At 67.4% G+C, this 55,196-nt stretch carries 55 protein-coding genes (1 of these 55 running past the window's edge); 12 read left to right on the top strand and 43 right to left on the bottom strand.

The genetic code is table 11. From position 1 onward, the window contains the following. Both CRJ03_RS10340 and CRJ03_RS10335 read left to right on the top strand, forming a co-directional pair. A protein-coding gene (locus CRJ03_RS10340) for a SufE family protein (RefSeq protein ID WP_104018794.1) crosses the window boundary here: on the top strand, positions 1-400 show its 3' portion. It extends 11 nt beyond the left edge of the window; 400 of the gene's 411 nt are visible here — the last part of the coding sequence; its start codon lies off the left edge, out of view; the stop codon is at positions 398-400. Positions 401-488: 88 nt separating this feature from the next. Then, positions 489-1,508, top strand: coding sequence for a fatty acid desaturase (locus CRJ03_RS10335; protein WP_104018793.1), 1,020 nt, complete (start codon positions 489-491; stop codon positions 1,506-1,508). A gap of 53 nt (positions 1,509-1,561) precedes the next feature. On the opposite strand, the gene CRJ03_RS10330 is transcribed toward CRJ03_RS10335, so the two are convergent. The 33 genes from CRJ03_RS10330 to CRJ03_RS10175 form a co-directional block, all read right to left on the bottom strand. Continuing rightward, complete coding sequence (locus tag CRJ03_RS10330) at positions 1,562-2,074, bottom strand: DUF2478 domain-containing protein (RefSeq protein WP_104018792.1); 513 nt, start codon at positions 2,072-2,074, stop codon at positions 1,562-1,564. Positions 2,075-2,085: 11 nt separating this feature from the next. Further along, complete coding sequence (locus CRJ03_RS10325) at positions 2,086-3,753, bottom strand: ribonuclease J (RefSeq protein ID WP_104018791.1); 1,668 nt, start codon at positions 3,751-3,753, stop codon at positions 2,086-2,088. A gap of 6 nt (positions 3,754-3,759) precedes the next feature. Next, the gene (locus CRJ03_RS10320) at positions 3,760-4,530 is read right to left on the bottom strand and encodes a type III pantothenate kinase (protein WP_104018790.1); all 771 of its coding nucleotides are present in this window, start codon (positions 4,528-4,530) and stop codon (positions 3,760-3,762) included. Between the two features lie 14 nt (positions 4,531-4,544). Continuing rightward, positions 4,545-5,303, bottom strand: coding sequence for a biotin--[acetyl-CoA-carboxylase] ligase (locus tag CRJ03_RS10315; protein ID WP_104018789.1), 759 nt, complete (start codon positions 5,301-5,303; stop codon positions 4,545-4,547). Positions 5,304-5,340: 37 nt separating this feature from the next. After that, positions 5,341-6,774 (bottom strand): NADH-quinone oxidoreductase subunit NuoN, encoded by a 1,434-nt coding sequence (gene nuoN / locus CRJ03_RS10310; RefSeq protein ID WP_104018788.1) that lies wholly within the window; start codon positions 6,772-6,774, stop codon positions 5,341-5,343. A gap of 17 nt (positions 6,775-6,791) precedes the next feature. After that, the gene (locus CRJ03_RS10305) at positions 6,792-8,339 is read right to left on the bottom strand and encodes an NADH-quinone oxidoreductase subunit M (RefSeq protein WP_104018787.1); all 1,548 of its coding nucleotides are present in this window, start codon (positions 8,337-8,339) and stop codon (positions 6,792-6,794) included. Beyond that, positions 8,339-10,402 (bottom strand): NADH-quinone oxidoreductase subunit L, encoded by a 2,064-nt coding sequence (nuoL, locus tag CRJ03_RS10300; RefSeq protein ID WP_104019172.1) that lies wholly within the window; start codon positions 10,400-10,402, stop codon positions 8,339-8,341. Before nuoL ends, CRJ03_RS10305 begins: the two co-directional genes overlap by 1 nt. Before the next feature lie 8 nt (positions 10,403-10,410). Next, entirely contained in the window at positions 10,411-10,716 is a 306-nt protein-coding gene (nuoK, locus tag CRJ03_RS10295; protein ID WP_104018786.1) for an NADH-quinone oxidoreductase subunit NuoK, read from the bottom strand. 89 nt (positions 10,717-10,805) lie between these two features. Continuing rightward, positions 10,806-11,414 (bottom strand): NADH-quinone oxidoreductase subunit J, encoded by a 609-nt coding sequence (locus CRJ03_RS10290; protein ID WP_104018785.1) that lies wholly within the window; start codon positions 11,412-11,414, stop codon positions 10,806-10,808. After that, positions 11,411-11,824: a carboxymuconolactone decarboxylase family protein gene (locus CRJ03_RS10285; protein ID WP_104018784.1), complete on the bottom strand. Its 414-nt coding sequence runs from the start codon at positions 11,822-11,824 to the stop codon at positions 11,411-11,413. Before CRJ03_RS10285 ends, CRJ03_RS10290 begins: the two co-directional genes overlap by 4 nt. Continuing rightward, positions 11,821-12,315 (bottom strand): NADH-quinone oxidoreductase subunit NuoI, encoded by a 495-nt coding sequence (gene nuoI / locus CRJ03_RS10280; RefSeq protein ID WP_104018783.1) that lies wholly within the window; start codon positions 12,313-12,315, stop codon positions 11,821-11,823. The genes CRJ03_RS10285 and nuoI overlap by 4 nt, the downstream gene beginning before the upstream one ends. Positions 12,316-12,318: 3 nt before the next feature. Continuing rightward, the gene (gene nuoH / locus CRJ03_RS10275; RefSeq protein ID WP_104018782.1) at positions 12,319-13,356 is read right to left on the bottom strand and encodes an NADH-quinone oxidoreductase subunit NuoH; all 1,038 of its coding nucleotides are present in this window, start codon (positions 13,354-13,356) and stop codon (positions 12,319-12,321) included. A gap of 13 nt (positions 13,357-13,369) precedes the next feature. Next, positions 13,370-13,747 carry a YNQ4 family lipoprotein gene (locus tag CRJ03_RS10270; RefSeq protein ID WP_104018781.1) on the bottom strand — a complete coding sequence of 126 codons (378 nt, stop codon included), beginning with the start codon at positions 13,745-13,747 and terminating at the stop codon, positions 13,370-13,372. 2 nt (positions 13,748-13,749) lie between these two features. Then, the gene (gene nuoG / locus CRJ03_RS10265) at positions 13,750-15,762 is read right to left on the bottom strand and encodes an NADH-quinone oxidoreductase subunit NuoG (protein ID WP_104018780.1); all 2,013 of its coding nucleotides are present in this window, start codon (positions 15,760-15,762) and stop codon (positions 13,750-13,752) included. Positions 15,763-15,768: 6 nt separating this feature from the next. Beyond that, the gene (locus tag CRJ03_RS10260) at positions 15,769-16,173 is read right to left on the bottom strand and encodes a DUF5333 domain-containing protein (RefSeq protein ID WP_104018779.1); all 405 of its coding nucleotides are present in this window, start codon (positions 16,171-16,173) and stop codon (positions 15,769-15,771) included. 125 nt (positions 16,174-16,298) lie between these two features. After that, positions 16,299-16,652: a hypothetical protein gene (locus tag CRJ03_RS10255; protein ID WP_104018778.1), complete on the bottom strand. Its 354-nt coding sequence runs from the start codon at positions 16,650-16,652 to the stop codon at positions 16,299-16,301. Beyond that, the gene (gene nuoF, locus CRJ03_RS10250; protein ID WP_104018777.1) at positions 16,649-17,947 is read right to left on the bottom strand and encodes an NADH-quinone oxidoreductase subunit NuoF; all 1,299 of its coding nucleotides are present in this window, start codon (positions 17,945-17,947) and stop codon (positions 16,649-16,651) included. Before nuoF ends, CRJ03_RS10255 begins: the two co-directional genes overlap by 4 nt. A gap of 4 nt (positions 17,948-17,951) precedes the next feature. Next, entirely contained in the window at positions 17,952-18,173 is a 222-nt protein-coding gene (locus tag CRJ03_RS10245) for a DUF5337 domain-containing protein (protein WP_104018776.1), read from the bottom strand. 12 nt (positions 18,174-18,185) lie between these two features. Further along, positions 18,186-18,905 carry a helix-hairpin-helix domain-containing protein gene (locus tag CRJ03_RS10240; protein WP_104018775.1) on the bottom strand — a complete coding sequence of 240 codons (720 nt, stop codon included), beginning with the start codon at positions 18,903-18,905 and terminating at the stop codon, positions 18,186-18,188. Between the two features lie 36 nt (positions 18,906-18,941). Beyond that, a complete protein-coding gene (locus CRJ03_RS10235) occupies positions 18,942-20,108 on the bottom strand; it encodes an NADH-quinone oxidoreductase subunit E (protein ID WP_104018774.1) in 1,167 nt (388 codons plus the stop codon). A gap of 1 nt (position 20,109) precedes the next feature. Next, complete coding sequence (locus CRJ03_RS10230) at positions 20,110-20,388, bottom strand: hypothetical protein (protein WP_439126636.1); 279 nt, start codon at positions 20,386-20,388, stop codon at positions 20,110-20,112. Positions 20,389-20,390: 2 nt separating this feature from the next. Continuing rightward, positions 20,391-20,540 (bottom strand): hypothetical protein, encoded by a 150-nt coding sequence (locus tag CRJ03_RS19890; protein ID WP_165375295.1) that lies wholly within the window; start codon positions 20,538-20,540, stop codon positions 20,391-20,393. Continuing rightward, the gene (locus CRJ03_RS10225) at positions 20,537-21,757 is read right to left on the bottom strand and encodes an NADH-quinone oxidoreductase subunit D (RefSeq protein ID WP_104018772.1); all 1,221 of its coding nucleotides are present in this window, start codon (positions 21,755-21,757) and stop codon (positions 20,537-20,539) included. The genes CRJ03_RS19890 and CRJ03_RS10225 overlap by 4 nt, the downstream gene beginning before the upstream one ends. Further along, positions 21,757-21,978 carry a hypothetical protein gene (locus tag CRJ03_RS10220; protein ID WP_240611636.1) on the bottom strand — a complete coding sequence of 74 codons (222 nt, stop codon included), beginning with the start codon at positions 21,976-21,978 and terminating at the stop codon, positions 21,757-21,759. Before CRJ03_RS10220 ends, CRJ03_RS10225 begins: the two co-directional genes overlap by 1 nt. Further along, positions 21,975-22,580 carry an NADH-quinone oxidoreductase subunit C gene (locus CRJ03_RS10215; RefSeq protein WP_104018771.1) on the bottom strand — a complete coding sequence of 202 codons (606 nt, stop codon included), beginning with the start codon at positions 22,578-22,580 and terminating at the stop codon, positions 21,975-21,977. Before CRJ03_RS10215 ends, CRJ03_RS10220 begins: the two co-directional genes overlap by 4 nt. Further along, complete coding sequence (locus CRJ03_RS10210) at positions 22,577-23,197, bottom strand: NuoB/complex I 20 kDa subunit family protein (RefSeq protein WP_104018770.1); 621 nt, start codon at positions 23,195-23,197, stop codon at positions 22,577-22,579. Before CRJ03_RS10210 ends, CRJ03_RS10215 begins: the two co-directional genes overlap by 4 nt. Further along, positions 23,188-23,553 (bottom strand): NADH-quinone oxidoreductase subunit A, encoded by a 366-nt coding sequence (locus CRJ03_RS10205; RefSeq protein ID WP_104018769.1) that lies wholly within the window; start codon positions 23,551-23,553, stop codon positions 23,188-23,190. The genes CRJ03_RS10210 and CRJ03_RS10205 overlap by 10 nt, the downstream gene beginning before the upstream one ends. A gap of 217 nt (positions 23,554-23,770) precedes the next feature. Beyond that, the gene (locus CRJ03_RS10200) at positions 23,771-24,556 is read right to left on the bottom strand and encodes a crotonase/enoyl-CoA hydratase family protein (protein WP_104018768.1); all 786 of its coding nucleotides are present in this window, start codon (positions 24,554-24,556) and stop codon (positions 23,771-23,773) included. A 52-nt stretch (positions 24,557-24,608) separates the two neighbouring features. Beyond that, positions 24,609-25,475 (bottom strand): hydroxymethylglutaryl-CoA lyase, encoded by an 867-nt coding sequence (locus CRJ03_RS10195; protein ID WP_104018767.1) that lies wholly within the window; start codon positions 25,473-25,475, stop codon positions 24,609-24,611. Beyond that, positions 25,475-26,134, bottom strand: a complete 660-nt coding sequence (locus CRJ03_RS10190; protein WP_104018766.1) for a glutathione S-transferase family protein — start codon at positions 26,132-26,134, stop codon at positions 25,475-25,477. The genes CRJ03_RS10195 and CRJ03_RS10190 overlap by 1 nt, the downstream gene beginning before the upstream one ends. Beyond that, positions 26,131-28,068: an acetyl/propionyl/methylcrotonyl-CoA carboxylase subunit alpha gene (locus CRJ03_RS10185; RefSeq protein ID WP_104019170.1), complete on the bottom strand. Its 1,938-nt coding sequence runs from the start codon at positions 28,066-28,068 to the stop codon at positions 26,131-26,133. The genes CRJ03_RS10190 and CRJ03_RS10185 overlap by 4 nt, the downstream gene beginning before the upstream one ends. 45 nt (positions 28,069-28,113) lie before the next feature. Then, on the bottom strand, positions 28,114-28,632 hold the full coding sequence (locus CRJ03_RS10180) for a thermonuclease family protein (protein ID WP_206018353.1): 519 nt from the start codon (positions 28,630-28,632) through the stop codon (positions 28,114-28,116). Between the two features lie 73 nt (positions 28,633-28,705). Beyond that, positions 28,706-30,310 (bottom strand): carboxyl transferase domain-containing protein, encoded by a 1,605-nt coding sequence (locus CRJ03_RS10175; RefSeq protein ID WP_104018764.1) that lies wholly within the window; start codon positions 30,308-30,310, stop codon positions 28,706-28,708. A gap of 137 nt (positions 30,311-30,447) precedes the next feature. Here CRJ03_RS10175 and CRJ03_RS10170 point away from each other — a divergent pair, with 137 nt between their 5' ends. Then, positions 30,448-31,059, top strand: coding sequence for an OmpW/AlkL family protein (locus CRJ03_RS10170; protein WP_104019169.1), 612 nt, complete (start codon positions 30,448-30,450; stop codon positions 31,057-31,059). A 68-nt stretch (positions 31,060-31,127) separates the two neighbouring features. Here CRJ03_RS10170 and CRJ03_RS10165 read toward each other — a convergent pair whose 3' ends face one another. The 4 genes from CRJ03_RS10165 to CRJ03_RS10150 all read right to left on the bottom strand — a co-directional run bounded on the left by CRJ03_RS10165 (position 31,128) and on the right by CRJ03_RS10150 (position 36,082). After that, the gene (locus tag CRJ03_RS10165) at positions 31,128-32,696 is read right to left on the bottom strand and encodes an AMP-binding protein (protein ID WP_104018763.1); all 1,569 of its coding nucleotides are present in this window, start codon (positions 32,694-32,696) and stop codon (positions 31,128-31,130) included. Between the two features lie 111 nt (positions 32,697-32,807). Further along, positions 32,808-33,971, bottom strand: coding sequence for an isovaleryl-CoA dehydrogenase (locus CRJ03_RS10160; RefSeq protein WP_104018762.1), 1,164 nt, complete (start codon positions 33,969-33,971; stop codon positions 32,808-32,810). A 164-nt stretch (positions 33,972-34,135) separates the two neighbouring features. Beyond that, the gene (locus CRJ03_RS10155) at positions 34,136-35,335 is read right to left on the bottom strand and encodes a DegT/DnrJ/EryC1/StrS family aminotransferase (protein WP_104018761.1); all 1,200 of its coding nucleotides are present in this window, start codon (positions 35,333-35,335) and stop codon (positions 34,136-34,138) included. A gap of 81 nt (positions 35,336-35,416) precedes the next feature. After that, positions 35,417-36,082, bottom strand: coding sequence for an HAD-IA family hydrolase (locus CRJ03_RS10150; RefSeq protein WP_104018760.1), 666 nt, complete (start codon positions 36,080-36,082; stop codon positions 35,417-35,419). A gap of 146 nt (positions 36,083-36,228) precedes the next feature. Here CRJ03_RS10150 and glmU point away from each other — a divergent pair, with 146 nt between their 5' ends. Together glmU and glmS are read left to right on the top strand one after the other, a co-directional pair. Beyond that, positions 36,229-37,584, top strand: a complete 1,356-nt coding sequence (glmU, locus tag CRJ03_RS10145) for a bifunctional UDP-N-acetylglucosamine diphosphorylase/glucosamine-1-phosphate N-acetyltransferase GlmU (protein WP_104018759.1) — start codon at positions 36,229-36,231, stop codon at positions 37,582-37,584. After that, the gene (gene glmS / locus CRJ03_RS10140; protein ID WP_104018758.1) at positions 37,584-39,407 is read left to right on the top strand and encodes a glutamine--fructose-6-phosphate transaminase (isomerizing); all 1,824 of its coding nucleotides are present in this window, start codon (positions 37,584-37,586) and stop codon (positions 39,405-39,407) included. The genes glmU and glmS overlap by 1 nt, the downstream gene beginning before the upstream one ends. A gap of 18 nt (positions 39,408-39,425) precedes the next feature. On the opposite strand, the gene CRJ03_RS10135 is transcribed toward glmS, so the two are convergent. Beyond that, entirely contained in the window at positions 39,426-39,833 is a 408-nt protein-coding gene (locus tag CRJ03_RS10135; protein ID WP_129590270.1) for a hypothetical protein, read from the bottom strand. Positions 39,834-39,918: 85 nt separating this feature from the next. Between CRJ03_RS10135 and moaA the strand changes: the two genes are divergently transcribed. Genes moaA through CRJ03_RS10120 form a run of 3 tightly spaced genes read left to right on the top strand, consistent with a single transcriptional unit; the run spans position 39,919 to position 43,293 of the window. Further along, a complete protein-coding gene (gene moaA / locus CRJ03_RS10130) occupies positions 39,919-40,926 on the top strand; it encodes a GTP 3',8-cyclase MoaA (RefSeq protein WP_104018756.1) in 1,008 nt (335 codons plus the stop codon). Next, entirely contained in the window at positions 40,926-42,221 is a 1,296-nt protein-coding gene (locus CRJ03_RS10125; RefSeq protein WP_104018755.1) for a 3-deoxy-D-manno-octulosonic acid transferase, read from the top strand. Before moaA ends, CRJ03_RS10125 begins: the two co-directional genes overlap by 1 nt. 43 nt (positions 42,222-42,264) lie before the next feature. Next, positions 42,265-43,293, top strand: a complete 1,029-nt coding sequence (locus CRJ03_RS10120) for a glycosyltransferase family 4 protein (RefSeq protein WP_104018754.1) — start codon at positions 42,265-42,267, stop codon at positions 43,291-43,293. Positions 43,294-43,324: 31 nt separating this feature from the next. On the opposite strand, the gene der is transcribed toward CRJ03_RS10120, so the two are convergent. Genes der through CRJ03_RS10105 form a run of 3 tightly spaced genes read right to left on the bottom strand, consistent with a single transcriptional unit; the run spans position 43,325 to position 46,884 of the window. Further along, positions 43,325-44,779: a ribosome biogenesis GTPase Der gene (der, locus tag CRJ03_RS10115; RefSeq protein WP_104018753.1), complete on the bottom strand. Its 1,455-nt coding sequence runs from the start codon at positions 44,777-44,779 to the stop codon at positions 43,325-43,327. 48 nt (positions 44,780-44,827) lie between these two features. After that, entirely contained in the window at positions 44,828-46,183 is a 1,356-nt protein-coding gene (locus CRJ03_RS10110; RefSeq protein ID WP_240611635.1) for a PQQ-like beta-propeller repeat protein, read from the bottom strand. Between the two features lie 14 nt (positions 46,184-46,197). Continuing rightward, positions 46,198-46,884 carry a tetratricopeptide repeat protein gene (locus CRJ03_RS10105; RefSeq protein WP_104018752.1) on the bottom strand — a complete coding sequence of 229 codons (687 nt, stop codon included), beginning with the start codon at positions 46,882-46,884 and terminating at the stop codon, positions 46,198-46,200. Positions 46,885-47,081: 197 nt separating this feature from the next. Between CRJ03_RS10105 and CRJ03_RS10100 the strand changes: the two genes are divergently transcribed. Together CRJ03_RS10100 and CRJ03_RS10095 are read left to right on the top strand one after the other, a co-directional pair. Beyond that, the gene (locus CRJ03_RS10100) at positions 47,082-48,326 is read left to right on the top strand and encodes an efflux RND transporter periplasmic adaptor subunit (RefSeq protein WP_104018751.1); all 1,245 of its coding nucleotides are present in this window, start codon (positions 47,082-47,084) and stop codon (positions 48,324-48,326) included. Beyond that, complete coding sequence (locus CRJ03_RS10095) at positions 48,323-52,114, top strand: efflux RND transporter permease subunit (protein ID WP_104018750.1); 3,792 nt, start codon at positions 48,323-48,325, stop codon at positions 52,112-52,114. Before CRJ03_RS10100 ends, CRJ03_RS10095 begins: the two co-directional genes overlap by 4 nt. Positions 52,115-52,132: 18 nt before the next feature. Here the strand turns inward: CRJ03_RS10095 and CRJ03_RS10090 are convergent, their stop codons facing one another. Beyond that, positions 52,133-52,798 carry an alpha/beta hydrolase gene (locus CRJ03_RS10090; RefSeq protein WP_104018749.1) on the bottom strand — a complete coding sequence of 222 codons (666 nt, stop codon included), beginning with the start codon at positions 52,796-52,798 and terminating at the stop codon, positions 52,133-52,135. Beyond that, on the bottom strand, positions 52,795-53,424 hold the full coding sequence (locus tag CRJ03_RS10085; RefSeq protein WP_104019167.1) for a DNA-3-methyladenine glycosylase family protein: 630 nt from the start codon (positions 53,422-53,424) through the stop codon (positions 52,795-52,797). Before CRJ03_RS10085 ends, CRJ03_RS10090 begins: the two co-directional genes overlap by 4 nt. Before the next feature lie 99 nt (positions 53,425-53,523). On the opposite strand from CRJ03_RS10085, the gene CRJ03_RS10080 reads away from it, so the two are divergent. Beyond that, on the top strand, positions 53,524-54,396 hold the full coding sequence (locus CRJ03_RS10080; RefSeq protein WP_104018748.1) for a TIGR01459 family HAD-type hydrolase: 873 nt from the start codon (positions 53,524-53,526) through the stop codon (positions 54,394-54,396). A gap of 101 nt (positions 54,397-54,497) precedes the next feature. Next, on the top strand, positions 54,498-54,941 hold the full coding sequence (locus tag CRJ03_RS10075) for a MaoC family dehydratase (protein ID WP_104018747.1): 444 nt from the start codon (positions 54,498-54,500) through the stop codon (positions 54,939-54,941). Positions 54,942-55,196 lie beyond the last annotated feature (255 nt).

Below are 55,196 nucleotides of genomic sequence, written 5' to 3'. Positions count from 1 at the left end.
GGCATTCGAAGAGATCGTGAGCGATTTCGACTTCCTGGAGGACTGGGAAGACCGGTATCGCTATGTCATCGATTACGGGCGCCGGATGGAGCCGCTCGACGATGCGCTCAAGGTGCCCGCGACCAAGGTCGATGGCTGCGCGAGCCAGGTGTGGCTGCACCCGCAGATCGAGGAGAGGCAATTCCGTTTTGACGGCGACAGCGACGCGATGATCGTGCGCGGCCTCATCGCGGTGCTGCGCGCGCTCTATAACGGGCTGCCGGTCGACGAGGTGGCGCGGGTCGATGCACAGGCCGAACTGGCGCGGCTGGGGCTCGACGAGCACCTGTCGGCGCAGCGCTCCAACGGGCTACGCGCGATGATCGGGCGTATCCGCGGCGTCGCCACCGAAGCGGCCTGATCGCCGGGCGCGTCTTGCTTTTCGTCACGGGAAGTTCAATTTTGGGACGAGGACAAATTCGCTAGTGTCGCCACGAACGGAGGGGACCATGACCGCGACCGACCTGACCGCAGAGATGCGCGCCTTTCTCAAGCCCTACACGAAGAAGAGCGATGTGCGCGGCGCGCTGTCGCTGCTGGCCACGCTCGCCACCTATGGCGCGGCGCTGGTGGCCGGGGCGTGGGCGTGGGGCGCGGGGATGTGGCTGGTGGCCGTCGCGGCGGTGATCGTGCTCGCCTTTGCCTCGGTGCGGCTCTACGTGTTGCAGCACGATTGCGGACACCGTTCGCTGTTTGCCACGCGGGGCGTTAACGATCTCGCCGGTTATCTGCTGTCGGTATTTTCCTTCACGCCCTACCGGGTGATGCAATACAATCACGACATGCACCACGCCTATCTCGGCAATCTCGACCACCGCGAGACCACCGAGATCCACACCATGACCCTGCGCGAGTGGACCGAGGCCGACCGCTGGACCCGGCTGCGCTACCGGCTTTACCGCAACCCGGCGCTGATGCTGCCGGCGGGCGCGTTTCTCACCTATTTCATCGCCTATCGCTGGCCGCGCAACACCTCTGACGTGGGGGCTGCGGGGGTGATCGTGCACAACCTGATGATCGCCGGGCTGCTGCTGGCGATCTGGGCGGGGCTGGGCCTCGCGGGGGTGGCGGTGTGGTTCGCCGCCTCGATGCTGGGGGGCATGATCGGCGTGTTCCTTGTCTATCTCCAGCACAATTTCGAGGAAACTTACTGGGATCGTAAACCCGATCTCGATTTCCGCAAGGCCACGCTGGTGGGCTCAAGCTCGCTCGATCTGGGCTGGTGGTGGGATCTGGGGACCGGAAACATCGCCTATCACGACCTGCACCACTACAACCCCGCGATCCCCTCTTACAACCTGCGCCGCTGCCAGCGCGACCTGCCCGCGCACCTGCAAAGCCACGCACCGATCCACTGGCGCGAAGCGCTGCGCAGCTTCACGCTCAAGCTGTGGGACGAGGATCGGGGGCGGCTGGTGCCGTTCCCAAGCGCGCGCACCACGTCGGCAGAGACTATGGCGGCCAGATAGCGCCGCCTTCAGACGCGGCGCGCGACCTTGCAGATCCGTTCAGGGCTGCGACGTCACCTCTTGTCGGCGCTGCCCTGCTCCAGCCACGCGTCGAGCGCGGCGGGCGCGGGGTCGAGCCGGTCGGGATCGGTGCCCAGAAACTCGGCCAGGCGGGGCGCGTTGAGGGCGTTGACGCCCATGATGACCGGCACGCCCGCCGCCACCGCCTCGGCGATGAGCGCGCGAAAGCCGCGGCCATCGGCCTCGTGCTTGCCGAACTTGTTGACGATCACCAGATCGGCCCCCGCGGCCAGACGCGCCTCGGCCGCGGTCACCGCCTGTTCCAGCGCCTCGGGGTCGAGCCGGCAGCCGCGCGCACCTGCGCCGAGGCTTTGCGAGATGCGGATCACCGGCCCGTCGGGCAGCACGCGCACATCCATGTCGCAGGGCCGGTCAGGTCCGCAATCGGTGTTGACCTGCACGGTGCCGCAGAGCCGCAGCCCCCGCGCCGCCGCGCGGGTTGCGAAATCATGGAGCAGCCGGTCGGTGCGGCCGGCCCCCTCGGTCATGATGCAGGCGATTCGCATCGGCCCCCTCCTCACTCGGTCAGGCGGCTGATGACCACCGTCACCTCGGGGCGCTTGCCGATCTCGGTCTGCGCGCTTTGCCGGGCGACACGGCGCAGCCCCTGCTCGAGCTTGTCGTCATCGGCCAGCGTCTTGTCGCCCGCGCGTCCCATGAACTGCGCGAGGTCCTCCTCTAGCACATCGACGAGCGGCGCGCGCGAACGCCCGGTCTCGGGGAGGCCCATGATCTCGACCCAGGGATCGCCCAGCGGCGCGTCGTCCTCGTCGATGATGACGTTGATCATGACGTGGCCGTTGAGCGCCATGCGAATGCGGTCGCGCACGATGCCGTCCATCGCCCCGATCTTGACCGTGCCATCGAGATAGGTGCGCCCGGTCTCGACGTATTCGGCGACCTTGGGGGCATTGCCGCCAAGGTCGATCATCATGCCGTTGACGGCCACCACCCCCTTGATCCGGTTGGATTTGGCGAGCTTCACATGCTCGCGCAGGTGGCGATGCTCGCCATGCATGGGGATCAGGATTTGCGGCTTGAGGATCTTGTGCATCGCGTCGAGATCGGGCCGGTTGGCATGGCCCGAGACGTGATAGCGGTCGTCGCCCTCGATCACGTCCACGCCCTGCTCGGAGAACTGGTTGATGATGCGGATCACACCGCGCTCGTTGCCGGGGATGGTCTTGGAGGAGAACAGGAACGTGTCGCCCTCCTTCATGGTGATCCCGTTATACTTGCCATTGGCAAGCTGCGCGCTGGCGGCGCGGCGCTCGCCCTGGCTGCCGGTGACGATCAGCATCACGCTCTCGCGGGGGAGCTTGCTCGCCTCCTCTGGCGGGATGGTGGCGGGAAAGCCGGTGAGCACGCCGGTCTCCTTTCCCGCCTCGACCATGCGGTTCATCGCGCGGCCCATAAGGCAGACCGAGCGCCCGGCGCGGATGCCGGCCTCGGCGAGCGTCTTTACCCGCGCCACATTGCTGGCGAAGGTGGTGGCCACGACCATGCCCTTGCTGCCCTCGACAAGCTCGGTGATCGGGTCGCCCACGCTGCTCTCCGAGCGCCCCTCATGCGCGCTCAGGACGTTGGTCGAGTCGCAGATCAGCGCCTTAATTCCATTCGCGCCGATGTCTTCCCACATCTCGCGGTCGAAGGGTTCGCCCACCACTGGGTCGAGGTCGATCTTGAAATCGCCGGTATGCACCAGCCGCCCCTCGGGCGTGTCGATCACCAGCCCCGAGCTTTCGGGAATGGAATGCGAGATCGGGGCAAAACCCACGGTAAACGGCCCCGCCGTCACCGTCTCGGGCCAGGGCGAGACCACGCGCACCGCCTTGTCGGGGTGGCCATGCTCGGCCATCTTGGCGCGCGCGATGTTGGCGGTGAAGACGCGGGCATGGATGGGCGCGCCGAGCCGCTCGTAGTAATGCGCCACTGCGCCGACGTGATCCTCGTGGGCATGGGTGATGAACACCGCCTCCAGCCGGTCGCGCCGCTCGGCCAGCCAGGTGATGTCCGGCAGGATCAGGTCGACACCGGGCGTGGTATCCATGTCCGGGAAGGTCAGGCCCAGATCGACGAGAATCAGGCGCTCCTTGCCCGGTTTGCCGTAGCCGTAGACATAGGCGTTCATACCAATCTCGCCCGCCCCCCCGAGGGGCAGGTAAATAAGTCTTTCGCTGCTCATGGGCCGTCAGCCCTCCTTGTTATAGCTGTGTATCACGGTCAGCCCGTGCATCGTCAAATCATCCTCGACGCCGTCGAACGCGGCATCGCCTTGCTGGAAAAGCGGGGCCAGCCCCCCGGTTCCGATCACCTTCATGGCGCGGCCGCGCTCGGCCTTTATGCGCTCGCATATCCCGTTTATGAGGCCGACATAACCCCAGAAGATACCAGATTGCATGCAGTCGACGGTGTTGGTCCCGATCACCCGGTCGGGCTTGGTCACGTCGATATGCGGCAGCGCCGCCGCCGCCTCGTGCAGCGCCTGCAGCGACAGGTTTACCCCCGGCGCGATCACGCCACCGATATAGGCGCCGTCGCGCGCCACCACGTCGAAGGTGGTGGCGGTGCCGAAATCCACGATGATGAGGTCGCCGCCGTAGAGGTCATGGCCCGCCACCGTGTTGACCAGCCGATCGGGGCCCACCTGCGTGCCGGGATCGACGCGCACGTCCACCGGCAGGCGGCACTCGGGCTTACCCACGACCAGCGGGCGGCAGCCGAAATAGCGGTCGGAAAAGACCCGCAGGTTGAACACCACCCGCGGCACGGTCGACGAGATGATGACATCGGTGATGTCCGCACGGATGCCGTGATGCGCGAGCAGGGTGGAGAACCAGACGAAGTACTGATCGGCCGTGCGCTGATGCTCGGTGGCGGTGCGCAGCGTGCACAGGAACCGCGTGCCGTCCCAGATGGAAAACACCGTGTTGGTATTGCCGCAATCTATCGCCAGAAGCATCCCGATCCCTCTGTTCAGAAAAACACCTCGGCCGCGGCGATGCTGGTGCGGCCCTTTGCGGTGACGAGAACGAGATTTCCGGCCTCGTCCACAGTCTCGAACCGCCCCTCATGGCTGTCGCGCGTCGTGCGCGCCACGATGGTTTCGCCCAGTTTTGCCGCCCGCGCAAGCCAGGCCGTGCGAATGGGGGCAAATCCGTAGGTAACGAATTGCGCCTCGTGGCGCGCGTAGGCGGGCGCGAGCAGGTCGAGAAATGCCTCCGGCTCGATCGCCACCCCCGTCTCGGACAAGAGCGACACGGGCCGCGCCGCGCCGGGCTCGACCTCTGCCATACCGGGTGCGGCCACGAGGTTCACGCCGATGCCGATGGCGAAATGGCTGAGCCCTCCCCCTGCCCCCGCGCTCTCCAGCAGGATACCCGCCAGCTTGCCGCCGTTCAGCAGCACGTCATTGGGCCATTTGAGCGCCAGCCCGTCCACCCGCCCGGTCGCCGCCGCCAGCGCGTCGTAAAGCGCCAGCGCCGCCACGAAGGAGCGCAGCGCCACGCGGTCGGGGCTCTCGGACGGGCGCATCGCCAGCGTCGCCGCGAAATTGCCCGGCGGGTTCGCCCACGCCCTGCCCCGCCGCCCGCGTGCCGCCGTCTGTTCCAGCGCGAGGATCCATTCCGGCCCGGCAAGCGTGGCGGCGCGGCGCGCGGCCTCGGCATTGGTGCTGTCCACCCGTGCCAGCACGCGCCGTCCATAGCCCTCGGGCCAGCCCGCCCCCGGCTTCATCTTGCCCGAAATATCCCCGCCGGAGGCGTCGCTTTGCCTAGTGCACAAGGGTCGCCGCCGCCGCCTGCGCCATCGTCTCGATGCCGAACATGTTGACGATGCCGAAAACCATCACCGCCGCCGAGGCCATGAGGAACCCCCATTGCACCGGCGAGCGCCCGGTCTCGAGCGCCTCGCCCTCCTCGCCGAAATACATGTAGAACACGATGCGCAGGTAGTAGAAGGCGCCGATGACGCTGGCGATCACGCCCGCAACCGCGAGCCACGCGAGCCCACCCTCGTAGGCCGCGCGTAGCACGTAGAGCTTGCCGAAGAAGCCCAGCAGCGGTGGCACGCCCGCGAGGCTGAACAGGAGGATCAACATCGCCAGCGCGCGTCCCGGCTCGGCCCGCGAATACATGTTGAGGCTGCGGATATCGGTCACCGGCTGGCCGCCGCGCTCCATGCTGAGGATGAAGGCAAAGGTGCCGACATTCATCGCCACGTAGATGGCCACGTAGACCAGCATCGCCTGCACGCCGAACGCCGTGCCAGAGGCCAGCCCCATCAGCGCATAGCCCATATGCGCGATCGAGGAATAGGCCATCAGCCGCTTGATATCGGTCTGCCCGATCGCCGCCACCGCGCCGAGGAACATCGACAGGAGGCTGAGCGCCGCCAGCACCTGTTGCCAGTCGCCCACCACGCCGCCGAACGCGTCGTGCACCACGCGGGCGAAGAGGCCCAGTGCCGCCACCTTGGGGGCGGTGGCGAAGAAGGCGGTGATCGGCGTCGGCGCACCCTCGTAGACGTCGGGCGTCCACATGTGAAACGGCACCGCCGAGACCTTGAACGCCAGCCCCGAGATCACCAGCACCAGCCCGATGAGCAGACCCACGGGCGCCTGCCCGTCCGCCGCCGCAAGGATGCCGGAAAACAGCGTCGTTCCAGCAAAGCCGTAAGTCAGGGATGCGCCGAACAGCAGCAGACCCGACGACAGTGCGCCCAGCACGAAATACTTGAGCCCCGCCTCGGTGGACTTGATGCTGTCGCGCCGCATAGACGCCACCACGTAGAGCGCCAGCGATTGCAGCTCCAGCCCCATGTAGAGCGCCATCAGGTCGCCCGCGCTCACCATCACCATCATGCCCACGACCGACAGCGCGATCAGCAGCGGATACTCGAACCGCAGGATACCGCGGCGGGCCATGTAATCCTGTCCCAATACCAGCACCGCCGCCGCCGCCAGCAGGATCGTCACCTTGGCGAAACGGGCGAAACCGTCATCGTTGATCATGCCGCCAAAACCCGTGCGCGTGCCCGCGCCGCCCATCCCGATCCAGATGGCAAGCAGCGCCATCAGCCCCGCCGTCGCCCAGACGAGCGGCACCGCGAGCCGGTCGCGCCCGGTATAGACCGCCCCCAGGAGTGCCGCCATCGCATAGACCGCGAGCACGATTTCCGGGAGGATGACGTTGAGATCAGCCTGCATGGTTCAGGGCCTCCGGTTCAGTGTGCGACCTGCGCCACCGCGGTCGCGGCGTGCGCGACCGACTGGGCCAGTTCGACATTGGAAATCAGCGCCTCGACGGAGGGGCCGGTGATATCGGTGACGAGGCGGGGATAGACACCAAGCAGCAGCGTCATTGCCACCAGGGGCGCAAAGATCGCGCGCTCGCGCGTCCCCATGTCGGAGATGGTGCGCAGGCTTTCCTTGATGAGGTCGCCGAACACCACCCGGCGATAGAGCCAGAGCGCGTAGGCCGCCGACAGGATCACCCCCGACGTGGCCACGGCCGCCACCCATGTGTTGACCTGGAAGATGCCGACCAGCGTCAGGAATTCGCCGATGAACCCGCTGGTGCCCGGCAGGCCCACATTGGCCATGGTAAAGAACATGAAGATCAGCGCATAGGCCGGCATCCGGTTCACCAGGCCGCCATAGGCGTCGATCTCGCGGGTGTGCATCCGGTCATAGATCACGCCCACGCACAGAAACAACGCGCCGGAGATGAACCCGTGCGAGATCATCTGGAAGATCGCGCCGTCCAGCCCCTGCTGATTGACCGCGAAGATGCCCATCGTGACATAGCCCATGTGCGCGACCGACGAATAGGCGATGAGCTTCTTCATGTCCTCCTGCGCCAGCGCCACCAGCGAGGTATAGACGATGGCGATGGCCGACAGCCACAGGATGAGCGGCGTCAGCACCTCTGCCCCCACCGGGAACATCGGCAGGCTGAACCGCAGGAAGCCGTAGCCGCCCATCTTCAGCAGGATCGCCGCCAGCACCACCGACCCGGCGGTGGGCGCCTGAACGTGCGCATCGGGCAGCCATGTGTGCACCGGCCACATCGGCATCTTGACGGCAAACGAAGCGAAGAAGGCGATGAACATCAACGTCTGCATGCCGCCGACGACGTGGAGACCCAGAAGCGAGAAGCCCTCGGAGGCGAATTCGTGGCGCATCAGCGTGGGAATGTCGGTGGTACCCGCATCGGTGAACATCGCCACCATCGCGACCAGCATCAGAACCGAGCCGAGGAAGGTGTAGAGGAAGAACTTGAACGAGGCGTAGATGCGCTGCTTGCCACCCCAGATGCCGATGATCAGGAACATCGGGATGAGCCCCGCCTCGAAGAACAGGTAGAACAGCACCAGGTCGAGCGCCATGAACACGCCGAGCATGAGCGTTTCGAGGATCAGGAAGGCGATCATGTATTCCTTGACGCGGGCCGTCACGTTCCACGACGCGGCGATGGTCAGCGGCATGATGAAGGTGGTGAGCATCACGAACAGGACGCTGATGCCGTCCACGCCCATCTTGTATTTCAGCCCCAGGAGCCATTCGCGCTCTTCCACGAACTGAAACCCGGTATCCGACGGGTCGAAGTCGAACAGGATGAACAGCGACACGATAAAGGTCAGCGTGGTCGCGATCATCGCCACCCACTTGGCGTTCTTCTGCGCCGCCTCATCCTCGCCACGCAGGAAGATCGCGAGGATCGCCGCCGCCACCGCCGGGATGAAGGTCACAATGGAAAGCAGGTTGTCCATCAGTTGGCCCCCCCGAACATGGTCATCCAGGTGACAAGGACCACGATCCCGATCACCATCGCGAAGGCATAGGTAAAGATGTAGCCCGACTGCGCCCGTCCAGCGAGCCGGGTGAGCCGGGGGATAAGCCCCATCGCCACGCCGTTGATCGAGCCGTCGATCACGTCACCGTCGCCGCGCCGCCACAGCAGTTGCCCCAGCGCCTTGGCGGGTCGGACGAAAATGACGTCGTATATCTCGTCGAAATACCACTTGTTGAGCAGAAAGAGGTAGAGCGGGCGGTTCGTCTCGGCCACGCGTTTGGGCATCGAGGGGTCCCAGACATAGAACCAGAGCGCCGTGACAAGACCGATCAGCATGGCGATGAACGGGCTGACCTTGACCCATGTCGGTGCGTGGTGCGCGTCGTCCAGGACATGGTTGTTCTCTGCCATGAAGATCGCGCCCTCGGGGGCCGTGGTGGGGGCCGCCTGCGCCTCGGCGGCCTCTTCCGTCGCCGTCGCCTCGCCTTGGTCTGCGCTCGCCTCGGCATGGGCCTCGATCCCGAAGAAGCGGTTCACCTGCTCGTGGCTGCCAAAGAAGCTGCCATACCAGATCATCCCGGCGAACACCGCGCCCAGCGCCAGCACGCCCAGAGGGGCGACCATGACCATGGGCGACTCGTGCGCGTGCTCATGCGTGTGCCGGTCGCCGCGCGCCTCGCCAAAGAAGGTGAGGAACATCAGCCGCCAGCTATAGAACGAGGTGAACAGCGCCGCGATCACCAGCATCCAGAAGCCATAGCCTCCTTCGGTGCCCGCCCACGCGCTCTCGATCACCGCGTCCTTGCTGAGGAAGCCGGCAAAGCCGATATGGGTGAGCGGGATGCCCACGCCAGTGATCGCCAGCGTGCCGATCATCATCGCCCAGAACGTGTAGGGCAGCTTCTTGCGCAGGCCACCATAGTGGCGCATGTCCTGCTCGTGATGCATCCCGTGGATGACCGAGCCTGCCCCGAGAAACAGCATCGCCTTGAAGAAGGCGTGGGTGAAGAGGTGGAACATCGCCACCGAGTAGACGCCGACGCCCGCGGCCACGAACATGTAGCCAAGCTGGCTACAGGTCGAATAGGCGATCACGCGCTTGATGTCGTTCTGCACGAGGCCCACGGTGGCGGCGAAGAACGCCGTCGATGCCCCGATGAACACCACGACATTCATCGCTTGCGGAGCGTATTCCATCAGCGGCGACATGCGGCAAACAAGGAACACCCCCGCCGTCACCATGGTCGCCGCGTGGATCAGCGCCGACACCGGCGTGGGGCCTTCCATCGCGTCGGGCAGCCAGGTGTGCAGGAAAAGCTGCGCCGATTTGCCCATCGCGCCGACGAACAGCAGGAAGGCGATCAGGTTGGCGGCGTTCCACTCTGTCCACAGGAAGGTGAGCTGCGTCTCGGCCAGCATGGGGGCTGCGGCGAAAATGTCGTCAAAGCGCACCGAGTCGGTCAGGAAATAGAGCGCCATGATCCCCAGCGCGAAGCCGAAATCGCCGACGCGGTTGACCACGAAAGCCTTGATCGCGGCGGCATTGGCGCTTGGCTTGCGGAAATAGAAGCCGATCAGCAGGTAAGAGGCGACGCCCACGCCCTCCCAGCCGAAGAACATCTGCACGAGGTTGTCGGAGGTCACCAGCATCAGCATCGCGAAGGTGAAGAACGACAGGTAGGCGAAGAAACGCGGGCGATAGCTCTCGCTCTCGCGGAAATTCGCGTCATGGGCCATGTAGCCCACCGAGTAGAGATGCACGAGCGCCGAGACGGTGGTGACCACGATCAGCATGATCGTGGTGAGCCGATCCACCCGGATCGACCAGTCGGCATAGAGCGTGCCCGATTGCACCCAGTCGAGGACATGCACCGCCTGCGCCTCGGATGCGCCTTGCAGGAACACAACCCAGCTCAGGACCATGGCGAGGAACAGCAGGCCGGTGGTCAGCCATTGCGCGCCCTTGTCGCCGATGATCCGCCAGCCGAAACCCGCGATGATCGCCCCGATGAGCGGCGCGAAGAGGATTATCTTGTAGATCATCGGGATCAGCCTTTCATCACGTTGACGTCTTCGACGGCGATGGTCCCGCGGTTGCGGAAGAAGCACACGAGGATCGCGAGGCCGATGGCCGCCTCGGCGGCGGCGACGGTCAGCACGAAGAGGGTGAAGACCTGCCCCACCAGATCGCCCAGGTGGGCGGAGAAGGCGACGAGGTTGACGTTGACCGCGAGCAGCATCAGCTCGATCGACATCAGCAGCACGATCACGTTCTTGCGGTTGAGAAAGAGGCCGAAGATGCCGATGACGAAGAGCGCGGCGGCCACCGTCAGGTAATGTTCAAGTCCGATCATGTCTGTCCCCCCGGGCCATTGCCCGATTGTCGTCTTTGGTCCCGCAAGGCATGTGCGCCCCACATGGTATCTATCCGCTCACGCGGCGGTCAGAGGCCCTGCCCCGGTCGCACGTCCTTCAACTCCATCGTCTTGGCGGGGTCGCGATACATCTGCGTCAGCACGTCCTGCCGCTTGACCCCTTCGCGGTGGCGCAGCGTCAGCACGATCGCACCGATCATCGCCACCAGCAGGATCAGCCCGGCGAGTTGGAACAGGATGAAATACGTGTCGTAGAGCAGCATCCCGAGCGCCGCCGTATTCTGCACGCCATCGGGTGTCACCGCCGCGCGCGCGTCCATCGCGCCATCGGCCATCTGCCAGTTGCCGAAGACCAGCCCGAGTTGCATCAGCAGGATCACCCCGATGAGCAGCGCCAGCGGCATGTATTTCGCCATCTCCGCCTTCAACTCGGCAAAATCCACGTCGAGCATCATCACCACGAAGAGGAACAACACCGCCACCGCGCCGACGTAGACGATGATGAGCAGCATCGCCACGAATTCCGCACCCAGAAGCACGAAGAGCCCCGCCGCGCTGATGAACGACAGGATCAGCCACAGCACCGAATGCACGGGGTTGCGGCTGATGACGGTCAACAGCCCCCCGGCAAGCAGCGCCGTGGCGAAGAGATAGAAGGACATCGCCGCAATCGTCATTTTTCCGATCCTTTCTCGTCGTCCTCGTCCATCACCTCGCGGGCGAAATCCATCGCGCGGGTCATCGAGGGCACGCCGGCAAACATCGCCATCTGCGCGATGGTCTCGGCGATCTCTTCCTTGGTCGCGCCCGCCTCGAGCGCGTGGCGCACGGTGAGGCGGATTTGCGTATCGCTCTGTGCACCCAGCATGGTCAGCCCCGCGAGCGTGAGCAGCAGCCGCGTCTTGGCGTCAAGCCCCTCCTTGCTGAGGCCCCGACCGAAACTCATCTCCATGAATTCCTTGGGCATGGTCGGCCACAGCTTTTCGAACCCCTTGGGCGAAAAGCTCTCGAGCGCGGGATTCACGGCCTTGGCCATTTCCTGCGCCTGCCGCATCATCATCTCGAAGGGGTTCTGGCGGTCACTCATCTGTAGGGTGCATCCATCTCGAGGTTGCGGGCGATTTCGGCCTCCCAGCGGTCGCCGTTCGCAAGCAGCTTTGCCTTGTCGTAGAACAGCTCTTCGCGGGTCTCGGTGGCGAATTCGAAATTCGGGCCCTCGACGATGGCATCCACCGGGCACGCCTCCTGGCAGAAGCCGCAATAGATGCATTTCGTCATGTCGATGTCGTAGCGCGTGGTGCGGCGGCTGCCGTCGTCGCGCGGCTCGGCGTCGATGGTGATCGCCTGCGCGGGGCAGATCGCCTCGCACAGCTTGCAGGCGATGCACCGCTCCTCGCCGTTAGGGTAGCGGCGCAGCGCGTGCTCGCCGCGGAACCGGGGCGAGAGCGGCCCCTTCTCATGCGGGTAGTTGAGCGTCGCCTTGGGCGCGAAGAAGTATTTCAAGCCCAGCTTGAAGCCCACGAAGAAATCCTTGAGCAGGAAATACCCGGCGGCGCGGTTATAGTCGATCTGCGTCATGGATCAGCCTCCAATCGCCCAGCGGGCCCAGAACCCGCCGAACACTTCGAATTTCGCGAGGAACGCCACGATCACCACCCAGCCGAGCGACAGCGGCAGGAACACCTTCCAGCCGATGCGCATGAGCTGATCGTAGCGGTAGCGCGGGGTGATCGCCTTGACCATCGCGAAGAGGAAGAAGAAGAACGCCATCTTGGCGATCATCCACAGAACCCCGTCGGGCAGGCCCGGAATCGGCGACAGCCAGCCACCGAAGAACAAGAGCGAAGTGAGCGCGCACATCAGGAAGATGGCGATGTATTCACCGGCCATGAACAAAAGGAAGGGCGTCGCGGAATATTCCACCTGATAGCCCGCCACCAGCTCAGACTCGGCCTCGGGCAAATCAAAGGGCGGGCGGTTGGTTTCGGCCAGCGCGGAGATGAAGAACAGGAACACCATCGGCAGGTGCGGCAGCCAGTACCACCCGAAGAAGCCGTAGGCGGTATCCTGCGCCGCCACGATGGCGCCGAAATTCAACGAGCCGGTCGATATGATGACGCCGATGATGATGAGCCCGAGCGACACCTCGTAAGAGATCATCTGCGCCGCCGAACGCAGGCTGCCGAGGAACGGATACTTGGAGTTCGAGGCCCAGCCGCCCATGATGACGCCGTAGACCTCAAGCGAGGAGACGGCGAAGACAAAGAGGATCGCCACGTTGATGTCGGACAGCACCCAGCCCTCGTTGAGCGGGATCACCGCCCAGGCGAGTACCGCCAGTACGAAGGAGGTAAGCGGCGCCAGCATGAACACCGTCTTGTCGGCACCGGCGGGCACGACCACTTCCTTGACCACGTATTTGAGCGCGTCGGCGACCGTCTGAAGCAGACCGAAGACGCCCACCACGTTGGGCCCCCGCCGCATCTGCACCGCCGCCCAGATCTTGCGATCGCCGTAGACAAGGAACAGCAGCGACACCATGACGAAGCCGACCACGGCAAGGCACTGCGCGAGGATCAGCACGAAGGTGCCGAACGGGGTTGTCAAGAATTCAGCCATTAGGTCCTTGTCCTCACACCATCGGTATTCCGTTTTCCGCGCAATTGGCGGCTGTCACTTGGGCGTCGATCGTTCTCAATCCGCGCGGCAGCGCCGCCGAGATCGTGTAAATCGCATCGCCGCGCCAGATTCCACCCTCTTCGGTCACGAGGGTACGCACATGGCGCGCAAAACCGTAGCCGCGGATGAGCGCGTATTGCGCGGCGGCGCATTCGGCATAGCGCTCGACATCGGCCTCGTCGCGCGCCCCGCGCATGGCGACCCGGAAATTCACGAGGTCACCATCCAGAAGCCCCGTCTCGATCCCGTCATAGACGGGCGCGAAGACGGGCTCGGCGTCGCCCTCTGCACAGCCCGACAGGGCCAGCGCGGATATGAGCACCGCCGCCATTCTCACTCCGCCGCCACCGGTCGCTCGCGGCGCGCCTTGGTATTGGCGCTCAGCTCCGCCATCAGTTCGCTGGCGCGCGCGATCGGGTTGGTCAGGTAGAAATCCGCGATCGCCACCTCGAGCTGCCCCGCCCCGAGTTCGGCGGCGGGAACCGGCTGCCAGTCGTTCTCCGGCACCTCGTCGATGCGCCCAAGGTGCGGCACCTCCGCCACCAGCGCCTGCCGAAGCTGCGCGAGGCTGTCCCACGGCAGGGTGCTGTCCAGTTCGCCCGAGAGCGCGCGCAGGATCGCCCAGTTCTCCTTGGCGTCGCCCGGCGGGTGGCCGGAGCGCAGGGCAAGCTGCGGGCGGCCTTCGGTGTTGACGAAGAGGCCCTGCTCTTCGGTCCAGGCCGCCGCGGGCAGGATCACGTCGGCGCGGTGCGCGCCGCGGTCACCGTGGCTGCCCTGGTAGATGGCAAAGGCCCCGGCGGGAATGTCGATCTCGTCGGCGCCGAGGTTGTAGACCACGTCGGCGCCGTCGAGCGCCGCGGCGATCCCGCCCTCGCAGGTGGCATCCACATCCATCGCGCCGACCCGGCCCGCCGCCGTGTGCAGCACCAGAAGGCCCGCACCCTGCGTCTCGGCCAGTTGCATGGCATGGCTGAGCGCCGCCGCGCCGCCCGGCCCCCGCAGCGCGCCCTGCCCGACGATGACCAGCGCGCCCTCGGTCGGGGTCGCGTCCTTGACGAGCCGCGCGAGGAACTTGTTGCGCGCGCCCATCTGCGTGGCCTCGAAGGTCAGGTCTGCGGGTTGGCCGACATGGATCACCTCGGCCCCGGCGAGCCACGCCTTGCGGATACGCGCGCCCAGAACCGGCGCCTCTGTGCAGGGGTCTGTGCCGATGAGGGTGATGTGCTTCGCCGTGTCGATTTCCTCGATCCGCGCCGTGCCGGCATAGCCGGAGCGGTTTCCGGCGGGAAGTTGCGCGCCGTCGGTGCGGCACTCGACCACGCCGCCGCGCCCCTCGACCAGCGACTTGAGCGAGAACGCGGCCTCGACCGGGGCCAGATCGCCCACCAGGCCGGTGAGCTTCGAGGCCCCCTTGATCGCCTTGGCAGCCGCGCCCAGCGCCTCGGGCCAGGTGGCGGGACGCAGCCGGCCATCCTCGCGAATATAGGGTTTGTCGAGCCGCTGACGGCGCAGCCCGTCCCAGACGAAACGCGTCTTGTCGGAAATCCATTCCTCGTTCACGCCGTCATGGTTGCGCGGCAGGATGCGCATGACTTCGCGGCCCTTGGTATCGACGCGGATACTGCTGCCCAGCGCATCCATCACGTCGATGGTCTCGGTCTTGGTCAGCTCCCACGGCCGCGCGGTAAAGGCATAGGGCTTGGACACCAGCGCGCCCACCGGGCACAGGTCGATGATGTTGCCCTGAAGGTTGCTGTCCAGCGTCTCGCCCAGGTAGGCGGTGATCTCCGCATCCTCGCCACGGCCGGTCTGGCCCATGACATGCAGGCCCGCCACCTCGGTGGTGAAACGCACGCAGCGGGTGCAGGAGATGCAGCGCGTCATGTGCGTCTCGACCAGCGGGCCGAGGTCGAGATCCTCGGTGGCGCGCTTGGGCTCGCGGAAGCGCGAGAAATCGACGCCATAGGCCACCGCCTGATCCTGAAGATCGCATTCGCCGCCCTGGTCGCAGATCGGGCAATCGAGCGGGTGGTTGATGAGCAGGAACTCCATCACCCCCTCGCGCGCCTTTTTCACCATCGGCGATTTGGTCGAGACCTGCGGCGGGCTGCCATCGGGGAATGGGCGCATGTCCTTGACCTGCATCGCGCAGCTTGCGGCCGGTTTCGGTGGGCCGGGCTGCACCTCGACGAGGCACATCCGGCAGTTGCCAGCAATCGACAGCCGCTCGTGGTAGCAGAAGCGCGGGATTTCCACCCCCACCTGCTCGCAAGCCTGGATAAGGGTCATCGCGCCCTCGACCTCGACCTCCTGCCCGTCGATGATGATCTTGCGTAGGTCAGCCATCTTCTCTCACCTTGCTACCAGAAGCGCGCCGATCCGGCTCTGCTTCGCGATTTCGCTCTCGCCCAGCGCGCACAGGCTCGGCCCGTCATCGGGGACCGCGCCCTGCGCCCGGATATATTCGTTGCGCCGTGCGCGCATCTTTTGCTTCTCGGCCTTGTCGTTCACGTAGGCGTCGATGTCGGCATCCGAATAGCCGCGCCGCCGCGCCTCGGCCTTGAGCGCGTTCATCCGCCCGATCGCGGTAAAGATGCGCGGGCTGATGCTGTCGCATTCCTTGCGTATCTCGTTGGCGACCGCGATCTCGAACAGCGCGGTGTTGATGTCCGTTTCCTGCGACAGCGACGCAGCGCTCGCTGCGGGCACCATTGCCGCCACCGCGAGCGCGGCCAGTCCCGTACCTGTCATGCGCATGGTCTGTCTCCTTTCACCTGTCCGGCGGGCAGGGGCCGTGACGGCCCGCCCGTATGCCCCACAGATGGGTGCGCGGCGGTCGGTCATGCAATAGCAGGCGCGCGGAGCCGCGGGTATGCAACGGATTACTTCCATATGATACAGCGCCCCGACACCGACAGACGATCCCCGGAACGGGCATAGGCGGGTCCCTCCTGCCCCTCGGCCACGCCAGACCACGCGATCTCGGACGTGCCGAAACTCTCGATACAATAGCGCGTCGCCTCGTGAACCACGGCCTTTTGCGCGCCCTCGATGCCGCGCCCGGCGCGGCGCACCGTGGCGGTGAAATCGCGGCGATCTTCCCGCTCGCCGCGTGCCTTACCAGGGTAGTAATTGCCATCGAAGAGCACACGCTCCTTGCGCTCGGTACACCCTGCGACGAGAGCAAGCGCAAGCAGCGCCACGGCCCCAAGCCGGTATCTGCGCGCGTGCCTCATTCCGCCGCCACCGCCGATGTGCGGCCACGCTCGCGGGCGCGGATGCGATCCTCGATCTCGTCGCGGAAGTTGCGGATAAGGCCCTGGATGGGCCAGGCCGCGGCATCGCCCAGCGCGCAGATCGTGTGGCCCTCGACCTGCTTGGACACCTCGAACAGCATGTCGATCTCCTCGACGCCCGCCTCGCCGCGCACCAGCCGGTCCATCACCCGCATCATCCAGCCGGTGCCCTCGCGGCACGGCGTGCACTGGCCGCAGCTTTCGTGCTTGTAGAACTTGCTGAGCCGCCAGATCGCCTTGATGATGTCGGTGGACTGGTCCATCACGATCACTGCCGCCGTGCCGAGGCCGGATTTCAGCTCTTTCTGCAGGTGGTCGAAATCCATGATCGAGTCGCGCATGTGCTCGCCGCGCACGCACGGCACCGACGAGCCGCCGGGGATGACCGCCTTGAGATTATCCCATCCGCCGCGGATGCCGCCGCAATGGCGGTCGATCAGTTCCTCGAAGGAAATCGACATCTCCTCCTCGACGACGCAGGGGTGGTTCACATGCCCCGAGATCGCAAAGAGCTTGGTGCCGGCATTGTTGGCCCGCCCGAAGCCCGCGAACCATTCCGGGCCGCGCCGCAGGATAGTGGGCGCGACGGCGATGGATTCGACGTTGTTGACGGTGGTTGGGCAGCCATAGACCCCGGCCATCGCCGGAAAGGGCGGTTTCATCCGGGGCATCCCCTTCTTGCCCTCCAGAGATTCCAGCAGCGCCGTTTCCTCGCCGCAGATATAGGCGCCCGCGCCGTGATGCAGGTAGAGGTCGAAATCCCAGCCTGATTTACACGCGTTACGACCGATGAGCCCGGCCTCGTAGGCCTCGTCGATGGCGACCTGAAGCGCCTCGCGCTCGCGGATATATTCGCCGCGGATGTAGATATAGCAGGCATGGGCGTTCATCGCGAAGCTCGCGATCAGGCAGCCCTCGATCAGCGTGTGCGGATCATGGCGCATGATCTCGCGGTCCTTGCAGGTGCCGGGCTCGGATTCGTCGGCATTGACCACCAGATAGGCCGGGCGCCCGTCGCTTTCCTTGGGCATGAAGGACCACTTGAGCCCGGTTGGAAAGCCCGCGCCGCCGCGCCCGCGCAGCCCGCTCGCCTTCATCTGATCGACGATCCATTGCCGTCCGTTCTGAAGGATTTTCGCCGTTCCGTCCCAATGGCCACGGGCCATCGCGCCCTTGAGGCTGCGATCGTGCATCCCGTAGAGATTGGTAAAGATACGGTCTTCGTCTTTCAGCATCCCGTTACCTCCGGTTGCCCTGACGCATCCGCCAGAGTTGATAGATGAGCACGAGCGCGAAGACGAAGCCGCCCAGCGCCATCAGGTCGAACAGCGCGCGCACCCGTTGGTCGAGCCCCAACCCGCCGCCGATGAGCGTGGCGAGGATCCAGAAGACCCCCGTGCCCGCGATCACCAGCGCGGCCAGCCGCCCCTTGCGCGCGATTTCTGCATCCTGCTGCGGCATCTTTCCTCATGCTCAGTAAACATCGCCCTTGCCCACCCGGGTCGAGAACTCGGTCTCGCCCCCCGCGGCAAGGGTTTTCGCCTGTTCCACCCAGTTATCGCGGCTCACGCGGCCCTTGAACCCCTTGAGATTGTCATCGACCCAGGCAACTTCGGCCTCGGTCCAGTTCGCGATCTGGTCGAAATGGTAGAAACCCAGCTCGTTGCAGACCTTTTCCAGCTTGGGCCCCACGCCCTTGATCTTCTTGAGATCATCGGCCTTGCCGTCGCGCGGTGCGTCGAGCGCCTCGGGGCGGGCGGCATCGGATTGTGCCGCGGCTCCACCCTCGTAGCGCCATTCGCCCTTGCGCGACGCCAGTTCCTCTTCGCCCGAGAGCGTCGTGCCCGAGCGCACCGCCGTGGCGGGGGCCTCGGGCTGCGCCGGCGGCTCGGCCGTGGCCGCGCTGGCCGTCGGTTCGGCGGCGGGGGCCGGTTCCGGGGCGGGGGCGGGTTCGGGTCTGGGGGCCGATTCGGGTGTGGGGGCCGCGTCCGCCTCGGCAACGGACGCCTTGTCGCCGGTGCAGACCAGCCGCGTCGAGGCCAGCCCCAGCAACGCCGCCAAGGCGATCGCCAGAAGCAGCGCCGCGAGGAAGCCGACCGCGCCGGTCGCCGCCCACAGAACAATGAGGCCGACGAGGCCCGAAAGACCCCAGCAGACGATCTGGCAAGTGCTCAGTTTGGACGTGTCGGACATGTGCGTTTCCCCCGTTGGTTATCAATTAAGACGCGGTCAGTAGACCTCGCCCTTCTTGACCCGGGTGGAGAACTCCGTCTCCTTGCCCTCGGCCAGCAGTTTGGCCTGCTCGACCCAAGCGTCGCGGCTCACGCGCCCCTTGAACCCCTTGAGATTGTCATCGACCCAGGCGACCTCGGCCTCGGTCCAGTTCGCGATCTGGTCGAAATGGTAGAAGCCCATCTCGTTGCACAGCGTTTCCAGCTTGGGCCCCACGCCCTTGATCTTCTTGAGATCGTCGGCCTTGCCATCGCGCGGGCCATCGAGCGCCTCGGGGCGTGTGCCCGCCTCGGGCGCGGTCTCGGTTTTCGCTGGCGCGGGCTCTGCAGGTTTGGGGGCGGCGGCCTTTGGCTCCGGCTTGGGCGCGGCGGCCTTGGGCGTTGCCCCCTTCGCGGTGATCTTCACCGGCTCCTCGTTGAGCGCCACCGACGACGGCGCCGGCGCGTGATTGGCCCCGAGGTCGTGCCACGGCGCGGTGAGCGGCACCTCGCTGCCGTCGATGCGCTTGATCGTGTCGCGTTGATCGGCGGCAAGCTGGACGCTGGCATTGAATTGCGCGCGCCCGCTCTCGAATTCCTTGAGGCTGGTCAGGCCGGATGCCGGCTCGCTCGCGTAACGCCCGTTCTGCGGACCTGGCAGCGGCACCTCGCCCGCCGCCATGGCGTCGATCAGCCCGGCAAAGCCCTCGGGCGTGAGATCCTCGTAGTAATCCTTGCCGACCTGCGCCATCGGCGCGTTGGAACACGCGCCCAGGCATTCGACCTCTTCCCACGAGAATTTGCCATCCTCCGAGAGCTGGAACGGCTCCGGTGCGATCTTGTCGCGGCACACGGCGATAAGGTCTTCGGAGCCGCACAGCATGCAGGGCGTGGTGCCGCAAATCTGGAAATGCGCGACCGCACCGACGGGATGCAGGTGGAACATGAAGTAGAAGGTCGCCACTTCGAGCGCACGGATATAGGCCATGTCCAGCATTGCGGCAATGTGCTCGATCGCCGGGCGGCTCAGCCAGCCCTCCTGCTCTTGTGCGCGCCACAGCAGCGGGATGATCGCGCTCGCCTGTCGTCCTGAGGGATACTTGGTGATCTGCGCCTCGGCCCAGGCCTGGTTGGCCGGGGTGAAGGCAAAGCTCTCGGGCTGCTCATGGTAAAGACGGCGTAGCATCTCAGGCACAGGCTCCTGTGGTCAGTTTCACGCCCCCGTCGGGCAGCCGCTCGGCGCCCCCGGTGGACAGTCGGTGGGCCGCGAGGTCCAGAAGCTGCTGGCGCGCCAGCCCGGTCTGGATCTCCATGGCCAGGTAATCGCCCTCGTCGCGCAGGGTGCAGCCAAGGCTCCCGGCCGCGGCGTCGAAACGCGCCGCATCCTCCTGCGTGGTGCCCGGCGGCGGCGCGGCACAGGCCACAAGCACGCCCAGCGCGCAGAGCTGGATCGCGGGGCGCAGCACTCTCATATCCCCCCGGCGCGGGCGATGGCGGCGCGATGACCGGCCAGCCGCAGGCCCGATGCCGGATCGCGCAGGACGGCAAGGCCAAGCACCGCGAGCGAGACGCCCCCGGCCCCGGCAAGCCCCGCGCTCAGACGGCCCAGCTCGATCACCTGTCGATCTCCCCGAACACCACGTCCATCGTGCCGATCAGCGCCGCCACGTCGGCCAGCTGGTGCCCCTTGGCGACATGGTCCATCGCCTGGAGGTGCAGAAAGCCCGGCGCGCGCAGCTTCGCCCGATAGGGCCGATTGGTACCGTCGGCCACGAGGTAGACGCCAAATTCGCCCTTGGGCGCCTCGACCGCGGCATAAACCTCGCCCTCGGGGACGTGGAAGCCTTCGGTATAGAGCTTGAAGTGATGGATCAGCGCCTCCATCGAGCGCTTCATCTCGCCGCGCTTGGGCGGGGTCACCTTGCCCCGGGTGAGGATATCGCCCTGCCCTTCGGGGGCGCGAAGCTTCTCGATGGACTGGTGTATGATCCGAAGGCTCTGGCGCATCTCTTCCATCCGCACGAGGTAGCGGTCGAAGCAATCGCCGTTCTTGCCCACCGGCACGAGGAAGTCGAACTCGTCATAGCATTCGTAGGGCTGCGCGCGGCGCAGATCCCACGCCATGCCGCTGCCGCGCACCATCACGCCGGAAAAGCCCCAGTCGAGCGCCTCCTGCTGGCTGACAATGCCGATATCGACGTTGCGCTGCTTGAAGACGCGGTTCTCGGTGAGCAGGCCGTCGATATCGTCGATCACCTTGGGAAACTCGTTGGCCCAGGTCTCGATATCGTCGAGCAATTCCGGCGGCAGGTCCTGGTGGACACCGCCGGGGCGGAAATAGGCCGCGTGCAGCCGCGCGCCACAGGCCCGCTCGTAGAAGATCATCAGCTTTTCGCGCTCTTCGAAGCCCCAGAGCGGCGGGGTGAGCGCGCCGACGTCCATCGCCTGCGTTGTGACGTTCAGGAGGTGGTTGAGGATGCGCCCGATCTCGGAATAGAGTACGCGAATGAGGCTCGCCCGGCGCGGCACCTCCGTTCCGGTGAGACGCTCTATGGCGAGGCACCAGGCGTGTTCCTGGTTCATCGGCGCGACATAGTCGAGCCGGTCGAAATAGGGCAGGTTCTGGAGGTAGGTGCGGCTCTCCATCAGCTTTTCGGTACCGCGATGCAGCAGGCCGATATGCGGGTCACAGCGTTCGACCAATTCGCCGTCAAGCTCCAGCACCAGCCGCAGAACACCATGCGCCGCAGGGTGTTGCGGGCCGAAGTTGATGTTGAAGTTGCGGATCTTCTGCTCGCCCGTGAGGGCGTCGACGAAGCCATTGGAGCCGTCCATTACTTGCGCCCCCCGTCAAACTTGTCGCGGAACGCCATCACCCACAGCAAGACCAGCGCCCCCAGCGGGATGATCGCCGCCAGCGCCACCCAGTTGGGGATGCCGAATTTCGGCAGCAGCCGCCAGAACGGCACCACCATAAGCAACGCAATGATCAGCATGAAGATCAGACCGCCGCCACCCATGCCGTAGCCTCCCATTCCATAGCCCGTGCCCATCATTTGGTGTCCTCCTTCTCATCGCCCGGAAGGATATAGTCGGCCCCCTCCCAGGGAGACATGAAATCGAATTGCCGGTATTCCTGCACCAGTTTCACCGGCTCGTAGACGACGCGCTTCTGCACCTCGTCATAGCGCACCTCGGTATAGCCCGTGGTCGGGAAATCCTTGCGCAGCGGATAGCCGCGAAAGCCGTAATCGGTGAGGATGCGGCGCAGGTCGGGATGCCCGGTAAAGATGATGCCGAACATGTCGAACACCTCGCGCTCGAACCAGTTGGCCGCCGGATAGACCCCGCAGAGCGAACGGACCATGTCCTCCTCGCGGACCGCCACGCGCAGGCGGATGCGATGGTTCTGATACATGCTGAGCATGTGATAGACCACGTCGAACCGCTTGGGCCGCTCGGGCCAGTCCACGGCGGTGATGTCCACCAGCGTGGAAAAGGCGCAGTTCTGATCGGTCTTTAGAAACTCCGCCAGCCCGGCGATGTTCGAGGGGGCCACATCGACGGTGATCTCGCCATGCGCGATCTGCCAGCCCAGCACGCAATCGGCGCGCTTGGCCTCGATATACTCGCCCAGTTCCTTGAGTTGCTTGCTCATCTCACGATCGTCCCCGTCCGGCGGATTTTGCGCTGCAACTGCATGATTCCGTAGACCAGCGCCTCTGCCGTGGGCGGGCAGCCCGGCACGTAGATATCCACCGGCACGATCCGGTCGCAGCCGCGCACGACGCTGTAGCTGTAGTGGTAGTAGCCGCCGCCATTGGCGCACGATCCCATCGAGATGACATAGCGCGGCTCTGGCATCTGGTCATAGACCTTGCGCAGCGCGGGCGCCATCTTGTTGGTCAGCGTGCCCGCGACGATCATCAGGTCCGACTGCCGCGGGCTGGCGCGCGGCGCGGTGCCGTAGCGCTCGAGGTCATAGCGCGGCATGGAAGAGTGCATCATCTCCACCGCGCAGCAGGCCAGACCAAAGGTCATCCAGTGCAGGCTGCCGGTGCGCGCCCAGTTGATGATGTCCTCGGTCGAGGTGACGAGGAATCCCTTGTCCTGCAGCTCGGCATTGAGCGCCTGCGAGGCGGGATCGACGTCCTTGCCGGGCTGGTACGCTTCGGCCGGTGCGAGGCTCGACGGCCCGGATTTGACCCGCGGGCTCTGTTCGCCCAGCCCCCGGGTCTCTGTCACGAGCGCGTCGTCACGATCTTTTACTGCCATTCCATCGCTCCTTTGCGCCATTCGTAGGCAAAGCCTGCGGTCAGGACCGCCAGGAACACCATCATCGACCAGAAGGCGGCCATGCTGAGATCCTGAAACGCGACTGCCCAGGGAAATAGCATGGCAATCTCGAGGTCAAATATGATGAACAGGATCGACACGAGATAGAACCGCACGTCGAACTTCATCCGCGCATCGTCGAAGGCGTTGAAGCCGCATTCATAGGCGCTCACCTTCTCGGGATCGGGATGGCGCACGGCGAGCACCACGGCGGCGAGGATCAGGACGAGCCCCAGGCCGATGGCGACCGCGAGAAGGACCAGGATCGGGAGATATTCCCTCAGCATCTCTTCCACGGGATGGCTCCTTTCATGCGCGGTCCAGCGCGCATCAAGTTGGCTGCATATGGACCGGGTTTAAACCTGCCCCTCTGCCCGGTCAACCGAAGCCACACCGGTTTGCAAGCCCGGGGAGGTGGAATCTTGAGGTTTGTATGCGATGGTATGCGGCTTTGTGCCACAATTGGTCCGAAAACCGGACCGCGCCTTGCCGCGCCGCGGCAAGGGCCGCGACTCACTCGTGCTGCCAGCCCGGTGTGCGGCGCTCGAAAAAGGCGGCGATGCCCTCGGGGGCCTCGGTCCCGGCCCACGTCTCCGCCAGTGCCGCGATGGTGTGCTCGATCACCGCGTCGTCGATGCGCGGCCCGAAGCCGCGCAGCAGCGCCTTGGCCCGCGCCACAGCCCCCGGCGCGCAGGAGAGGTAGGGCAAGACCTCTTGCTCCACGGCGGCGTCGAGTCCGGCTTCCGGCACCGCCCGCGCCAGAAGGCCGAGCGCCACCGCCTCGTCCGCGTCGAACCGGCGGCCCGACATGAAAACGCGCCGGGCCTTTGCCTCGCCCATGCGCGCGGCCACATATGGCCCAATGGTGGCCGGGATAAGCCCCAGCCGCGTCTCGGTAAGCGCGAACTGCGCGCCCTCTACCCCGATCACCACGTCGCACACGCTCATCAGCCCGATACCACCGCCAAAGGCATTGCCATGCACCCGCCCGATCAGGGGCTTGGGCAGGGTATTGAGCGCCTGAAGCATGTGCGCCAGCTTCGCGGCCTCTTTCGACCGGGGCTCCGGCTCGGCGTCGAACTGCGCCCGCATCCAGCCCAAATCGCCACCGGCGCAGAACGTCCGGCCCCTTGCTGCCAGCACCACGGCCCGCACGCCGTCATCGGCGCCGAGGTCCCGCGCCGCCCTGTGCAACTCGGCGATCATCTGCGCCGACATGGCGTTGTGCTTCTCGGCCCGGTCGAGCCAGAGCGTGGCCACGCCGCGCGGGTCGGCCTCGATGGTGATGGTCTCGGTCATGCCCTCTCCTTCTTGCGCCAAATTTCTTCAAAGAAATTTGGGAAAAATCTTTTCAAGATTTTTGCCCCTCGCCTCGCAGCGCCCGCGCCATCGCGGCGGCGCGCACCAGCACCTCGCGGTCGAGCCCGGTCTCGTAACCCAGGGCCGCCAGCCGCTCCTGCACCGCCTCTGTGGCCACGTTGCCCGCCGCACCGGGCGCATAGGGACAGCCGCCCAGGCCACCGACGGCGGCGTCGAACACCCGCACCCCGCGCGCCAGCGCCGCCTCGATATTGTCGAGCGCGCGGCCCGAGGTGTCGTGGAAATGCCCGGCGAGCCGGTCCACCGGCACCACGTCCGTCACCGCCGCGAGCATCGCGTCCACCGCCTCGGGCGTGCCTCGCCCGATCGTGTCGCCGAGGCTGATCTCGTAGCAGCCCATCTGCCACAGGCTCTCGGCTACCTGCGCCACCTGCGCGGGGTCAACCGGCCCGTCATAGGGGCATTCCACCACGCAGGAGACATAACCGCGCACGCGCAGCCCCTCGGCCCCCGCCGCCTCGGTGACGGGGGCAAAGCGTGCGAGGCTTTCCTCGATGGTGGCGTTGATATTGGCCTTCGAGAACCCCTCGGATGCCGAGCCGAAGATCGCCACCTCGTCGGCCCCCGCCTCGAGCGCATCCGAGAGCCCCCGCATATTGGGTGTGAGCGCGGCATAGCGCACCCCCGGTGCCCGCCGGATGCCGCGCAGCACCTCGCCGGAATCAGCCATCTGCGGCACCCATTTGGGGCTGACAAAACTCGCCACCTCGATCCGGGCAAAGCCCGCCTCGCTCAGGCAATCCACCAGCGCGATCTTGTCGCGCGTGGCGATGCGGGCGGCCTCGTTCTGCAGCCCGTCGCGCGGACCGACTTCGAAGATTTCAACACTCTCGGCCATCACCCCTCCTCCGGCACGGGATAGAACTCCTGCGCATAGATGTCCTGCTCGCCGTCCCGCGCCTTAGCCCTCTGATAGGCGGGCCGCGCGCGCAAGCCATCCCAATAGGCCATCAGGCGCGGGTATGCGTCCAGATCGACGTAATAGCGCGCCAGCTCGAATCCGTAGGCGAACATGATATCCGCCGCCGAGAAACCCGAGGGCAGGAGGTGATCGCCCTCCATCCGCGCCTCCATCGCTGCCAGGGCCGCCCGCAGCCGGGCATTGAGCAGCTTCACCACCGTGGCCGAGGGGCGCGCGGGCGGGCGCAGGAACACCTGGTTGAGGTTGAGATTCTCCAACAGGCACCCCACCGTTTCGGACAGGCTCAGCACCTCCAGAAACAGCGCGCGCTCGGCATGGCCCGGCGGTGGCATCAGCCCTGCCTCGCTGTAGGTCTCGCACAGCATCTGCACAATGGCCCCGCTCTCGACCCAGACCGCACCATGATGCTCCAGCACCGGCACCCGCCCGGCGGGCGACAGCGCGAGGAAGTCGGGCGCGCGCAGCGAGCCGTCGCGGATCGAGTAATACGCCACTTCGTAGCCGAGCCCCAGCTCCTCGAGCAGCCACATCACCCGCAGCGAGCGCGCCAGCGGCACATGGTGCAGGCGGATCATGCCTCTTCCTCCAGCCGGATCAGCGCCGCGCCCGCCGACACCTGGTCGCCCGCGGCCACCAGGACCTCGCCCACCACGCCATCACGCGCAGCCAGTAGGCTGTGCTCCATCTTCATCGCCTCCAGCACCGCCAGCCGGTCGCCTTTGTTGACGGTCTGCCCGGCCCGCGCCAGCACTGCCTTCACCAGCCCCGGCATCGGCGCCTCGACGAGCGCGGCATCACCCCCCGCCGCGCCCTCGCGCGCCAGCGGATCGACCAATTCGAAGCGCAGCCCGTATTGCGCAAAGACGGTGATTCGCGCGCCGTCCACGGCCACCTGCGGCGCGAACGAACCGTCAAGCCGCCATTGCCCCTCCACGCGCCGCACCGCAACGCAGACTCCGTCAACCGTCACGTCATGGGCCTCCGCCGACAGCGTCGCGAGGCGCAGCACGATCTCCTCGCCCGCGTGGAGCAGCGTTACCGTGCGTTCCAGCGGCTGCCACAGGGCGAACCCGGCCTCCGGTGGCGCCTCGTGCATGAGGCCCAGCCCCGCCACCGCCGCCAGCGCGATCTCGCGCGGGCCCGGTGCGGGCGGCACGACCAGCGCGTCGATATCCCGTGCGATCAGCCCGGTATCTACATCGCCCGCCGCGAACCCCGCATGCCGCGCGAGCGCGCCGAGAAAGGCAAGGTTGGTCACCGTGCCTGCCACCTCGGTGCGCTCCAGCGCGCGCGCCATCCGACGCAGCGCGACCGCGCGGCTCGGGCCGTGGGTGACCAGCTTGGCGATCATCGGGTCGTAGAACGGGCTGATCTCATCGCCCGCCCGCACGCCGCTATCGGCGCGGGCCCCGTCGGGAAACGCGAGGTGCGTCAGCCGCCCCGTCGCGGGCAGGAACCCCTTTGGCACATCCTCGGCATAGAGCCGCGCCTCGAAGGCATGGCCGGTGATCGCCAGATCCTCCTGGCGGAGCGGCAACCCCTCACCCGCCGCCACGCGCAACTGCCATTCAACGAGGTCCACGCCGGTGATCGCCTCGGTCACCGGATGCTCGACCTGCAACCGCGTGTTCATCTCCATGAACCAGAACCTGTCGGGGCGCAGACCCTCGCTGCCATCGACGATGAACTCCACCGTGCCTGCCCCCGTGTAGCCGATGGCCTCGGCGGCGCGCACGGCGGCCTGCCCCATGGCCGCGCGCATCTCGGGTGTCATGCCCGGCGCGGGGGCCTCCTCGATCACCTTCTGATGGCGCCGCTGAAGCGAGCAATCGCGCTCGAAGAGATGCACCGCGCGTCTGCCGTCGCCGAACACCTGCACCTCGATATGTCGCGGCTTTTCCACGAATTTCTCGATCAGCACATCGGCGTTGCCAAAGGCGGTGCGTGCCTCTCCCCGCGCGCTGTCCAGCGCATCGGTGAAATCCCCGGCGCGCTCCACCAGCCGCATCCCCTTGCCGCCGCCGCCCGCGACGGCCTTGATCAGCACCGGGTAGCCGATGGCCTCGGCCGCCCCCGCGAGGTGCTCGGCGTCCTGATTGCTGCCGTGATAGCCCGGCACCACCGGCACGCCCGCCTCCTCCATCAGGGTCTTGGCGGCATCCTTGAGCCCCATCGCCCGGATTGCCTGCGCCGACGGACCGATGAAGGTCAGCCCCGCCGCCTCCACCGTCTCGACGAAATCGGGGTTCTCGCTCAGGAAGCCATAGCCGGGATGGATGGCCTGCGCCCCCGTCTCCAGCGCCGCGGCGACGATCGTGTCGCCCTTGAGGTAGCTGTCGGCAGGCGCCGACCCGCCGATATGCACCGCCCGGTCCGCCATCGCCACATGCGCGGCGCCGCGGTCGGCATCGGAATAGACCGCCACCACATCGACGCCCATCGCCTGTGCCGTGCGCATCACCCGGCACGCGATCTCGCCCCGGTTGGCGATCAGGATACGTTCAAACATGGCCCGCGCCCCCTGCTTCATCTTGCATCAATTCTACGAACTTCCTCACGCCGCTTTCCCCGTCATCGCTTCACACCAGCCCTCTCGGTGGCCACCATCATAGGCGCGCGCATGTCCGCGTTCGATCATCATGCGAGCCACAGGCACCCCGTCGGATGCCAGAAAGATCAAAGCGCGCTCGTACCTGTCAGTCCCTTCCCGCACGACTGTGATGTCCTCGGTTGTAAGGAGGATCCATCGCAAGGCCCACTTTGCCCGCAGTGCCATAGCAAATTCGGAGAAGCACTTTGGACTGAAGAGTTCGGGCGCATCAAACCCCGTCAAGCGTCCGGATAGAAATCCACGGCCAGAACAATAGAGCCGAACCGTGTCACCGTCTGTCACATGAACGATCCGGCAGCCAGTGACGTCGTCTTGCGTCTTGGTTGTAACGAACGCATCCGACGTTAAGGGGAGCGCGATCAATGCCACAGCGCAAACAACGATGACTGCTTTGAGATAAAAGCGGGGGTCGGCAATCTTGTCACGTAACGAACGCCCCTGCTGATCTGGCGGCGTTCCCAAATCCCACTTCGGGTGGCGACGCGCACCTCGGTAAAATCGAGTGACCTTTCTCCTCGACACGGCACCAGCCCCCTCACATCCGGAACACGCCGAAGCGCGTCTCCTCCACCGGGGCATTCAGCGCCGCGCGCAGGGATAGCCCGAGCACATCCCGGCTCTTGCGCGGGTCGATGATCCCGTCATCCCACAGCCGCGCCGAGGCATAGAGCGGGTGCGCCTGCCGCTCGAACATCTCCACCGTCGGGCGCTTGAACGCCTCTTCGTCCTCCGCCGACCAATGCTCGCCGCGCTTTTCCATCGCGTCGCGCTTGACCGTGGCGAGCACCCCCGCCGCCTGGGCGCCGCCCATTACCGAGATGCGGGAATTGGGCCAGGTCCACAGGAAGCGCGGCTGATAGGCCCGCCCCGCCATGCCGTAATTGCCCGCGCCGAAAGAGCCGCCCACCAGCATGGTGATCTTCGGCACAGAGGTCGTCGCCACCGCCGTCACCATCTTGGCCCCGTGCCGGGCGATGCCCTCGTTCTCGTATTTGCGCCCGACCATGAAGCCGGTGATGTTCTGCAGGAACACCAGGGGCGTGCGCCGCTGGCTGCACAGTTCGACGAAATGCGCGCCCTTGGAGGCCGATTCGGAGAACAGCACGCCATTGTTGGCGACGATCCCCACCGGACAGCCCTTCACATGGGCAAAGCCGCAAACCAGCGTCTCGCCAAAGCGGGCCTTGAACTCGTCGAAATACGAGCCGTCCACCAGCCGCGCGATGACCTCGCGGATATCGTAGGGCGTGCGCAGATCGGCCGGCACCACGCCGAGGATTTCCTCTGGATCGTAGGCGGGCTCCTCGGGCGTCTGCCACCCCCGGACGGGGGCCAGCCCACCACCCAGATTGCCCACGGCGCGCCGCGCCAGCGCCAGCGCGTGCGCGTCGTCCTCCGCGAGGTAGTCCGCGACGCCCGACAGGCGCGTGTGCACGTCGCCACCGCCAAGGTCCTCGGCTGTCACCACCTCGCCTGTCGCCGCCTTGACCAGGGGCGGACCGGCCAGAAAGATCGTGCCCTGATCGCGCACGATGATCGTGACATCGGACATCGCGGGCACATAGGCGCCCCCGGCCGTGCAGCTTCCCATCACCACGGCGATCTGCGCGATCCCCTTGGCGCTCATCTGCGCCTGGTTGTAGAAGATGCGCCCGAAATGGTCGCGGTCGGGGAATACCTCGTCCTGGTTGGGCAGGTTCGCGCCACCCGAGTCGACGAGGTAGATGCATGGCAGGTGACATTCCTCGGCGATCTCCTGCGCGCGCAGGTGTTTCTTGACCGTCATCGGGTAATAGGTGCCGCCCTTCACCGTGGCGTCGTTGCACACGATCATGCAGTCACGCCCCTGCACGCGCCCCACCCCGGCAATCACGCCCGCGCAGGGCGCGGCCCCGTCATAAAGACCGTGCGCCGCAGTGGCCCCAACCTCCAGGAACGGGCTACCGGGATCGAGCAGGCCCGCCACCCGCGCGCGGGGGGACATCTTGCCGCGCGCCTTGTGCCGCTCGCGCGCCGCTTCACCGCCCCCCTCAGCCGCGGCCACGGCGGCCTCTTCGACCTCGCGCAGCGCCTCGAGATGGGCGTCGCGGTTGGCCCGGAACGCCTCGGATGACGGCAGCGCCGATGATGTCAGACGCATGGCTGCACCTCCTGTGTCAGGTCGCATGTTGCAATTATGCCGCAGTGCGGCAGGACGGGGCGAATTTGATTCACGTCAATGTGATCGCGCCGCGGCTGTTCCATACCGAGCGGCGTCAAAACAAGAGTGGACAGACCATGAAAAAGATCACCGCCCTCACCCTCGCCGCCCTCATGAGCGCGCCCGCCGCCCCGGCGCTCGCGCAATCGCAGGGCGATTTCACCCTCGGTCTCGGCCTCGGCTGGGTCGAGCCCACGCGCAGCTCCACCACCGCGGCTGGTAGCATTGATGTCGACGGCAACCTGCGCCCGACGCTCACGGTGGAATATTTCGTCGCCGACAATATCGGCGTCGAACTGCTCGCGTCGTGGCCGTTCCAACACGACATCAACCTCGCGGGTGCCGGCAAGGTGGCCGAGACCAAGCACCTGCCGCCCACCCTGTCGCTGCAATACCACTTCACCAACAAGAGCGGCGTCACTCCCTTTGTCGGCGCGGGCATCAACTACACCTACTTCTTCGACGACACGGGCAAGGGCGCGCTCGCGGGCGTGCCGGTCAGCCTCGACGATTCCTGGGGCCTTGCGCTGCACGCGGGTGTGGACGTGGCGATCAACGAGAAATCGGCGTTCCGCTTCGACGTGCGCTACATCGACATCGAGACCGACGTGAAGGTGGGCGGCGCGCCCATCGGCACCGTCAAGATCGACCCTTGGGTGATCAACGCGGCCTATGTGATGAAATTCTGATCCCCTCCCGCACAGGATCGGAATGACGGGGTCGGCCATAGCGCCGGCCCCTCTTTCGTGGTGCACCCTCATTGCCCGGCCTCCCGCGCCGCGCGCGCCTTCAGCTCCTTGCGAATCACCTTGCCCGTGACGGTCATCGGCAGCGCATCAACAAAAGATATTTCCCTTGGATAAGAATGTCTTGAAAGCCGCTTCTTAACCCATGCCTGAAGTTCCTCGGCGCCAACCTCGACGGCAGGGCGCAACACCACATAGGCCTTGACGATCTCGGTGCGAAGCGGGTCGGGCTTGCCCACCACGCCGGCGGTTGCCACCGCCGGATGCGTGAGCAGACAATCCTCGATCTCCGCAGGCCCGATCCGGTAGCCCGCCGAGGTGATGACGTCATCCTCGCGGCCAACGAACCGGATATACCCGTCGACAATCACGCCCCGATCCCCGGTCAGCATCCAGTCGCCCCGGAACTTTTCTGCCGTCTCACTCGGTTTGTTGAAATATTCCAGCATCATGGAGGCGGATCCTCGCGCGATCGCGATATCGCCCTCGCCCGCCGTCTCGCGCCCCTCGGCGTCGATCACGGCCACCGCATGCCCGGGCACCGCCCGGCCCAGCGCGCCGGGGCGCGGTGGAAACAGCGCGGCGCAGGAGCTTGCCACCATGTTGCACTCGGTCTGCCCGTAGAACTCGTTGATCGTCAGGCCAAAGGCCTGCCGCCCCCAGTCGAGCATCTCCGGCCCCAGCGGCTCGCCACCGCTCGCGACGCTGCGCAACCCGGCGAGTCGGGCCTCCTCCGCGCGCAACATCCGAAGCGCGGTTGGCGGGAAAAAGACATTTTTGACAGCGCCTTCGCGGATGATCCTCAAGCACTGATCAACATCGAAGCGCGCCATCCGCGCGGCCACCACCGGCACGCCGATAGCCAGCCCCGGCATCAGCACGTCAAACAGCCCGCCGATCCAGGCCCAATCCGCAGGCGTCCACAGGCTATCGCCCTCCTGACCCAGAAAATCATGGCTCATCTCGACCCCCGGCAGGTGGCCGGTCAGCACCCTGTGGCCGTGCAGTGCGCCCTTGGGGCTGCCCGTTGTGCCGCTCGTGTAGATCAGCACTGCAGGCTCTTCGGGCCCGGTCTCTGCCGTGTCGAACCGGCCTTCCGGCAGTGTGGTCTTTTCCGGCACGAGGGCAGTCACGCCATCCAGAGCGGCCAACATGTCCACGCCCTCGGCGTCGGTGACCACCACCTGCGCGCCCGCGTCCCCCACCCGGCTCGTCAGCGCATCCTGCCTGAAGAGTTTGAACAAGGGGATTGAAATCGCGCCGATTTTCCAGATTGCGATATGCGCCGCCGCGCACCACGCGCCCTGGCTGCGCAATACGCCCACCCGGTCGCCGCGCGCCACGCCCCGCGCCACCAGCGCCTGCGCCAGCCCGTCGGCCATACGCCGCAGCGCGCCATAGCTCACCTCGTGCGGGCCCTCGCCCGACAGATCGCGGATCGCCAGCCGGTCCGGCTCCCGCGCTGCCCAGTCGTCGCAAACCTGCGCCGCCATGTTGAGCCGCGCCGGGATGTCCCAGCGAAACCCGTCACAGAGCGCCTCGTAAGGCGCGCGGCGCAGGAGGGGCCGCATCGTGCTCATGACGCCACCCCCGGACGCGCCACGTCCACCACCCGGCCAAGGCTATCGACGAAATATTCGTGTCCCGCACGGGCCACCACCAGCAGATGGATCAGACGACACGGCATCGGCTCACCCCATCGCCCCCATCATCTCGCGGCCTACCAGCATTCGGCGGATCTCGCTGGTTCCCGCGCCGATCTCCATGAGCTTGGCGTCGCGGAAGATGCGTGCCACCGGAGAGTCGTTGAGAAAGCCCGCCCCGCCCATGGCCTGCACCGCCTGGTGCGCCTGCACCATCGCCTGCTCGGAGGCATAGAGACAGCAGGCCGCGGCGTCCTGGCGGGTCACGTCGCCCCGGTCGCAGGCCTTGGCCACCTCGTAGACATAGGCGCGCGCCGAGTTCATCGCGGTGTACATGTCCGCCATCTTGCCCTGCATGAGCTGGAACGAGCCGATCGGCTGACCAAACTGGCGGCGCTCGGCCATGTAGGGCATGATCTCGTCGAGGCACGCCGCCATGATCCCCGTGCCGATCCCCGCCAGCACCACGCGCTCGTAGTCGAGGCCGGACATGAGCACACGCACGCCGCGCCCCTCCTCGCCCAGCACGTTCTCGAACGGCACCTCGACATTCTCGAAAATGAGTTCGGCGGTGTTCGACCCGCGCATCCCCAGCTTGTCGAAATGCGGGGAGGTGCTGAAGCCTGTCATCGTCTTCTCGATCAGGAAGGCGGTGATGCCCTTCGATCCGGCATCGGGATCGGTCTTGGCATAGACCACCAGCGTATCGGCATCGGGGCCGTTGGTGATCCAGTACTTGTTGCCATTCAGCCGGTAGTGATCGTTGCGCCGCTCGGCGCGCAGCTTCATCGACACCACGTCGCTGCCCGCCCCCGCCTCGGACATGGCGAGCGCGCCGACATGCTCGCCACTGATGAGGCCGGGCAGATATTTTGCCTTCTGCTCCTCGCTGCCGTTGAGCTTGATCTGGTTGACGCAGAGGTTGGAGTGCGCGCCATAGCTGAGCGACACCGAGGCCGAGGCGCGGGCGATCTCCTCCACGGCGACGACATGGGCGAGATAGCCCATCCCCGCGCCGCCATATTCCTCCGGCACGGTGATGCCCAGCAGGCCCAGATCGCCCATCTCGCGCCAGAGCGCGCCCGGAAAGGTGTTTTCGCGGTCCACCTCCGCCGCCATCGGCTTGATGCGCTCCTGCGCCCAGCGATGCACCATCTCGCGCAGGGCGTTCACATCCTCGCCCAGATCAAAGCTCATTACCGCGTTGAACATCCCCGGTCTCCGGCATTTATTGAACACTTGTTCATTTATAGCCGCAAACCGCACACCCCGTCAATCCCGCGCGCAGGGGCTTCTTCTTGGCAAATACTCCGGGAGAGTCGCCGCGGCAGTGGCGGCAGCGCCCCCGTCCGGCCGGTGCCATCGGGCCGGTCAGGTCAGGCCGCGCGGCTCTGCCAGACCGCGCCCACCTCGGCGCGGATGATGCGGGCGATCTGCGCGCAGTCGTCGAGGCTGAAGGTCAGCGGCAGGCGCATGTCGAGGATGCCGCGCAGGATGCGGTCGGTGGCGGGCATGGGCGCCGACGGCGCATAACGCCAGCTGTCATAGCGACTGGTAAAGCCCGCCGGCTCCGCGCCCCCGAACCACTTGAGCTCGACCCCGCGCGCGGCGCAACGGCGGATCACCTCCGCCACGGCGCCACCCTCCCAGTCGAGCAGCAGGAACTGGATCGACGAACCGACATAGCGCTCGGCCTCGGGCCGCTCGACCAGCGTGAGGCCCGGCGTGCCGCGCAGTCCTTCCTCAACAACGCGATAGCGCGCGTTCCAGCGGTCGCACTGATCCTCCAGCATGCGCAGTTGCGGGCGCAGGATCGCCGCGCGCAGGTGGTCCATCCGCCCCGAGACGTTGGGCGTGTCGTACTTCACCCGCGCGAACACCTCCTCGGGCGGCACCGTGCCGTGGCGCTCGTAGAGCATGTAGGATCCCGACAGGATCACCGCGCGCGCCATCACCTCGTCGTCATCGGTAACCAGAAATCCGCCCTCGCCGGAATTCATGTGCTTGTAGGTCTGGGTCGAGAAACAGCCCACCTTGCCCCAGCGCCCGGAGGGAATGCCGCGCCACGCCGCCCCCATCGTGTGCGCGCAATCCTCTATCAGGGCGATGCCGTGCGCATCGCAGACCTCCATCAGCCGGTCCATGTCCGCCAGGTGCCCGCGCATGTGGCTGAGCATCAGCACCCGTGCCTGCCCCGCCTTGGCGGCGAGATCGTCAAGATCGATGGTCAGCCCCTCGGTCACGCCCACGAAAACCGGCTGCGCGCCGACGCTCGCGATGGCACCGGGCACCGGCGCAAGGGTAAAGGCATTGGTGAGCACCCGGTCGCCGGACCCCACCCCCAGCGCCCGCAGCGCGGTGGCCATCGCGTAGCCCCCCGAGGTGACGGCAAGCGCGTGGCGCGCGCCGACATGATTGGCGAACTCTCGTTCCAGCATCGCGGCCTCGCCCGGCTCGCCGGGGGCGAGGTTGTAGCGGTGCAGCCGCCCCGACCGCATCACCTCGAGCGCCGCCGCGATTCCCTCGTCGGGAATCGGCTCCTGCTGGGTGAAGCTGCCTTTGAATACCTCGGTCATACACCGGTTTTGGCGTGCGCCGGGCCTTGCGTCAATGGCCCGTCGCCGCTCTTTCACGAAAGCCGAAACCGCGCCCCGCGCTCAGCCGATGAGCCGCGCCACCGCGGCAGGAAGCTCGTCGAAATGGTCGATGATGGCCTCGGGCGAGAGCGCGGCCATGTCCGCACCCGACGGCCCGAACCCCACCAGCACCGACGGCACGCCTGCGGCGCGTGCCGTGTCGCGGTCGGTGTCGCTGTCGCCCACCAGAAGCGCACGCACCGGATCGCCGCCCGCGCGGCGCACGGTCTCGCGCAGGTGCTCGGGGTCGGGCTTGCGCACCGGCAGCGTATCGGCCCCGGTAAGCGCGTGAAACCGGTCGAGCACGCCCATCCTCTCCAGCAGAAGCCGCGCCAGCGCCTCGGGCTTGTTGGTGCAAATGGCCACGCGGTAGCCCGCGTCGCGCAAGCCCTCCACCGCCGCCATCGCACCGGGATAGAGCCGCGTGTGCCGGTCGATCGCGCCCTCGTAGGCGGCCAGAAGCAGGGGATATTGCCGGTCGATCTCGGCCTCGTCTCCACCGCGCCCGAGCCGCTCCATGCCCAACCGCAGCATCGCCCGCCCACCGCGCAGCGCCACCCCCACGTCGCGCGAGGGGCACAGCAAATCCGCCACGCCCATTCCGCGAAAACAGGCATTGGCGGCGGCGATGAGATCGCCGCTGGTATCGGCCAGCGTGCCGTCGAGATCGAAGACCACGGTGCGCATCGCGCCCCCTTATCGTGCGTGTTCCGGCAGGAAACCGCTTAGCGCTGTCACCGAACGGTCACAAGGTTTTACTGGCCCCGCCCTTGCGCGACTTTGCGGAATGTCTAGAACGACGCAGACGTTGTCACCGGAAAAGAGATTGAAACATGTCCGTTGCCCTGATCGTTCTCGCCGCCGGAAAGGGCACGAGAATGCACTCGGACCAGCCCAAGGTTCTGCACGAGGTGGCGGGCGCGCCGCTGCTCGTCCATGCCATCGCGGCAGGAGAGGCGCTTGACCCTGCACGCACGGTGGTGGTGGCGGGGCATGGCGCGGACGCGGTGCGCGCTGCGCTGGCCGCGCATGACAGCGTGGCGCAAGTGGTGATCCAGGCCGAACAGCGCGGCACTGCCCATGCGGTGGCGCAGGCTGCGGACACGCTCGGCGATTTCGACGGCGACGCGTTGGTGCTCTATGGCGACACGCCCTTTATCCGCCCCGAGACGCTCGGGCGGATGATGGAGGCGCGGCGCCATCACGACATCGTCGTGCTGGGCTTTGCCCCCGAAGAGCCGGGCCGTTACGGGCGGCTGGTGATGCAGGGCGAGAGCCTTATCCGCATCGTCGAATTCAAGGACGCCAGCGACAGCGAACGCGCCATCGGGCTGTGCAACAGCGGCGTGGTGATGGCGCCCGCGGGCCTGCTCTTCGACCTGGTCGCCGAAGTGGGCCGGGACAACGCCGCCGGGGAATACTACCTCACCGATATCGTTGGCATCGCCCGTGCGCGGGGCCTCAAGGCCACCGCCGTCACCTGCGACGAGTCCGAGACGCTGGGCGTCAACTCCCGCACCGAGCTTGCCGCCGCCGAGGCCGCCTTCCAAGCGCGCACCCGCGCCGAGGCGCTGGAGACAGGCATCACCCTCACCGCACCCGAGACGGTGCATTTCGCCCGCGATACGGTGGTGGGCCGCGACACGGTGATCGAGCCTTACGTGGTGTTCGGCCCCGGCGTTACGGTCGAGTCCGGCGCGCATATCCGGGCGTTCTCGCATCTCGAGGGCTGTCACGTCTCGCGCGGCGCGGTGGTGGGGCCTTATGCCCGTCTGCGCCCCGGCACCGAACTGGCCGAGGACGTGCGCATCGGCAATTTCGTCGAGGTCAAGAACGCGATCCTCGACGAGGGGGCCAAGGTCAACCACCTGAGCTATATCGGCGATGCCGCGATCGGCGCGAACACCAATATCGGCGCGGGCACGATTACCTGTAACTACGACGGGGTGAACAAGCATCGCACCACCATCGGCGCGGATGTGTTCATCGGCTCGGATACGATGCTCGTCGCGCCGGTGCGCGTGGGCGACGGGGCGATGACGGGCTCGGGCTCGGTGATCACCCGCGATGTCGAGGCCGGCGCGCTCGCCGTGGCGCGGGCGCGGCAAGAGGTCAAGCCCGGCTTTGCCGCGCGGCTCTTCGCGCGACTGCGCGCGGCGAAAGACACTCGCAACGAGGGAGAACGCTGATGTGCGGGATCGTCGGGGTTCTGGGAAATCACGAGGCGGCACCGATGCTGCTCGACGCGCTGAAACGGCTGGAATACCGCGGCTATGACAGTGCGGGGCTTGCCACGGTCAACGCGGGCGGCCTCGATCGCCGCCGCGCGGTGGGCAAGCTGGTCAACCTCTCCGATCTGCTGGTGCACCAGCCGCTGCCGGGCAAGGCGGGCATCGGCCACACCCGCTGGGCCACCCACGGCGCGCCCACCGAGACGAACGCCCACCCCCACCGCGCCGGACCGGTGGCGGTGGTGCATAACGGCATCATCGAGAATTTCCGCGAGCTGCGCGCCGAGCTGGCCGAGGCCGGGTTCGGCCACGAGACCGACACCGATACCGAGACGGTGGCGCTGCTCACCTGCCGCTACATGCACGAGGGCATGAGCGCCGAAGAGGCCGCCCGCGCCACCATAGCGCGGCTCGATGGGGCCTATGCGCTGCTGTTCCTGTTCGAGGGCGAGGACGACCTGCTCATCGCCGCGCGCAAGGGCAGCCCGCTGGCCATCGGCCACGGGAAGGGCGAGATGTTCGTCGGCTCGGACGCCATCGCGCTCGCGCCGATGACCGACCGCATCACCTATCTCGAAGAGGGCGACATCGCCGTCGTCACCCGGGAAGGCGCCACCATCACCGATGCCGAGGGCCGCCGCGCCAACCGGCCCGTCAAGACCATCGCGCTCGACCACGCGCTGGTGGACAAGGGCGGGCATCGGCATTTCATGGCCAAGGAGATCGCCGAGCAGCCGATGGTCATCGGCAACGCCCTGCGTCACTACCTGACAGAGGCCGGCGACGACATCCGCCTGCCCGACGCGCTGCCCGATCTCGCGCGTATCGAGCGGCTTACACTGGTGGCCTGCGGCACGGCCTATTACGCCTGCCTCACCGCGAAATACTGGTTCGAGCAACTGGCGGGTTTGCCCGTAGACGTTGATATCGCGTCGGAATTTCGCTACCGCGAGCCGCCCATCGTGCCCGGAACGCTGGCCATTTTCGTCAGCCAGTCGGGCGAGACCGCCGACACGCTGGCCGCCCTGCGCTATTGCCGGGACCGGGTCGAGGGGATCGTCTCGGTGGTCAATGTCGAGGAAAGCTCGATCGCGCGCGAGAGCGATCTGGCGCTGCCGATCCATGCCGGGGCCGAGATCGGCGTCGCCTCGACCAAGGCGTTCACCTGCCAGCTCACCGTTCTGTTGCTGTTGGCCCTGCGGGCGGCGCGGGCGCGCGGACGGATGGACGCGGCGCGGCTTTCGGACCTGCTGTCGGCCCTGCGCGGCCTGCCTGCCACGCTCAACACCGCGATGGAGATCGACCACCGCATTCGCGACGTGGCGCGCGACCTGGCCGCGGTGCAGAGCGCGCTGTTTCTCGGTCGCGGGCTGATGTATCCTCTGGCGCTGGAAGGGGCTCTTAAACTAAAGGAAATCAGCTACATACACGCCGAAGCTTATGCATCAGGCGAACTGAAGCACGGCCCCATCGCGCTCATCGACGAGACCCTGCCGGTGATCGTCATGGCACCCTGCGACGCGCTCTTTGACAAGACCGTGTCGAACATGCAGGAGGTGATGGCGCGCGGTGGGCGGATCGTTCTGGTTTCGGATGCCGCCGGGATCGCGGCGGCGGGCGAAGGCACGTTCCGCGCGATCACCATGCCGGTGACCGACCCGGTGCTGGCGCCCATCCTCTATGCGCTGCCCGCGCAGCTCATCGCCTATCACACGGCGATCGCCAAGGGCACCGACGTGGACCAGCCCCGCAACCTCGCAAAATCGGTGACGGTGGAGTGAACCTCACGGTTCAAACGCTCAACCTGCAGGTTCGACGCGCAATTCCGGCAGGGCGGTGAGCGGCAGGTTAAGCTGTTGGTAAGCCGCGAGCGACATCCGGCTTCCCGCCCCCGGCTCCGCATCGAGCGGGATGAGATCGAGCACCACCGCGCGCCCGGTGCGCGGGTCGCTCACCCGCCCGCGCATCGGGGACGTGACGAGCGGGGTGCGCATCCACAGCCCCGGGTGGGTCACATTGCCGAGCGAGGCGACGGTCGTCGCGGGCAGCATGGAGGTAGCGGGCGCGTCTTGGGGCGTGGCGGTCTCGTCTTCCGCGGTTTCGGACGGTGGGGCGGGCGGCGGGTCGGTGGATATCTCTGTCGGCCCGAGGAGCGCACAGCCCCCGGCAAGCAGACAAACCAGCACGACACGCACCATTCCCGACATGGGATCAGCGTAACCGCCGCGACCGCACCCCGCAACACGCAAGATGCCCCTTGCCCCGCGTCGCGCCGGGGCCTAGTTTCCCGACATGACCGTTCCTCTGATAGATCCGTTCCAGCGCGCCATCTCCTACCTGCGCGTCTCTGTCACCGACCGCTGCGATTTTCGCTGCGTCTACTGCATGTCGGAGAACATGACCTTCTTGCCCAAGAAGGAACTGCTGACGCTGGAAGAGCTTGACCGCATGTGCTCGACCTTCGTGCGCCTCGGCGTCGAAAAGCTGCGCATCACCGGCGGCGAGCCGCTGGTGCGCAAGGGGATCATGACCTTCTTCAACGCCATGACCCGACATCTGGAATCGGGCGCGCTGAAGGAGTTGACGCTGACCACCAATGGCTCGCAACTCGGGCGGTTCGCGGATGACCTTTATGCTGCGGGCGTGCGGCGGGTGAACATCTCGCTCGACACGCTCGACGAGACGAAATTCGCCGACATCACCCGCTGGGGCCGCCTGCCGCAGGTGCTCAAGGGGATCGACGCCGCGCAGGCCGCCGGGCTGCGCGTCAAGATCAACACCGTGGCGCTCAAGGGCTTCAACGAGGACGAGCTGTTCACGCTGGTCGAGTGGTGCAAGAGCCGCGACATGGATCTCACCTTCATCGAGGTCATGCCGATGGGCGATATCGGCAACGAGGACCGGCTCGACCAATACTGGAAGCTGAGCGACCTGCGCGCCCGGCTGGCCGAGGAATACACGCTCGCCGATCTGGACGAACGCTCGGGCGGCCCGGCGCGCTACGTGCGGCTGGAGGAAACCGGGCAGAAGATCGGCTTCATCACGCCGCTCACCCATAATTTCTGCGAAAGCTGCAACCGCGTGCGGCTGACCTGCACCGGCGAGCTTTACATGTGCCTCGGGCAGGAGGACATGGCCGACCTGCGCCCGGCGCTGCGCAACCATCCCGGCGATGACGCGCCGCTGGAAGAGGCGATCCGCGCGGCCATCGCGATGAAGCCCAAGGGCCACGATTTCGACTATTCGCGCCAGTCGGTCGAGGGCCGCATGTCGCGCCACATGAGCCATACCGGCGGCTGATGCGCCGCGGCAATGCGCCCCTGCCGCTGCGGCTCTACGGCGCGGCGGCCGACCTCATGGGGCCAGTGGCCTACGCCCGCGTGCGGCGCAAGCTCGCAGCCCACGGCACCGACCCGGCGCGCTGGCAAGAGCGGATGGGTCACGCCACCCTGCCCCGGCCCGAGGGGCGGCTGGTCTGGTTCCACGCCGCCTCGGTGGGCGAGAGCGCCTCGGTCCTGCCGCTCATCGCGCAATGGGGCCGCGCGCAGCCGGAGACCGAATTCCTGATCACCTCGGGCACCGCCACCTCGGCCGAGATGCTTGCCCGCCGCCTGCCGCCGCGCAGCCGGCACCAGTTCGCGCCGCTCGACACGCGGCCTGCGCTGCGCCGGTTCCTGCGCCATTGGCGGCCCGATGCGGGCGTTTTCGTGGAAAGCGAGCTGTGGCCGCAAATGCTGCGCGAGAGCGCGGGCGCTGGCGTGCCGCTGGCGCTGGTGAACGCGCGGCTGTCGGACCGCTCGGCGCGCGGGTGGGCGCGCGCGGCGCGCACCGCGCGCCACCTGTTGGGCCATTTCCGCCTGATCCACTGCCAGGACGCCCGCACCGAGGCCAACCTGCGCGCGCTCGGGCTCGATCGGGCGCGGCAGGGGCCGAACCTCAAGGCGCTGTCGGGCGCACTGCCGGTGGACGAGATCGAGCGCGCGGCGCTGGCCGGGCAGATCGGCAACCGCGCGGTCTGGCTCGCCGCCTCGACCCATCCGGGCGAGGAGGAGATCGTGCTCGACGCGCATCGCCGCCTGCTGGCGCATCTGCCCGAGGCATTGCTGATCCTCGCGCCGCGCCACCCCGAGCGCGGCCCGGACCTGGAGGTGCTGATCGCGGAGCGGGGGTTCACCGGCGCGCGCCGCGCCATCGGGGCCGTGCCCGCGCCGGAGACGCAGGTCTATCTCGCCGACACGCTGGGCGAGATGGGGCTTTGGTATGCGCTCTGCCCCGTCACCTGCCTGTGCGGGTCGTTCACGGCGGTGGGGGGTCACACGCCCTATGAGCCCGCCCATGCCGGCTCGGCCATCCTGCACGGGCCGCTCTATGCCAATTTCGCCGAAATCTACCCCGCGCTCGATGCCGCCGGGGCGGGCGAAGAGGTCACGGACGGGGCGGCGCTCGCGGTGTCGCTTTCGCGGCTCCTGGGCGCGTCCGACCGGCTCGACGCGATGCGCGACGCCGCACGCGGGTTCGTCGCCGGGGACGCGGGCGCACTGGACACGCTCACCGCCGACCTGACCGCCGCGCTGGGGCTGGAGGGCGCGTCATGACGCCTCGCTTCATCTTGCCGGAAATATCCGGATCCTACCGCCCATGACCGAGCTCATCGTCACCAATTTCAACCGCAACTTCACCGGGGTCTCGGCCACGGCGGCGGGGGTGGTGCGGGTGCAGGCAGAGCGCTACGACATGGCGCTCTCGGATGTCGCCCTGCCCGGCTGCCCCGCGCCGGTGAGCCGGGCCGAGGCGCGGCGGCTGTCGCGGAGCCCGGGGGCACGGCCGTTCACCATCTGGCATGTGCGCCGCAACAGCGAGATGCGCGCCGCGCTCTGGGCGCGCGACGTGCTGCGGCTGCCCATCCGCATCGTCTTTACCTCCGCCGCGCAGCGCCGCCACTCGGCGTTGCCGCGCTGGCTCATCTCGCGGATGGATGCGGTGATCGCCACCACCGATGCGGCGGGCGAGTTAATTCCGCACCTGCACGCGGTGGTGCCCCACGGGGTGGATTGCGACCGCTTCGCGCCCGCCCGCGAGCGCGCGGCGGCGTGGCGGGCCACCGGCTATCCCGGTGCGCGGGGCATTGCCACCATCGGGCGCATCCGCCCCGAGAAGGGCACCGACCGGTTCGTGGCCACGATGCTGGAGGTGCTGCCGCACCATCCCGATCTCACCGCGCTGGTGATCGGACGCGCGGCCAAGGCGGATACGGCGTTTCTCGACCGGCTCAAGGCGCAGGTCGCCGGGGCGGGGCTGGCCGGGCGGTTGCTGTTCGTGGGCGAGATCGCGCCCGGTGATTTGCGCGGGCTGCTGCCCGCACTGAGCCTGATCGTGCAACTGCCGCGCTACGAGGGTTATGGCATGGTGCCGCTGGAGGGCATGGCCTGCGGCGTGCCGTTCGTGGCCGCCGATGCCGGGCATTACGCCGAGTTCTCGGCGCAGGGGCGCGCCGGGATCGTGACCGGGGATGCGGTGGGCGCGATCTCGGGGTTGCTCGACGATCCGGCCCGCCACGCGGCGATGGCGCGCGCGGCGCGCGAGGTGGCCACGGGCCATTACAGCGTCGCCCGCGAGGCCGACGGGATCGGCGCGGTGTACGAGGCGCTGTGGTCGGGGTGCCGCTAGCCGGGGAAGGCCGCCACCTGCCCCGACCGCATCATAGGTGCTTGCGCAGCCGCGACGGGCCGGGCTTTTTCCGGGTCTTGTAGGGGTTCTTGTCGGACTGGCTGCGCAGGTGCAGGCGGATGGGCGTGCCCGGCATGTCGAAATCGGTACGCAGGCCGCCGACGAGGTAGCGGCGATAGCTCTCGGGCATCTTGTCGGGATGCGAGCACATCACCACGAAGCCCGGCGGCCGGGTCTTGGCCTGCGTCATGTAGCGCAGCTTGATGCGGCGGCCGCCCGGCGCGGGGGGCGGGTGTTGCTCGACCATGCCCGCCAGCCAGCGGTTGAGCTGTGCCGTGGGGATGCGGCGGTTCCAGACCTCGTGGGCCTTTTGCACCGCGTCGCGCAGCCGGTCGAGCCCCTTGCCCGTCCGCGCCGAGACGGTGACCAGGGGTGCGCCGCGCAATTGCGGCAGGAGCCGGTCGAACGCCTCCTTCAACTCGCGCAGCTTGCCCTGCCGGTCCTCTTCGATGTCCCACTTGTTGACGGCCACCACCACGGCGCGGCCCTCGCGCTCGGCCAGGTCGGCGATGCGCAGGTCCTGCTGCTCGAAGGGGATGGCGGCATCCAGAAGGACCACCACCACCTCGGCGAATTTCACCGCGCGCAACCCGTCCGAAACCGACAGCTTTTCCAGCTTGTCCTGCACCCGCGCCTTCTTGCGCATCCCCGCCGTATCGAAGAGCCGCACCGGCAGCCCGTCCCAGTCGAGCGTGAGCGAGATCGCGTCGCGGGTGATCCCGGCCTCGGGGCCGGTGAGCAGCCGCTCCTCGCCGAGGATGGTGTTGATGAGCGTTGATTTCCCGGCATTGGGGCGGCCCACCACGGCCACCTGCAAGGGGCGCTCGGGCGTCGGCGCGAGATAGGCGGGCACGGTCTCGTCGTCGGGGTCGGCTTCCTCGTCGAGCGGCACGTCGGTCTCGGGCGCCTCGGCCTCGGCCCGCGCGTCGAAGCTGTCCGAGAGCGGCATCAGCCGCGCGTAAAGCTCGTTCATCCCCTCGCCATGCTCGGCCGAAATCTGCACCGGATCACCAAGGCCCAGCCCGTAGGCCTCGTAGACGCCCGGCTCGGCGGCCGCGCCCTCGGCCTTGTTGGCGGCGAGGATCACATGGCCCGAGCGTTTGCGCAGGATATCGGCGAAGATCTCGTCGGTCGGCGTCACGCCCGCGCGCGCGTCGATCACGAACAGGCAGACATCGGCCATCTCCACCGCGCGCTCGGTCAGCCGCCGCATCCTTCCTTCGAGGCTGTCGTCGGTGGCGTCCTCGAGCCCGGCGGTGTCGATCACGGTAAAGCGCAGATCGCCCAGCCGCGCCGCCCCCTCGCGCAGGTCGCGGGTCACGCCGGGCGTGTCATCGACCAGCGCGAGGCGCTTGCCTACGAGACGGTTGAACAGCGTGGATTTGCCCACGTTGGGGCGACCCACGATGGCGAGGGTAAAGGACATGACGCGGCTCCGCTGTCGATCAAGCGTGCGTGATACAGGATCGAGGGCCTAACGGAAAGCGAGAAGCTGACCCTTCTTGGACACGACGTAGAGCGTGCCACCCGCGACCACAGGGTTGCTCGCCGCCCCGCCGGGAAGCGCCGTCTCGCGGGTGAGTCGCCCCGAGACCGGATCGAAGAAGCGCAGCCTCTCGTCGGCGGATGCGAGCACGAGCTGCCCGCCCGCCAGCACCGGGCCGTAATGGCCGACGATGCCCGCCTGCCGCTTGGGCTTGCGCGCGGTGAAGAGCGGCAGCGGCTGGCTCCAGATACGGCTGCCATCCTCGTCCGAGAGGCGCACCAGCTCGTTTCGGTCGCTCACCAGGAACAGCGATCCGCCCGCGGGCCAGATCGGGTTGAGCGGCCCCTCGCCCGCGGTCCAGAGGCGTTTGCCGCTGCCGAGGCTGAGCGCCACCATGCGGCCCGAATGGGTGCCCACGTAGACGCGGTCGCCTACCACCAGCGGATCGCCGGTGACGTCGCGGACACGCGCGCTCGCCACGCCGCGGCGCTCGCCCGCGATCTGCGCGTCCCAGAGCCGCAGCCCACCCTTGCGGAACGCGCCCTGCACCTCGCCCGCGCCGAAGGCGAAGACGGCGTATTTCTCGGTGATCGCCGGGGCGGGACCACCGAGCACATTGTGAATGTCGGGCGTGCCCGAGAGCTGCCAGCGCACGCGCCCCGTCTCGGAATCGAGCACCCAGGCGACCTCGTCGCCCGCCACCACGTAGACCAGCCCGTCGTAGACCGCGGGCGCGGTGGTGGTCGGCGCGTCGACATCCTGCTGCCAGAGCATCGCGCCGGTCTCGGCGTCGAGCGCGGTGACGGTGCCGAAGGCCGAGGTGACGAAAAGGCGCCCGTCACCATAGGCCAGCCCGCCGCCGCTGGCGTTGTCGGGGCTGTCATTGGGCGGTGTGAGGTCGGTGGCCCACAGCACCTCTCCCGCCGTGGAGACCGCCGAGACGCGGGTCTGCGCGTCGAGGGTAAAGACGCGGCCCGCCGCCACCACGGGATCAGCGGTGATGCGCGCGCGGCGGCCATCGCCCGCGCCGATGCCCGCCGACCACGCCAGCGCGGGAGAAGTGGAAAGCGCGGGATGCGCGGTGCGGGTGGCGGGCGAGCCCGGGCGTTGCGGCCAGTCGGCGTTGGTCACCGCCGCGGGCAGCGAGATCGGGGCCGCGCGGTTGACCGGGGTCTCCTCGGCCTGTGCGCGTCGCGCCTCGCTCTGGAGCACCTCGCGGATATTTTCGCGCTCGCCGGGCAGGATCGGCTCCCGCTTTTCGCAACCTGCAAGAACGAGGGCCGCCACCATCGCGAGAAGAACCGTTTTCGCCGTCACCACGCCTGCCCCCATCTGTCGCGTCATACCCGGCCCCCCGGTCATTGTCCGACCCCGGCCTGCCCGGGCGCGCCCGGTATCTCGGGCACATCCTCGCCCAGGGCCACAATCACCTGTGCCACGCGGCGGCGCAAGGCCTCTGTCGCCTCGGCATCCACCGCGAGCGTCGCCAGCCGGTCGAGCGCGTCGGCGCGGGCGCCGGTCTCGATGTCGATCATGGCGAGTTGTTCCTCGGCCAGCAGCCGGACAAGACCCGGCGCGTCGGTCAGCGGCGCGAGTCGCGCACGGCGCGCCTCGGCCGAGAGCCCCGTATCCGGCAACGCCACCGCCTTGAGCGTCGCGATGCGGCGGTAGATGGCGGGCACGTCGGACCGGTCCGCCAATGCGAGCAGCCGGGTCGCCGCGCCCGGCGCGTCCCCCCGGGCCTGTGCGTCCGCGGCGAGCAGGCCCGCCACCGCCGCGCCCCCCGGGCCGGGGGCCGGGATCGCCTGCAACGCATCGGCGCGCTCGGCCGCGTCCTCCTGTGCCAGCGCCGTGAGGAGCGCATCGCCGAAGGCCTGCGCCTCGGCCTCGGTCTGCGCCTTGCGCCATTCGTTCCATGCCGCGCCGCCCACCAGCAGCAGGATCGCCAGAATACCGATCCAGCCATAGCGGCGCATCAGCCGGAACAGCCGGTCGCGGCGCACCTCCTCGGTCACCTCGTCAATGAAACTGTCCGTGTCGCTCACGCCGCACCCCCTGCAGGATTTCCGCCCCTCTTAGCGTGTCGGCCCCGCGCTGCCAAGGGCCGCGGGGCGTGCGCGAGATCGCGCTTGTCGGCGGCGGCGGAAAGGTTTAATCTGAACCGGTCGGTTCAGCGTATGACGGTAAGGCCGTAATGCGCTGCCTTCTTGTGTGCCGCAGTAATCCGTTCGAAAGACATGACATGCGCCTGTTTCCAGTTCTGATCGCCCTCCTGGTCGCTGCGGCCATCTATACCTTCGTGTTCGAGCGCGAGCGGCTCGTTGCGATGCTGCCCGCCGGCGCCGGGGACGCGGCCGAAGCAGAGGCCGCACAGGAGACCGGCACCGCCGGCGCCACGGAGGCGGGCGAGCCGGACCTGATGCGCGTCGTGGTGCAGCGCTCGGAGGCGCGCGAGGTGGACAGCGCGGTGAAGTTGCGCGGGCGCACCGAGGCCGACCGGGAGGTCGATCTGCGCGCCGAGACATCGGGGCTGGTGGTTTCCGAGCCGCTGGGCCGGGGGGCGTTTGTCGAGGCGGGTGACGTGCTCTGCCGGCTCGACCCGGCGGCGCGGCAGGCGACGCTGGAGGAAGCCAGGGCGCGGCTCAAGGAGGCACAGGCGCGCGTGCCCGAGGCGCAGGCGCGGCTGGAAGAGGCGCGCGCGGCGCTGGAGGAAGCGCAGATCAACTATCGCGCGGCAAGCAACCTGGTGAGAAACGGATACGCCTCGGAAACCCGCGTCGCCGCCACCCGCGCCGCGCTGCGCGCTGCCGAGGCGGGCGTGGAGAGCGCCACATCGGGGCTCGAATCCGCCCGCGCCAACATCGAATCGGCCCGTGCAGGCGTGACCGCCGCCGAGGAAGAGATCGACCGGCTGACGATTCACGCGCCGTTCGGCGGCGTGCTGGAGACCGAGACCGCAGAGCTGGGCAGCCTGCTTCAGCCAGGTGCGCTCTGCGCCACGGTGATGAAGCTCGATCCGATCACGCTGGTGGGGTTCGTGTCGGAGACCGACGTGGCGCGCGTCGAGTCCGGCGCGCGCGCGACCGCGCGCACCGCCTCTGGCCAAGAGGTGGCGGGCGAGGTGAGCTTCGTGTCGCGCTCGGCGGACCCGACGACGCGCACCTTCCGCGTGGACGTGCGCGTGCCCAACCCAGACCTGACGCTGCGCGACGGCGAGACCGCCGAGATCGCCATCGCCTCGGCGGGGCGGCGCGCGCATCTGGTGCCGCAATCGGCGCTGACGCTCAATGACGAGGGCACGCTGGGACTGCGGCTCGTGGACGAGGAGAACCGCGTGCGATTCGCCCCGGTGACATTCATGCGCGACACGCCCGCGGGCGTGTGGCTGACCGGGCTGCCCGAGCGCGCCGACATCATCGTGATCGGGCAGGAATACGTGCGCGCGGGCGTGCGCGTGAAGCCGAGCTACCGGGATCTGGGTCAATGACCGGGATCGTCGACTGGGCCGCCGCGCACGCGCGGATGGTGCTGGCCTTCGTGGTTCTGTCGGTCCTCGCCGGCACGTTCGCCTATATCGGCCTGCCCAAGGAGGGGGAGCCGGATATCGAGGTGCCCGCGCTGTTCATCTCGGTCCCGTTCCCCGGCATTTCGGCCGAGGACAGCGAAAAACTGCTGGTCAAGCCGATGGAGCGCGAGCTGAGCGATCTCGACGGGCTGAAGAAGATGACCGGCACGGCGGCCGAGAATTACGGCGGCGTGGCGCTGGAATTCGAGTTCGGCTGGGACAAGACCAAGATCCTCGCCGATGTGCGCGACGCAATGGACACGGCGGAGGCCGAGTTTCCCGACGGGTTCGAGAAATACACCCTCAACGAGGTGAATTTCAGCGAGTTCCCGATCATCATCGTCAACCTCTCGGGCCCGGTGCCCGAGCGCACCATGTCGCGGCTGGCCAATGACCTTCAGGACCGGCTCGAATCGATGGAGCCGATCCTCGAGGCGGGCATCGCGGGCAATCGCGACGAGATGGTGGAGGTGGTGATAGACCCGCTGCGGCTCGAGGCCTACAACGTTACCGCGCTCGAGCTGATCAACGTGGTGCGGAACAACAACCAGCTGATTGCCGCGGGCGAGGTGGACACCGCGCAGGGGACATTCGCGGTCAAGATCCCGTCGTCGTTCGAGGAGACGCGCGACATCTACGACCTGCCGATCAAGACCAATGGCGACCGGGTGGTGACGCTGGGCGATCTGGCCACGATCAACCTCACCTTCGAGGACCGCACCGGCACCGCGCGGTTCAACGGCGAGACCAGCGTCGCGTTGCAGGTGGTCAAGCGCAAGGGGTTCAACATCATCGAGACCGCCGACATGGTGCGCGCGGAGGTGGCCGAGGCCGAGAAGACGTGGCCCGAGGAATTGCAGATCGCGGTCAACGTGGGCACCTCTAACGACCAGTCGCGCACGGTGGAATCCATGGTCAGCCAGCTTGAGGGCTCGGTGCTGACCGCGATCGCGCTGGTGATGATCGTGACGCTGGCCGCGCTGGGCATCCGGCCCGCACTGCTGGTGGGATTCGCGATTCCGACGTCGTTCCTGCTGTGCTTTGCCCTGCTGGCCGTGATGGGGGTGGCGGTGTCGAACATCGTGATGTTCGGCCTCATCCTCGCGGTGGGGATGCTGGTGGACGGGGCCATCGTGGTGGTGGAATACGCCGACAAGCGCATCGCCGATGGCGAGGGCCCGATGCACGCCTACGTGGCCGCCGCCAAGCGCATGTTCTGGCCGGTGGTCAGCTCGACCGCCACCACGCTCTGCGCGTTCCTGCCGATGCTGTTCTGGCCGGGCATCCCGGGCGAGTTCATGGGGATGCTGCCGGTGACGCTCATCTTCGTGCTGTCGGCCTCGCTGTTGGTGGCGCTGGTCTACCTGCCGGTGCTCGGCGGCGTGACCGGGCGGCTGGAACGGTGGTTCGATCAGCGCACCGCGGCAATCGCCGGCGGCTTCTGGCTGTGGCACCTGTTGCTGCTGCCGGGGGCGGCGGTCGCGGCGGCGCTGGCGGGGCGGGCGCTGCCGATGGTGCTCGAACAGGTGAGCGCGCAATTCGCGATGATGGATGGCGGCGACATCCTCGGCTCGGTCATCCCGGTGCTGGGTGCCGTGTTCGGGCTGGTGCTGGGTGCCGTGGCGCTGATGGCTACCGGGGTCGCGGGGGTGACGGCGCTATTGCTGGGGCTTCTGGCCATCCCGCGGCGGCTTGGCAACGGGGTGCGGGCGCTGGGGCGCATGGTGCTGCCGCAAAGGCGTGGACGGGTGCGCGCGGGCTATCGCCGCTCGGCCTTTGGCTGGGTCATCCACGCCATCGTGGGCAACCCGGTGATGCCGCTGGTGGCCTTCGGCGCGGTGTTCGTGATCGTCGGCTCGGTGCTGATGTTCTACGTCAACAACAACAACGGCACAGAGTTCTTCGTGGACAGCGAACCGGAGCAGGCCATCGTCTACGTGCGCGGGCGCGGCAACCTTTCGCTTGACCAGAAAGACAGCCTGGTGCGGCAGGCCGAGGATATCGTGCGCGCCCATCCCGGCGTCACCACCGCCTTTGCCTTTGCCGGCGAGGGCGGGCTGAACAACAACACCGGCGGCGCGCAGCCGCCGCGCGACACGATCGGGCAGGTGCAGTTCGAGACCATCCCATGGGAAGACCGCCCGCAGTCCACCGAGGCGTGGTTCACCGTGCCGTTGCTGGATTTCGAGGTGCGGCGCAGCGTGGTCGATCCGGCGTATGACGGCGACCGCATCATCGACGATCTGACCGCGGAACTGGAGCGCATCCCCGGCATCATGATCGAGATTCTCGCGCAGGCGCGCGGGCCCTCCTCGGCCAAGCCGGTGCACCTGCGCATCCGCGGTGACGACTGGGCAGCGCTGCAACGCTTTACCAAGGAGGCGCGGGCGCGGTTCGAAGAGACCGAGGGCCTCTACCAGATCGAGGACACGTTGCCGCTGCCGGGCATCGACTGGCAGGTGGACGTGGACGTGGAGCGCGCGGGCCGCTTTGGCGCGGACGTGGCGACCGTGGGCGCGATGGTGCAGCTAGTGACACGCGGCATCCTCTTGGACACGATGCGCGTGGACAGCAGCGACGAGGAGATCGAGATTCGCGTGCGCCTGCCCGAGCAGGACCGGGTGCTCTCGACCCTCGACACGCTGAAGGTCCGCACGGAAAACGGCCTCGTGCCGCTGTCGGCCTTCATCACGCGCAGGCCGGTCGAGCAGCTTGCGCAGATCGACCGCATCGACCAGACCCGCTTCTTCGACGTGAAGGCGGCGGTGCGCGACGGGCTGACCACCGCGGTGACCGGCGCGAATGGCGAGACGCGCGAGGTGCCGCTCACCGCCAACGAGCGCATCGAGCGGCTGACCGGGTGGCTGGAGAGCGGCGTGCTGCCGCCGGGGCTCAGCTATGAATGGACCGGCGACGCCGAGGATCAGGAGGAGTCGGGCGAGTTCCTGCAAAAGGCGTTCGCGGGGGCACTTGGCCTCATGTTCATCATCCTGCTGGCGCAGTTCAACAGCGTCTACAACGCGGTGCTGGTGTTGCTGGCGGTGGTGCTCTCTACCACCGGGGTGCTGGTGGGGATGCTGGTGATGAACCAGCCGTTTTCCATCATCATGACCGGCACCGGCATCGTCGCGCTGGCCGGTATCGTGGTGAACAACAATATCGTTCTGATCGACACCTACCAGGATTATTCCCGCTACATGCCGCGCATTTCGGCGATCACCCGCACGGCGCAGGACCGCATCCGCCCGGTGCTTCTGACCACGATCACGACGATGGCGGGCCTCGCGCCGATGATGTTCGGCCTCAGCCTCGATTTCGTGGGCGGTGGCTATGCCTTCAACAGCCCCACCGCGCTCTGGTGGAAGCAGTTGGCGACGGCGGTGGTGTTTGGCCTCGGTATCGCGACGGTGCTGACGCTGGTCTTTACGCCTGCGATGCTGGCGCTGCGGGTCTGGGCGGTGACCTATGTGCTGTGGATCGCGCGGGGGCTGGCGGTGCTGTCGCTGGGCCGGACGAGCCGGACAGCGCGCGACTGGGCGCTGGCGCGCGCGGCGCGGCGGGCGCGGGGAACGGAACTGGTCTGGCCCGATGAGCGCGACGCAGCCCACGCGGGTTATGGCGAGAACGAGGAGGCCGACGCGCCGCGCCCCGAAGACGTGTCGGAGGTGCTGCGCGCCAGTGGCCGCTCACCGCTGCGCGCGGCGGAGTGAGCCCGCGCGCCGCGCCGCTCAGAGCCCCAGCTTGTCGCGCATGAACGCCAGCGCCACGGACAGCCCGTCGGGCGCGATACCGTGGCCGGTGCCCTCCATCACGTGGGCATAGACGTCCTTCCAGCCCGCCTCCTGCAAGGCCTCGGCCGCCTGCGGCAGCGACTGCACCGGCACCACGTCATCGGCATCGCCATGCAACAGCAGGACCGGCGGGCGGCTGCGGGTCTCGTCGGCCAGCAGGTCGGGGCGCAGCAGGCGGCCCGAGAAGGCCACGATCCCGGCCACCTCGTCCTCGCGGCGCGGGGCGACATGGAGGGCCATCATCGTGCCTTGGCTGAAGCCGAACAGCACCACCTGTTCGGGCAGCAGATCCTCGTCCACCATCAGCGCGTCGAGAAAGGCGTCGAGGTCGGCGGCGGCGGCCATCAGGCCGCGCTCGGCCTCTTCCTCGCTTGAACCGTCGATCCACGGGATCGGGAACCATTGCAGGCCGAAGGGCATGCCGGGGATGCTCTCGGGCGCGTCGGGAGCGACGAAGAGCGTGTCGGGCAGATGCTCGGCCAGCGGATCGGCGAGGCCGAGGAGGTCGTCGCCATTGGCGCCGTAGCCGTGCAGGAACACCACCGCCGAGCGCGCCTGTCCCGATTGCGGGTCCTTGCGGCCCGCCTGCAAAACTCGTGTCATGCGATCCCTTCCCTGTCCTTGGCGACGTGGTAATAGGCCCACAGGAGCCGTGCCGCAACCGCGCGCCACGGCGACCAGTCCGCGGCCATCGCGCGCAGCGCCGCGGGCTTCGGTCGCTCGGGCAGGCGGTAGAGCAGCCGCGCCGATTCCTGCAAGGCGAGGTCGCCGGGGGCAAAGACATCGGCGCGCCCGAGGCTGAACATGGCGTAGATCTCTGCGGTCCAGACGCCGATTCCCGGCACCTCGGTGAGCGTCGTCACCACTTCGTCGGTGGGGGCCGTGCGCAGGGCCGCGTAATCGAGATCGGCCTCGGCCAACGCACGCACGTAGCGTGCCTTTTGCCGGCTGAGGCCGGCGGCGCGCAGCCCGTCCTCGTCCGTCGCGGCGATGGCCTGCGGCGCGGTCAGTCCCGCCGCCTCCAGCCGGGCCCAGATCGCGCGGGCGGCGGCGACGCTCACCTGCTGGCTGACGATGGCCCCCATGAGCGCCGCGAACCCGTCCTCGCGGCGCCTGAGCGGCACCTCGCCCACCAGATCGCGGGCATGGGCCATGCGCGGGCAGAGCCCCGCGAGATGCGCCGCGCCCTCGGCGATATCGGCCTCGGTGTGGATGATCCGTTCGGTCATGGCGCGAGCATAGATCGCATCGCGGCGCTTGGCCATGCGCGCTGGCCAAAGCGTGGCGGCCCTGCCATATCTGCGCGCGACCCAAGCACGGAGACGCCCATGACCCGCCTCATCACCGCCCTTTCGGAGATCGCCCCCCGCTACGACGCGCTGTTCGTCGATCTGTGGGGCTGTGTCCATGACGGGGTGCGCGCCCTGCCCGATGCCTGCACCGCGCTGGTGCGCTATCGCGAGACCGGGGGCGTGGTGGTGCTGGTGACCAACTCGCCCCGCCCGCGCGGCGACGTGGAGCGGCAGATGCGTGCGTTCGGCGTGCCGGATGCCGCGTGGGACACCATCGCCACCTCGGGCGATAGCGCCCGCGCGGCGATGTTTCGCGGCGCGGTGGGCGAACGGGTGTATTTCATCGGCCAGCCGCACGAAGAGCTGTTCTTCGAGCCGATCAAGGTGGTCGACGCGCCGGTGCACGTCACGATGGTGCCGCTCGAGGAGGCCGAGGGCATCGTCTGCACCGGCCCGTTCGACCCGATGGCCGACCCCGCCGAGATGCGCCCGACGTTCCTCTATGCCAAGCAGAAGCGGCTCAAGCTGCTCTGCGCCAACCCCGATATCGTGGTGGACCGGGGCGAGGTGCGCGAATGGTGCGCGGGGGCGCTGGCGCGGCTCTATACCGAGATGGGTGGCGAGAGCCTCTATTTCGGCAAGCCACACCCGCCGATTTACGACCTCGCCCATCGACGGCTCGCCGAGGTCGGGCACGACTCCGACAACGCGCGCATCCTCGCCATCGGCGACGGGGCGCAGACCGACATCCTGGGCGCGATGGGCGAGGATATCGATTCCCTCTTCATCACCGGCGGGCTCGCGGCGAAGGAAACCAAAACGTCGCAGCAGCCCGATGAGGCAGCGCTAAAGGCATACCTCGAAAAGGAAAATGTCTATGCCAACTATGCCATCGGCTATCTGAGGTGATGGATTAGGGGTTGATCTTTCTGCGCCCGCAAAGTAATAAAATTCCAAAGCGGGGCCTGAATTCGCCTCATAATTACGCACCAAACCACCCGGAGGGGCGAATGTTGGACAACATGCCGCGCGGCACGATCTGCATCGAGGATATCGAGATGGGCATGACGCGCCACCTGCGAAAGGTGGTGACCGACCGCGACATCGAGATGTTTGCCGAGGTTTCGACCGACCGCAACCCGGTGCATCTGGATGATGATTACGCGCAGGACACGATCTTTGAGGGGCGCATCGCCCACGGGATGCTCACCGCCGGGCTGATTTCGGCGGTGATCGGCGAGCAACTGCCCGGCCACGGCACCGTCTACATGGGGCAGACGCTGAAATTCCTCGGCCCCGTGCGCCCCGGCGACATGGTGGAGGCGCAGGTGGAGGTGGTGGGCATCGACCACGGCAAGCGCCGGGTGCAGCTCGATTGCCGCTGCCTGGTGGAGGGCAAGAAGGTGCTGATCGGCGAGGCCACCGTGCTGGCACCGTCGCGCAAGTTCGACTGAGCGGGGGCGGCCCGGGCGGGACGCCCGGGGACAGATCGCGTCGAGACCGTTGCGATCGGCCTTGAGCGGACGGTGGGCACAACGGTTGAGGAGCCGCGCAGCGCCCGACCGCCGGGTGGGCGCAGTTCGGTTTGTGCGGCGCGATTTATGGTGCAAGATACTTCTGCAATCACAGCTACTTGCAACGACGAGGAGCGCCCGCCCGTCACGCCAGAGGCGTGCCGCCGATATCGGCGCACCTCCGGTGCGACGGGG

Origin of the sequence: Roseovarius nitratireducens, from assembly GCF_002925845.1 — a bacterium.
Lineage (GTDB): Bacteria > Pseudomonadota > Alphaproteobacteria > Rhodobacterales > Rhodobacteraceae > Roseovarius > Roseovarius nitratireducens.
Note: the sequence above shows the minus strand (reverse complement) of the source record. Positions and strands in the feature narration are given on the sequence as shown.

What these genes read in the sequence shown, in the direction of transcription:
- CRJ03_RS10080 (WP_104018748.1), top strand. Translation starts at nt 53,524, where the DNA reads ATGACCCGCCTCATCACCGCCCTTTCGGAGATCGCCCCCCGCTACGAC.
- glmU (WP_104018759.1), top strand. Translation starts at nt 36,229, where the DNA reads ATGTCCGTTGCCCTGATCGTTCTCGCCGCCGGAAAGGGCACGAGAATG.
- CRJ03_RS10155 (WP_104018761.1), bottom strand. Translation starts at nt 35,335, where the DNA reads ATGACCGAGGTATTCAAAGGCAGCTTCACCCAGCAGGAGCCGATTCCC.
- CRJ03_RS10185 (WP_104019170.1), bottom strand. Translation starts at nt 28,068, where the DNA reads ATGTTTGAACGTATCCTGATCGCCAACCGGGGCGAGATCGCGTGCCGG.
- CRJ03_RS10290 (WP_104018785.1), bottom strand. Translation starts at nt 11,414, where the DNA reads ATGACGATTGCGGCGATGTCCTTCTATCTCTTCGCCACGGCGCTGCTT.
- CRJ03_RS10170 (WP_104019169.1), top strand. Translation starts at nt 30,448, where the DNA reads ATGAAAAAGATCACCGCCCTCACCCTCGCCGCCCTCATGAGCGCGCCC.
- CRJ03_RS10175 (WP_104018764.1), bottom strand. Translation starts at nt 30,310, where the DNA reads ATGCGTCTGACATCATCGGCGCTGCCGTCATCCGAGGCGTTCCGGGCC.
- glmS (WP_104018758.1), top strand. Translation starts at nt 37,584, where the DNA reads ATGTGCGGGATCGTCGGGGTTCTGGGAAATCACGAGGCGGCACCGATG.
- CRJ03_RS10165 (WP_104018763.1), bottom strand. Translation starts at nt 32,696, where the DNA reads ATGAGCACGATGCGGCCCCTCCTGCGCCGCGCGCCTTACGAGGCGCTC.
- nuoK (WP_104018786.1), bottom strand. Translation starts at nt 10,716, where the DNA reads ATGATCGGACTTGAACATTACCTGACGGTGGCCGCCGCGCTCTTCGTC.
- CRJ03_RS10110 (WP_240611635.1), bottom strand. Translation starts at nt 46,183, where the DNA reads ATGACGCGACAGATGGGGGCAGGCGTGGTGACGGCGAAAACGGTTCTT.
- CRJ03_RS10075 (WP_104018747.1), top strand. Translation starts at nt 54,498, where the DNA reads ATGTTGGACAACATGCCGCGCGGCACGATCTGCATCGAGGATATCGAG.
- CRJ03_RS10235 (WP_104018774.1), bottom strand. Translation starts at nt 20,108, where the DNA reads ATGCTACGCCGTCTTTACCATGAGCAGCCCGAGAGCTTTGCCTTCACC.
- CRJ03_RS10160 (WP_104018762.1), bottom strand. Translation starts at nt 33,971, where the DNA reads ATGTTCAACGCGGTAATGAGCTTTGATCTGGGCGAGGATGTGAACGCC.
- moaA (WP_104018756.1), top strand. Translation starts at nt 39,919, where the DNA reads ATGACCGTTCCTCTGATAGATCCGTTCCAGCGCGCCATCTCCTACCTG.
- CRJ03_RS10220 (WP_240611636.1), bottom strand. Translation starts at nt 21,978, where the DNA reads ATGATGGGCACGGGCTATGGAATGGGAGGCTACGGCATGGGTGGCGGC.
- CRJ03_RS10125 (WP_104018755.1), top strand. Translation starts at nt 40,926, where the DNA reads ATGCGCCGCGGCAATGCGCCCCTGCCGCTGCGGCTCTACGGCGCGGCG.
- CRJ03_RS10260 (WP_104018779.1), bottom strand. Translation starts at nt 16,173, where the DNA reads ATGCGCATGACAGGTACGGGACTGGCCGCGCTCGCGGTGGCGGCAATG.
- CRJ03_RS10255 (WP_104018778.1), bottom strand. Translation starts at nt 16,652, where the DNA reads ATGAGGCACGCGCGCAGATACCGGCTTGGGGCCGTGGCGCTGCTTGCG.
- CRJ03_RS10330 (WP_104018792.1), bottom strand. Translation starts at nt 2,074, where the DNA reads ATGCGAATCGCCTGCATCATGACCGAGGGGGCCGGCCGCACCGACCGG.
- der (WP_104018753.1), bottom strand. Translation starts at nt 44,779, where the DNA reads ATGTCCTTTACCCTCGCCATCGTGGGTCGCCCCAACGTGGGCAAATCC.
- CRJ03_RS10210 (WP_104018770.1), bottom strand. Translation starts at nt 23,197, where the DNA reads ATGGCAGTAAAAGATCGTGACGACGCGCTCGTGACAGAGACCCGGGGG.
- nuoH (WP_104018782.1), bottom strand. Translation starts at nt 13,356, where the DNA reads ATGGCTGAATTCTTGACAACCCCGTTCGGCACCTTCGTGCTGATCCTC.
- CRJ03_RS10100 (WP_104018751.1), top strand. Translation starts at nt 47,082, where the DNA reads ATGCGCCTGTTTCCAGTTCTGATCGCCCTCCTGGTCGCTGCGGCCATC.
- CRJ03_RS10200 (WP_104018768.1), bottom strand. Translation starts at nt 24,556, where the DNA reads ATGACCGAGACCATCACCATCGAGGCCGACCCGCGCGGCGTGGCCACG.
- CRJ03_RS10190 (WP_104018766.1), bottom strand. Translation starts at nt 26,134, where the DNA reads ATGATCCGCCTGCACCATGTGCCGCTGGCGCGCTCGCTGCGGGTGATG.
- nuoN (WP_104018788.1), bottom strand. Translation starts at nt 6,774, where the DNA reads ATGCAGGCTGATCTCAACGTCATCCTCCCGGAAATCGTGCTCGCGGTC.
- nuoF (WP_104018777.1), bottom strand. Translation starts at nt 17,947, where the DNA reads ATGCTGAAAGACGAAGACCGTATCTTTACCAATCTCTACGGGATGCAC.
- CRJ03_RS10315 (WP_104018789.1), bottom strand. Translation starts at nt 5,303, where the DNA reads ATGAAGCCGGGGGCGGGCTGGCCCGAGGGCTATGGACGGCGCGTGCTG.
- CRJ03_RS10305 (WP_104018787.1), bottom strand. Translation starts at nt 8,339, where the DNA reads ATGGACAACCTGCTTTCCATTGTGACCTTCATCCCGGCGGTGGCGGCG.
- CRJ03_RS10095 (WP_104018750.1), top strand. Translation starts at nt 48,323, where the DNA reads ATGACCGGGATCGTCGACTGGGCCGCCGCGCACGCGCGGATGGTGCTG.
- CRJ03_RS10335 (WP_104018793.1), top strand. Translation starts at nt 489, where the DNA reads ATGACCGCGACCGACCTGACCGCAGAGATGCGCGCCTTTCTCAAGCCC.
- CRJ03_RS10120 (WP_104018754.1), top strand. Translation starts at nt 42,265, where the DNA reads ATGACCGAGCTCATCGTCACCAATTTCAACCGCAACTTCACCGGGGTC.
- CRJ03_RS10270 (WP_104018781.1), bottom strand. Translation starts at nt 13,747, where the DNA reads ATGGCGGCGGTGCTCATATCCGCGCTGGCCCTGTCGGGCTGTGCAGAG.
- CRJ03_RS10245 (WP_104018776.1), bottom strand. Translation starts at nt 18,173, where the DNA reads ATGCCGCAGCAGGATGCAGAAATCGCGCGCAAGGGGCGGCTGGCCGCG.
- CRJ03_RS10135 (WP_129590270.1), bottom strand. Translation starts at nt 39,833, where the DNA reads ATGTCGGGAATGGTGCGTGTCGTGCTGGTTTGTCTGCTTGCCGGGGGC.
- nuoI (WP_104018783.1), bottom strand. Translation starts at nt 12,315, where the DNA reads ATGACGCAGATCGACTATAACCGCGCCGCCGGGTATTTCCTGCTCAAG.
- CRJ03_RS10240 (WP_104018775.1), bottom strand. Translation starts at nt 18,905, where the DNA reads ATGTCCGACACGTCCAAACTGAGCACTTGCCAGATCGTCTGCTGGGGT.
- CRJ03_RS10195 (WP_104018767.1), bottom strand. Translation starts at nt 25,475, where the DNA reads ATGGCCGAGAGTGTTGAAATCTTCGAAGTCGGTCCGCGCGACGGGCTG.
- CRJ03_RS10320 (WP_104018790.1), bottom strand. Translation starts at nt 4,530, where the DNA reads ATGCTTCTGGCGATAGATTGCGGCAATACCAACACGGTGTTTTCCATC.
- CRJ03_RS10225 (WP_104018772.1), bottom strand. Translation starts at nt 21,757, where the DNA reads ATGGACGGCTCCAATGGCTTCGTCGACGCCCTCACGGGCGAGCAGAAG.
- CRJ03_RS10085 (WP_104019167.1), bottom strand. Translation starts at nt 53,424, where the DNA reads ATGACCGAACGGATCATCCACACCGAGGCCGATATCGCCGAGGGCGCG.
- CRJ03_RS10285 (WP_104018784.1), bottom strand. Translation starts at nt 11,824, where the DNA reads ATGAGTGACCGCCAGAACCCCTTCGAGATGATGATGCGGCAGGCGCAG.
- CRJ03_RS10090 (WP_104018749.1), bottom strand. Translation starts at nt 52,798, where the DNA reads ATGACACGAGTTTTGCAGGCGGGCCGCAAGGACCCGCAATCGGGACAG.
- CRJ03_RS10150 (WP_104018760.1), bottom strand. Translation starts at nt 36,082, where the DNA reads ATGCGCACCGTGGTCTTCGATCTCGACGGCACGCTGGCCGATACCAGC.
- nuoG (WP_104018780.1), bottom strand. Translation starts at nt 15,762, where the DNA reads ATGGCTGACCTACGCAAGATCATCATCGACGGGCAGGAGGTCGAGGTC.
- CRJ03_RS10325 (WP_104018791.1), bottom strand. Translation starts at nt 3,753, where the DNA reads ATGAGCAGCGAAAGACTTATTTACCTGCCCCTCGGGGGGGCGGGCGAG.
- CRJ03_RS10215 (WP_104018771.1), bottom strand. Translation starts at nt 22,580, where the DNA reads ATGAGCAAGCAACTCAAGGAACTGGGCGAGTATATCGAGGCCAAGCGC.